Here is a 56099-nt window from a genome sequence, read left to right as displayed (position 1 = left end):
ACAGCTCGCCCATGGTGTCCCAGCCGCGCAGGTCGACGAGTGCGACGTTCACGACGTTCTTGCCGTGGCCGAGCTCGTACGCGAGCTCGGGGAAGCGCTCCGAGATCGGCTTCGTGCTGCGCGCCGAGGTCGCCACCAGGGCGACCGCCGCCATCGTCGCGCCGACGGCGGCGCCGAGCACGGCACGCGCCACCGGCCACACCGAGGCGTTGTGCTCGCCGAGGCGTGCGGGGATCCGCCGCAGCACCAGCGCGAAGGCGACCAGCGTCACCGTCTCGACGAGGATCTGCGTGAGTGCGAGGTCGGGGGCGCCGCTCGTCGCGAAGAGCATCACCATGCCCAGACCCGTCGCCGAGACCAGCACGACGCCGGTGTAGCGCTTGCGCGCCCGTACCGCGACCAGCCCGGCCACGATCATGATCGGGGCGACGACGAGCTGCGTCGGCGTCTGGAACAGGTCGAGCTCCGCCCGCCAGGCCGGGCTCGCGAACAGCGCGGTGCCCTCGGCTGCGACGAACACCACGAAGATCGTCCCGACGTAGACGGGCAGCGAACCCCGCTGGGTGAAGCTCGTCGTGATCACCGAGAGCCGGGCGATGCCGCGGAGGACGCTGTTGTAGACATCGGCCGCCGTGAACGGCAGCATCCGCTTCGACCATCCGGCACGGGCCGTCAGCCAGAACACGACGGCGCCGACCGCGATCGTGCCGAGCGAGACCCACAGCGCCGGCTCGAAGCCGTGCCAGAGCGCGAGATGGGCGGGATGCTCCGCCGCACCGGCGGGCGCCCGGTCGGCGTAGCCCGCGAACGCGACGTCGAGCTGCGGCGCGAGGAAGCCGGCCACGACCGTGAGGGCGGCCAGCACGACGGGGGCTCCGAGGAAACCGATCGGCGGGTCGGGCCACTCGGTCGTGGGCACCGCCTGGCGCGAAGCATCCTTCTTCGTCCAGAACGCGCCCCACAGGAAGCGGAAGCCGTACGCCGCCGTGAGCACCGATCCCAGCACGACTCCGGCGAAGGCGACGATGCCCCAGGGCGAGCCGGCGAGCGCCTCGTCGAGCAGGGCGGTGAGCGCGCCCTCCTTCGCGACGAAGCCGATCGTCGGGATGATGCCGATCATCGAGGCGACCGCGATGAACGAGAACGTCGCCATGACGGGCGCCTGCCGGCCGACGCCGCTCAGCTCCGCGATGTCACGCGTCGAGAGCTGGCGGTCGATCACGCCGACGACGAGGAACAGCGCCGACTTGAACAGGGCGTGGCTGAGCAGAAGCGCGAGTCCGGCGAGCGCGGTGTCGCGCGTGCCGAAACCCAGCACGACGGCCAGGAGCCCGAGCTGGCTGACCGTCCCGAACGCGAGGATGCGCTTGAGGTCGGTCTCGCGGAGCGCCTGGAAGCCCGCCATCAGCATCGTGAAGACGCCGAGCGAGATCACGATCGGGCGCCATGTCGGCGCCACCGCGAACACCGGCGCGAGGAGCGCGATCAGGTAGATGCCGGCCTTCACCATGGCAGCGGCGTGCAGGTACGCGCTGACCGGGGTCGGCGCGGCCATGGCACCGGGCAGCCAGAAGTGGAACGGGAAGATCGCCGACTTGCTCAGCGCGCCGACGAGCAGCAGCACGAGGGCCGCATCGACGACCGGGCCGGTGGGGGCCTCGGCGAGGATCGTCGAGATGCTCGAGGTGCCCGCGTCGACGACGAGCAGCACGACGCCGACCAGCATGACGAGGCCGCCGAGCGTCGTCACGAGCAGGGCCTGCAGAGCGGCCCGGCGACTCGCGGCCCGTCGGTTGTAGTAGCCGATGAGCAGGTACGACAGGATGCTCGTGATCTCCCAGAACATGACGAGCACGACGAGATCGTCGGTCAGCACCAGGCCGTACATGGCGCCGGCGAAGGCGAGCAGCACGGCGGAGAACTGGCCGAGGTTGTCGCTCTTGCCGCGGAAGTACCAGCGGCAGTAGATCATCACGAGCGCGCCGACGCCCGTGACGATGAGCGTCATGAGCCACGCGAGGGTGTCCATCCGCATCGAGAGCTCGATGCCGAGAGGCGAGATCCAGTCGTAGGACTCGAAGGGCGGGTCGCCTGCCAGCACGGCGGGCGTCGCGACCACGGCGTGTCCGAGGCCGACGAGCGGCAGCACGGCGGCGACGTAGAAGGCGCGGGCGCCGATGCGGCCGACCAGCCACGGGAGCACGAGGGGCGTGAGCGCGAACGCACCGAGGATGAGGAGCATGGGGGCCTCCTCATGTCGTCGGCCGGGGGCTCCCGCGCGCAGCTCGGGCGATCAGATGTCTCGTGAAGTCTACCGGGGCGAAACGGCAGGTGCGTTCGCGCGGGGCATCCGAAGCGGCGAGCGCAAGGTCGTCCGAACGCACAGGAGAGCCGAGCGGATGCCGCGCCCCGGCGTGCGAGAGTGGACCTGTGGCCGTCGACCCCGCCGTGACGCGCGCACCGCGCTGGCCGCGCGAGGTGCTGGGCGCCCTCGCCGCACTCGCGATCGCGATCGCGGTCACCGCTGCGGTCGCCGCGGGGCCGAGGTCGGTTCTGCTCTTCCGCGACGGCGACTCACTCGTCACGACGCTCGTGGCCCGGTCGATCGCGGTCGGTCAGCCGCAGGACTGGGCGATGTCGACCGTGCTCTTCCTGCCCGAGAGCGCCCTCGTCGTGCTGCTCTCGCTGCTCGGGCTGGGCGTCGCCGGCACGCTCGCCACCGCCGCGATCGTCACGCTGCTCGCGCTGTACGGAGCGCTGCGGCTCGCGGCCGGCGCCGCCGACGCGGCGCGCGCGCCGATCGCGGGGGCCCTGCTCGCGCTGTCGGGGTTCGGACTGCTCGCGATCACCGAGTCGTCGCCGAGCCGGGATGCGCTCGAGCCGGCGTCGCTCCTGCTGACGACGACGTACTACAGCGCGACCGTGATCGCCTCGGTGCTCGCGGTCGGACTCGTGCGACGCACCATCGATCGGCCCGGACGCCGCCTGCACGTCTGGGCCCTGTCGGCCGTGGGCGCGGCATCCGTCCTCACCAATCCGCTGTTCGCGGCGTGGGCGGTCGTTCCTGTGGTGGCCGTGCTGGCCGTCGTCGCGTGGCGCGGTGGCTCGTCGCGGCGCCGCACCGCGGTGTGGCTGGTCGCCGCGCTCGTGGGCGGCTCGGTCGCGGGTCTCGTGCTGCGGCTGCCGCTCGCCGGCATGATCGCGAACACCGGCGTCGGCTACGCCGATCCGTCGCGCTGGCTCGAGTCGGCCGGGTACTACGCGTTCCTCCTCGGCGAGCGCGCGAGCACCGTCGTCGGGGTGCTCGGGGTGACGCTCGGGTTCGCGCTCTGGGTGTGGTGCGTGTCGGCGTCCGTGCTGCTGGTCCGGAGGGGCGATGTCGGCGCGGCCCTCATCGCGGCGTGCGGCTGGGTGATGCCGGTCCTCGTCGTCGTCGGTGCCGTCGTCCTCGGGACGCACGCCGCGCGCTACCTGCAGCCCATCGGGTTCGCGCCCGTGCTCGGCCTCGCGGTGCTGCCCGCGCTGCTGCCGCACCGGACCGCCCGCCCCCTCGGCCTCCCGGTGCTCACCGGGGCGACAGCCCTCGCGCTGCTGGTCGCGTCGGCCGTCGGCATCCCTCGCATCGCGTCCGCCGCGAACGCGCCCGATGCCGATCTCGACTGCGTCGTGGAGTGGACGGATGCCGCGTCCCGCACCGGAGCCGGTCAGTTCTGGACGGTCCGGCTCGCCAAGGCGCACCTCGACGACCCTCGGCGCCTCGTGCAGGTGGACCACGAGCTGCGCGGCTACGCGTGGCTCGTCAACCGCGACGACTTCAGGGACGGCGTCGTGTCGTTCCTCGTGATCGACGACCAGTCGGTGCCGTTCGCCCTGCCCGACGGCGCCTCCCTCGACGGCGCCGAGCTGATCGACTGCGGCCGCTACACGATCGCCGACTTCGGCGAGCGCACGCTGACGCTCGGCCCGCAGCGGTCCTGACCCGCCCGGTCCTCGCCCGCCCTGAGCTCACCCGCGAGACGGCGCATTCGCGACGAAACGTCCGCATCCGCACGCCGTCTCGTCGCAGACGTGATGTCTCGCGCCCGACGGCAGCAGCAGCGGCGGCGGGGTCAGGCCGGCGCGGGACCCGTCGTGTTGCCCTCACGGAAGTCGCACGTGAAGCTGATCGACGCCGCACCGTCGCCGTCGAGCATCGCCGTCACGGCGCGTCCCGCCGCGCGTCCCTTGTCGGCCGCGGGCTGCACGAGAGTCGTGAGCTCGTACGGCGCGAGCCCGTCGACCACGATGCCGTCGAAGCCGGTCACGCTGACGTCCTGGGGAACACGGAGTCCCGCCTCCTCGGCGGCGCGGATCACCCCCGCTGCGAGCAGATCGCTCTGCGCGATGACGGCGGTGGGGCGCTCGGCGGGGTCGGCGAAGATCAGCCGGCCGGCCGCGAGTCCCTCGTCGATGAAGCTGCCGGCGGCGGCGTAGGCCGCGGCATCCGGGAACACGTCCAGGGCCCCGGCGAGACGCTCGCGCGTGACGTCGACCGTGATCGCGGTGCCGTCGAGGATCCAGCCGCCCTCCCAGCCCGCGCGTGCCGGCAGTGCGACGATCGCGACCCGCGTGTGCCCCAGCGCGCGCAGGTGGCTCGCGGCCTGACGCTGGGCTTCGCGGTTGTCGAGGCCGATGCGGGGCACGTCGTCGCCGGCATCCCCCTCGATGACGACGACCGGGATGCCGCGTGCCTTGACGGCGTCGAGCGAGCGGCGCAGGTGGCCGCTGCAGCCCACGAGGACGGCGGCGTCGAGCGGCGCGGTGGTCAGGGACGTGCCGCCGTCCGGCTCGGTGTCGCGCAGCAGCAGGAGGCCGGCGCCGAGCGGGGCGACTCCGTCGGAGAGGCCGTCCATCATGAGCGTCTTGACCGGGTCGAGGAAGGCGGTGCCGAGGTGCTCCTCGAACACGACGCCGACGATCCCGGACCGGCCGCGGCGCAGCGAGGCGGCCCGCGGATCGGGTCCGGTGTAGCCAAGCGCCGACGCGGCGTCGAGCACCCGGCGGCGCGTGGCGTCGGAGACCTTGGTCTTGCCGCTGAAGACGACGGACGCGGTCGACGGCGAGACGCCCGCCTCGCGTGCGACGTCGGAGATGGTGGCTCGGCGCGTGCTCATGTCGGTTCGATGGTACCCCGCCGTCAGGACGCGCGTCGAATCGATTCGACAAGCTTCGGATCGGCCGCTACCGTTGTCGGGTGGACAAGGTTCTCTCGCGCTCGCAGTTGGTCAACTGGCGCACCGCGGTCTTCACGATCTTCTTCGTGACGGGGCTCGGCTTCGCGTCCTGGGCGTCACGGCTGCCGGCTGTGAAGAGGGACCTCGGCATCGATGACGCCGAGATCGGCATCCTGCTGTTCATCTCCGGTGCTGCGGCGATCGTCGGCCTGTCGATCGCGAACGTGCTCGTCGTGCGGCTCGGTGCCCGCCGTGGCATGTTCCTGACGATCGTGACGTTCTCCCTCGGCGTCGCGGTGGTGGGCCTCGGTGTGGAGTTCCTCGAGTCCTACGCCGTCACCGCGATCGGGCTCGCCCTCATGGGTGTGGGAATGAGTGCGACCGACGTCATGATGAACGTCGAGGCGGCCGCGGTCGAGCAGGCCTTCGAGAAGACGCTGATGCCGCTCTTCCACGCCTTCTTCAGCCTCGGCACGGTCGCAGGAGCCGGCATCGGCGTGCTGATGGCCGTCTGGAACGTCGGCGTCGCCTGGCATCTCTGGGTCATCGGCATCCTCGTGCTGATCGCCGGGCTGGTCGCCCTGCGGGCGGTGCCGATCCGCGAGACCATGCACGACGATCCGGCGACGCCCGCGACCCGCCGCGAGCGACTCGCAGAGCAGCTGGCCGTCTGGCGCGATCCGCGCACCTACGCCATCGGCGCGATCATGCTCGGCATGGCGTTCGCAGAGGGCAGCGCCAACGACTGGCTGACCATCGCGATGGTCGACGGCCACGGCGAGACCGAGGCCGTCGGCGCGATCGCCCTCACCGTCTTCTCGGTGTCGATGACCGTCTTCCGCGTCCTCGGCGGCCCCATCGTCGACCGCATCGGTCGCGTATGGACGCTCCGCGTCCTCGCCGTGGCCGCCGGCCTCGGACTCATCCTGTTCATCCTCGCGCCGAACCTCCCGATCGCGTTCGTCGGCATCGCGCTGTGGGGCGCCGGGGCGTCGCTCGGCTTCCCGCTGGGCATGTCGGCGGCCGCCGACGACCCGGCCAAGGCCGCGGCATCCGTCTCGGCAGCCGCCACCATCGGATACCTGGCCTTCCTGTGCGGCCCGCCCGCGCTCGGCTGGATCAGCAACCAGATCGGCATCCTGCCCACGCTGTGGATCATCGTCGGCCTCATCGCGCTGTCGGGTCTCGCGTCGGGCGCCGCCAGGCCCATCGCCGGCTCCAAGGTCGGTGCGGGTCATCCGCACCACTGATCGCAGTAGTCCGGGCGCGGGCTAGGCTCTTCGGGTGCGTCTCGTCATCGCCCGCTGCTCCGTCGACTACACCGGTCGGCTCACCGCGCATCTCCCGCTCGCGACGCGTCTGCTCGTCCACAAGGGCGACGGGAGCCTGCTCGTTCACTCCGACGGCGGCTCGTACAAGCCGCTGAACTGGATGAGCCCGCCGTGCCGCCTGGAGGTGGAGGAGCCGGATGCCGAGTCCGCCGCCGCGGGGGTGCGCGAGTACTGGCGCGTGACGCACGCCAAGACCGGCGACGCTCTGCTCGTGCGCATCTACGAGGTGCTGCACGACACATCGCACGAGCTCGGCATCGACCCCGGTCTGCAGAAGGACGGCGTCGAGGCCGACCTGCAGCGCCTGCTAGCCGAGCAGGTCGACGTGCTCGGCGAGAACCTCACGCTCGTGCGCCGCGAATTCCCGACGGCGATCGGCCCGGTCGACCTGCTGCTGCGAGACCCCGCCGGCGGCACGATCGCGGTCGAGGTGAAGCGCCGCGGCGACATCGACGGCGTCGAGCAGCTCACGCGCTACCTCGAGCTCCTCGGCCGCGACCCGCACCTCGCCCCCGTAACCGGCGTGTTCGCCGCGCAGGAGATCAAGCCTCAGGCGAAGGTGCTCGCCAACGACCGCGGCATCCGCTGCGTCACCCTCGACTACGAGGGCATGAAGGGCATCGAGTCCGGCGCCCCCCGCCTGTTCTGACCCCTCGCCTCCCGCTTGTCTCGGAGCGCCGGTGCAGTCTCGCGATAGACGAGGGGGTGCGCGGCGCCCCATAGGGTGGAAGGCATGCCGAGCCGATCGCCCTGGACCTGTGTGCTGTGGGACGTCGACGGCACGATCGTCGACGCGTCCGACGGCATCCTGCGCCGGCTGACGGTCACTCTCGAGCACTTCGGCAAGCGTCCGCCGACCCGCGCCGAGCTGGTGCACTGGATCGGCCCGCCGATGTACGAGTCGTTCCAGGTCAACGTCGGCATGACGCCCGCCGAGTCGAGCGAGGCGGTCGCGTTCTACCGCGTGCTCGGCAAGGCCGACGGCTACACGACGGGCGCCAAGCTCTTCGACGGCATCGATGTGCTGATCCGGGATGTCGCGGCAGCCGGCATCCCGGAGGCGACAGCCAGCTCCAAGCCCGAGGTGCAGGTCGTCGCCCTGATGGACCACTTCGACCTCTCCACCTCGCTCACCGCGATCGTCGGCGCGACGCCCGACGAGAAGACGCTCAGCGCGAAGTCCGACATCGTGGCGGAGGCCCTGCGCCGCCTCGCGGCAGCCGGGGTCGACACGAGCCGCCCCGTGCTCGTCGGCGACCGGCATCACGACGTCGAGGGCGGTGCGGCCAACGACGTGCCGGTGATCTTCGTGCGCTGGGGCTTCAGCTGGCCGCACGAGGCCGACGGTGCACAGGCCGCGGTCGACGACGTGTCCCAGCTGCGCACGCTTCTCCTCTTCGAGGACTCCGATGGCTGAGAGCGTCGGGGCGATCCTCGCGTGGCTGGTGCCCGCGCTGGTCGTGTTCGGCGTGACGGCGATCCTCGTCGCCGTCCTCGCCTGGGGCATCCGCCGTGCCCGTCGTTCTCCGCGCGCCCGGGCGGCGGCCGAGCAGGAGCGCACGCGCGCCGGCGCGACACTGGTCCGGCTCGACGACGCGGTCGCCGAGCTCGACCTGGAGGTCGGCCTGTCGGGCGCGCTCTACGGGGGCGGGGCGCCGGTCTCGCTGCGGCGGGCGCGCATGACCGCCCAGCACGTGCGCGACGAGTCCTTCGACGAGTACCGCGCACTGTCGGCGTCCGACGCCGCTCCCGCCGAGATCCGCCGCCTCGCCGCGCGCATCGACCGCCGGTCTGCCGACGCCCTCGCGGTGATCGCGACCGCCCGAGCCGAGCATGCTGAGTGGGTGCGCGCGAACGTGTCCGCCGCGAGCCAGGTCGCGTCGGCGCGCGAGCGCCTCGCCCAGCTGCGCGCGTCGATGGGCGACCCCGCCGCGCTGGTCGGCGAGCTCTCGGCTCGCTTCGCCGAGGAGGAGTGGAGGGATGCTTCGCGCGCCGCCCACGACGCCACCGCCGCTGCCGACGAGGCGTCGGGCCTGCTCGACGCGGCGCAGGCGCGGGTCGCCGATCCGTCGCAGAGCGTCCTCACCGAGCTCGCGTCGGCCGAGCGCGCGCTGCGGAGGGCCGAGGCGGACGCCCGCATCCTCGAGGAGACGCACCGGCTCGTGCTGCAGGCAGCGCAGGCCGTGCCCGGAGAGATCGACGCCGCACGGACTGCGCTGCGCCAGGCCGGCGTGACGCGCGAGCACCTGGATCCCGCCGACGCCGAGCGGCTCGGCGCGGAGCTGCGGGCGATCGAGTCGGAACTGACGAAGGTGGAAGCGGATGCCGCGCGCCATCCCTCGCGCTCCGTCGACCGCATCGCACGCCTGCGCGGCCGGCTCGACCTCGCTCTCGGCGACGCACGCACCGCGCAGCAGCGCATCCGCGGAGCGCGCACGGCGCTGCCGGGGACGCTCGCCGCCGCACGCAGCGCCATCGCGCAGGCCGAGGCATCCGTCTCGCACTCGCGCGGCGGCGCAGACGCCCGCGCACGCCTGCTCTCGGCCCAGGACGAGCTCGCCCGCGCGCGGCAGGTCGACGACCCGGTCGCCGCGCTCGACGCCGCGCGCCGCGCTCTGCGCCATGCTGAGGATGCGAAGGCCCTCGCCGAGTACTCCCGGCTCGGCGGGCGCTGATCCGGCCCCCCTCGCTATCGTGAGGGCATGACCGACGCCGAGTCGCGATCGAGCCGTCCTGTCCTCGCCGTGCTCGCACGGATCCCCGTCACGCTGTCGCTCATCGCCATCGTGCTGCTGGTGGGGATCGTGTGGGGCGGGCTGTGGCGCCCGTTCGCAGACCATCCGCTGTTCGACACCGTCGCCTACGGTCTGCCGGCGCTGGTCGAAGGACGATGGTGGACGCCCGTCACCGGCACGTTCTTCGTCGACCACCCGATCGTCTACGCCTTCGTGATCCCCAGCTTCGCCGGCCTCGCGTACCTCGAGCATCGCCGCGGCTCGCTCGCCGCACTCGGCTACTTCGGCATCGGCCAGCTCTTCGCGATCTTCGCCAGCGCACTGTTCCTGTGGGTCGCGTCGGCCTTGCCGTGGCCGTGGGCGCAGATGGAGGCGACGGTGCTCGACGTCGGTCCCTCGGGCGGCACGCTCGCGGGGATCGCGGCGGCCGCCGGCCTGCTGGTCTCGCCGTGGCGGGTTCGGGCGTGGCTCATCGTGCTCGGCTTCTCGTTCGTGACGCTGTTCTTCTGGGGCTCGCTGGCCGACCTCGAGCACGCGTTCGCCGTGCTCCTGGTGCTGTTCGTCGACCGATCGCTGCGGATCCAGCGCACCACGGTCCGCGAGCAGCGGCTCATCGCGTTCGTGGCGGTGCTGGTGATCCTGGCGGTCGAGGTGCTCACCCTGCTCGTGCCGACCGACGGCCCGTTCGGCCACACCCGCGCCGCGGGCGGCTCGTTCCTCGACATCGCCCTCGACGTGGTCGTCATCGCGATCCTCGCCAACGGCCTGCGCCGTGGGCGGCGCTGGGCGTGGATCTGGACGATCGTGCTCGCCGCCGTCAACGTGCTGACCGGTGCGCTCATCGTCGTGCTCGCGGCCGTCCTGGGGCCGGAGCGCCTCGACGACCAGATCGGGGACTTCAACGTCGCGCTCGCTCAGTCGGCGATGTGGCTCCTGCTGCTCGTGTACCTCGTCTGGGTGCGGCGCGCGGTCCGCGCGCGCCGCAAGAGCACCCTCGGCGCGCAGCCCGCGCCGACGGTCGACGACGTCAAGGATGCGCTCCGGGCGCACGGGGGCGGCACCCTGTCGTGGATGACCACGTGGGACGGCAACAGCTACGCCCGCACCGAGTCCGGCGGCATCGTCGCCTACCAGCGCCGGGCCGGAGTGGCGATCGTGCTGGCCGATCCGCTCGGGGCGGAGGCATCCCGAACCGCATCCGTCGTCGAGTTCATCCGCGCTGCCGAGCACGCGGGCCTCGTGCCGTGCTTCTTCAGTGCGGGCGAGGCGACGCGCGCAGCCGTGCCGTCAGGATGGCGCAGCATCGTGGTCGCCGACGACACGATCGTCGACCTTCCCGACCTCGAGTTCACCGGCAAGCAGTGGAGTGCCGTGCGCACCTCGCTCAACCGGGCCGGCCGCGAGGAGATGACGTTCCGCATGACGCGGCTCGCCGACGAGCCGTGGGGCATCCGCCAGCAGCTGCGCGCGATCTCGGAGATGTGGGTGGGCGACAAGGGTCTGCCCGAGATGGGGTTCACGCTCGGCACGCTCGACCAGGCCGAAGACCCGGAGGTGCGGCTCGCGCTGGCCATCTCGCCGCAGGGCGATGTCGACGGCTTCCTCTCCTGGCTGCCCGTCTACGGCGGCGACGGGGCGGTGCGCGGGTGGACGCTCGACCTCATGCGTCGGCGCGACGGCGGCTTCGGGCCGGTGATGGAGTTCCTGATCGGCTCATCGGCCCGCCAGTTCTCGGAGGAGGGCGCCGAGATCATGTCGTTGTCGGGTGCGCCGCTGGCACACGATTACCCACCGGATGCCGGCGCCATCGCCTCCCTGTCGGACTGGCTGGCCGACTCGCTCGAGCCCGTCTACGGCTTCCAGTCGCTGCATCGCTTCAAGAGCAAGTTCCATCCGCGCTACGAGACGATGTACCTGCTCTTCCGCGACGAGGCCGATCTCACCCGCATCGGCGCGGGGCTCACGCGGGCGTTCCTCCCCGACGCGACGCTGCGTCAGTTCGCGGGTGCGGGGATGGAGCTGGTGCGCGGCGACCGCGAGTGACACAGCCCAAAAGGAAAGCGCCCGGCGATGGCCGGGCGCGTGACTGGGCCGCGGCATCCACTCTCCGTCTGGGACGGCTGGGGAGTGCCGCGGCGCAGCTCCGTTGATGCCGGACCCGAGGGTCCGGGAGGATCAGATGGGGCGGATGTTCTCCGCCTGCAGGCCCTTGGGGCCCTGGGCGATCTCGAACTCGACCCGCTGGTTCTCCTCGAGGGAGCGGTATCCGCTCGCCGCGATGGCGGTGTAGTGCGCGAAGACGTCTGCGCCACCCTCATCGGGAGCGATGAAGCCGAAGCCCTTCTCCGAGTTGAACCACTTGACGGTGCCCTGCGTGCTCATTACTTGCCGTTCCTTGATGGTGCCCGCGCTGGTGCGACGAGTCCCCTCCAACGTAATGGTGTATGGGGGCGTGCGCGCTAGGGGTTTTCGCGGGCGTGACAGAAATGTTGCAGAGCGCGTGCACGGAGGCCCGCGGGCCCCATCGGACGCCCGGGCTGAGCGGAGCTCGAAGCCCGGGCGTCGACGGATCCCCCCGGATAGGCCACGCAGAAGCGTGACACCCACATCGTACCGATATATCGGCCGGACGGCGAGGTCGAAACGGCAGTCGGGGCAAGGTCTCGAGGGGCGTTCCAGCGCAGGTGAACGGGCCTCCGCGCGCGGTTCAGCGAGAATCCATGCACGTGAATCCGGGCGTCGTACACTGGTCGCCAGCATGTCCGTGCCCCTCGCCCCTCTCGTCCCCCGCGGCACCGTTCTCGGTGACGAGGTCTACGCACGCCTGGGCGAGGCGATCCTCGACGGCAGCCTCGCGCCCGGCGAGCGCCTGCGCGACCACGATCTGGCCGAGTGGCTGGGGGTGTCGCGCACCCCGGTGCGGGAGGCGCTGCAGCGCCTCGAGCGTGTCGGGCTCGTCGAGGTGTCGCCGCATCGCTACACGCGGGTCTCCACCCCGAACAGCAAGGCGCAGGCGGACACCCTCGAGTTCGTGGCCTATCTCATGTGCAATGCCGCGCGCATGGCGATCGTGCACGCGTCCGACGAGGTGCTCGATGGCCTCGTCGCCGAGCTCGACGCCGTGATCGAGGCATCCCGAGCCGACGACCATGCCGCGCTCCTGCGCACGAGCCATGTGTTCTTCGCCGCACTCACACGCGCCACCGGCAACGTCGCGATCCTGCGGTTCATGCGCGAGGCCGAGCTGGCCATCCGGCGGAACATCGCGTCATGGCGGCCGACCATCGAGTGTCCTCTCGGCCGGTCTGCGTCGTACGAGGAGTTCCGGGATGCCCTCGCCCGGCGCGAGGGCGATCGCGCTGAGGCCGTCCTCCGCGAACTGCACGGCCTCTCCTGAGTCGGCGGCGCTCGCTACGGTGGTCGTGTGAGCCACATCGAGCTGCGGGACCTCGACGATGACGACCTCGATGCCGTGTTCGAGATGATGCGCGATCCCGAGGGGATCGCCATGGCGGCCTTCACCGCCTCCGACCCCGACGATCGCTCGGCGTTCGACGCGTGGATCGGCCGCCAGCGCTCGAACCCCGACGTCCTGCTGCAGGTCGTGACCGAGAACGGCGGCTTCGCCGGCACCGCCGCCGCCTTCACGATCGACGGCGACCGCGAGGTCAGCTTCTGGATCGCTCCGCACGCCCGCGGCCGAGGCGTCGCGACCGCGGCGATGCGTCAACTGGTGTCGCGTGAGCCGGCTCGTCCGCTCTTCGCACGCGCCGCGGCCCACAACGTCGGGTCGATCACCGTGCTCACACGGCTCGGCTTCACCGAGGTGTCGCGCAATGTGGACTTCGCCCCCGGACTCGGACGCGAGGTCGAGGAGATCGTCTTCACCCTCGTGCCGACGCTGGAGTAGCGACGACGGTCTGAAGGCGGCACGGCGCCCAGACGGACGCCGCCGATCACGCGAGAGACAGGAAGAGCTTCTCGAGTTCCTCGGGCTGGGTGGCATCCGCCCCGTCAGGGTCGGTGAGGCACTCGCGCAGGGCGGTGGAGATCACGAGGAAGCCGGCCCGGTCGAGGGCCTTCGAGACGGCAGCGAGCTGCTGCACCACGTCGCGGCAGTGCGCGTCGTTCTCGACGGCGTTGATCACGGCAGCCAGCTGCCCGTGGGCTCGCTTCAGCCGGTTGACGACCTTTCGCTTCGCCTCGGGGTCGTGACCGAATGCGGCGAGGGTGGCGGCATCATCCATGGAGTGCTCCTTCGAATTGACATCCAGCATACCCCCATGGGTATTATTGGGCTACCTCTTCAATACTGGAGGGGGTATTCGGACGGGAGAGATCATGTGTCGAGCGACGACGTGTCGCACGTGCGGGAAGACGACGTGGGCCGGCTGCGGTCAGCACGTCGCCACGGTGCGCAAGAGTGTGCCGGCGTCGGAGTGGTGCAACGGCAGCCACACCCGCCAGGAGATTCAGGCCGCCCAGTCCGAGCGCCGCGGATTCTTCGCGCGCCTCTTCGGGCGGTGACCGGGCCATGACGACGACCGACCTGACGGCCGAGACCTTCGGCGCCGCAACCCGAGGCAACGGCATCGTGCTCGTCGACTTCTGGGCGGAGTGGTGCGGCCCCTGCCGCGCGTTCGCGCCGGTCTACGACGCCGCATCCGAACGACACCCCGACATCGCCTTCGCGAAGGTCGACACCGAGGCGCAGCGCGAACTGGCCGCCGCCCACCGCATCACGTCGATCCCGACCCTGATGGTGGTCCGCGACGGGGTGCTCGTCTACAAAGAGCCCGGCGCGCTTCCCGCGGCGCAGCTCGAGCTGCTGATCGAGAAGGCGCGGGAACTGGATATGGACGACATCCGCCGGCAGATCGCCGAAACCGAGAACTGACACGAGGACATTCACATGTGCGCACAGATCACCTGCTCCTCCTGCGGCAAGCCCACCTGGGCCGGCTGCGGCCAGCACGTCGACGAGGCCCTCGCGGGCATTCCCGAAGCCGACCGCTGCAGCTGCCCGCAATGACGCGCTTCCGACCGGGCCGGGCGCCGCTGCGGCGCGTCGCCCTCACCGCCCTGTCCGCGCTCGTCTCCCTGTGGTCACCGGGGACTGACGCACGCGGGCCAATCCCGCACAGCACGAAAGAGCCGGTCGGAGGTCTTCACCTCCGACCGGCTCTTCACGTATCTTCGCTGCGCTGTGCGCGAGGGGGGAGTTGAACCCCCACGCCCTTTCGGGCACTGGCACCTGAAGCCAGCGCGTCTGCCTATTCCGCCACTCGCGCGAGTCGCGGCATCCGAGAACACCGCGTAACTCAACTTCCCGAGGATATCACGCACCAGGCACCCGCCCGAACCGGGATTCCCGGGAGGCGGTCGCGGGCATCCCAGCCTGTGCAACTAGCATGTACCAACCGGCACCCCCCGTCCGAGGAGCCCCGTGGGACTACTTGACAGCTTCGAGAAAGGTCTCGAGCGCGCAGTGAACAGCGCGTTCGCGAAGACCTTCCGCAGCGGCATCCAGCCTGTCGAGATCGCCTCCGCACTGCGGAGCGAGCTCGACAAGAAGGCTGCCGTCGTCAGTCGCGACCGCATCCTTGCGCCGAACACGTTCACCGTGCACCTCGCGCCCGCCGACGACGAGAAGATGGGCGCCCTCGGCGGCGCTCTCCAGCACGAGCTCGACACCCTCGTGCACAAGCACGCCAAGTCGCAGGGGTACTCGTTCGCGGGTCCCGTCTCGATCTCGCTGCAGCGCGACGACCAGATCGCCACAGGCACGCTCCGGGTCGAGTCGTCGACCGCGCAGGGCGGCCGGGTATCGTGGCGCGGCGTCGTCGACATCGCGGGGAAGCGGCATCCACTCGTCAAGGGCCGCACGGTGATCGGCCGCGGGAGCGACGCCGACATCACCATCGCCGACGCCGGCACCAGCCGCAAGCACGTCGAGATCCTGTGGGACGGCGAGCGCGCGATGGTCCGCGACCTCAAGTCGACCAACGGCACGCTGCTCGACGGCCGGAAGGTGACCGAGGCCGCGCTGCCGCCGGACTCGACCGTCACCATCGGCCGCACCGACATCGTCTTCCATGTCATCGCACAGGCGGCACCTCCGCCCAAGCCGACGATGACCGCCGAGGACGCCACACGCGCCTACGACCTGCGCGACGGAGGGCCGCTGTCGTGAGCGAACTGACCCTCCTCCTGCTGCGCATCGGCTTCCTCGTGCTGCTGTGGGCCTTCGTCTTCGCCGTGATCTACTCGCTGCGCGCCGACCTGTTCGGCGTGAAGGTGCGGAAGATGCCCGAGGCCGCCCCCGCAGGCGCGCCGGCACCGGCAGCGGCCGGGCGCACCGCCGGAGCCACCGCGCCCGTGGCCAAGGCCTCGGCGGCACCCGCCGGACCCAAGGGCGGCCCGGCCACGGCCGACTCGGTCTCGCGCATCGTCATCACCAGCGGGCCGAAGGCCGGCATCGAACTGCCGCTCGGCAACGAGCCGCTGACGATCGGGCGCTCGAGCGAGTCGGCTCTCGTCATCCGCGACGACTACACCTCCAGCCACCACGCGCGCCTCGTGCTATGGGGCGACCAGTGGATGATCCAGGACCTCGACTCGACGAACGGCACCTGGCACGACGGCGCCCGCGTCACCGCTCCCGCACCCGTCACCATCGGCGCGCCGATCAAGGTGGGCGCCACGACCTTCGAGCTCCGGAAGTAGCGGCGGGCACCACCACCTATGGTCTTCCAGGGCTCGAGCGCCGCCATCTCGCACACCGGCAAGGTGCGCTCCAACAATCAGGACTCCGGGTACGCCGGCTCGAACCTGTTCGTGGTGGCCGACGGCATGGGCGGCCACGCCGGCGGTGACGTCGCTTCGAGCCTCGCGATCGCCCGCCTCCAGACCCTCGACCGCCCCTACGGCTCGACGGCCGAGGCCGAGCGTGAACTGCGTGATGCGATCGGGGATGCCGCGACCCAGCTGATCGACACCGTGCACGACCGCCCGGAACTGGCCGGCATGGGCACGACGGTCAGCGCGCTCGTGATGGTCGACGACTACGCCGTCATCGCGCACATCGGCGACTCCCGCATCTACCTGTTCCGCGATGGCGCGCTCACCCAGATCACGACCGACCACACCTTCGTGCAGCGGCTGGTCGACTCGGGACGCATCACACCCGAAGAGGCGCGCTACCACCCGCGTCGCTCCGTGCTCATGCGCGTGCTCGGCGACATGGATCCCGATCCGGAGCTCGACACCTTCATCATGCCGACGCAGCCGGGCGATCGCTGGCTGCTCTGCTCCGACGGGCTCTCGGGCGTCGTCGACGACACGCACACCTCGAAGGCCCTCGCCATGGGGGTCGCCCCCGGCCGGACCGCCGACAACCTGCTGAAGCAGGCGCTCGACGGCGGCGCCCCCGACAACGTCACGATCGTCATCGTCGACGTCGGGGGCCAGCATCCGCTCTTCTCCGGCACCCCCACAGTGGTCGGCTCCGCGTCGAACCCGGTCGGGGTCGACGTGCCCGCGGCGCGCCCCGGGCGCACGAGCTGGCTGCACCCGAACCGCCAGGCCGCGAACGAGCCGACGCACTTCGAGCCCGCGGCCGAGTTCCTCGAGGAGCTCATCGAAGAGGACCGCCGCCGTGTGCGCCGACGCCGGATCGGCTGGTTCGTCGGGGTGCTGCTCGTGTTCGCCATCCTCGCGGGAGCGCTGTGGATCGGCTACCAGTGGACCCAGACCCGCTATTACGTCGGCGCCGACGAAGACACCGTCGTGATCTTCCAGGGCGTGCAGCAGGGCATCGGACCGATCGCGCTCTCGACGCCGTACGAAGACACGCAGATCCCGCTCGACTCGCTGTCGGAGTTCGCGCGGGCGACCGTCGAGCAGACGATCTCGGCGAGTTCGCTCTCAGACGCGCGTCGTATCGTGCAGTCCATCAGCGAAACCGCGGGAGGAGGCGGATGATCGGCCCGACCACCGCGACCGAAGCGGTCTCCACCGACACCGCGGTCGTGCGCGCCCTGCGGCGCATCCGCGTGCCGCAGACGCAGCGCAACCGCGAGCTCGCGCTGCTGGTGTTCGCCTTCGCGATCAACGGCTCCGCGGTCGCGCTCGTGCAGCTGGGCGCCACCGACGCGATCGACTGGACCTTCCTCGTCTACTGCGGCGGGCTGACCGCGCTCGTCGTCGCGCTGCACATCGTGCTGCGTCTGCGCGCCCGCGACGCCGATCCCTTCGTCGTGCCGATCGCGACGCTCTTGACCGGTCTCGGCCTGGCGATGATCTACCGCATCGACATCGCACGCGACCGCCACGGCTGGGAGGCGTTCTCGACACGTCAGCTCGCGTGGGCCGCGATCGCCCTCGTCGGCGCCGTGCTCGTGGTGCTGCTGCTGCGCAACTACCGCGTGCTCTTCCGCTACACGTACATCTTCGGATTCGTCGGCATCGGCCTGCTGATCCTGCCGATCATCCCGGGCCTCGGCACCGACGCGAACGCCGACGTGTGGGTCTCGCTCGGCTTCTTCTCGTTCCAGCCGGGCGAGCTCGCCAAGATCGCCCTCGCGATCTTCTTCGCGGGCTACCTCGTGCGCACGCGCGAAAGCCTGACCTCGGTCGGCACGCGGTTCCTCGGCATGACGTGGCCGCGGGCGCGTGAACTCGGCCCCCTCCTGGTGATCTGGCTGATCTCGCTCGGCATCATCGTGATGCAGCGCGACCTCGGCACGGGCCTGCTGATCTTCGGCATGTTCGTCGCGATGCTCTACGTCGCCACCGGCAAGACCAGCTGGGTGCTCCTCGGTGTGGCCCTGGCCGCCGCGGGCGCGCTGCTCGCGTCGCAGGTGCTGTCCTACGTCAACGGGCGGTTCACGAACTGGCTGGATGCCTTCAACCCCGAGGTCATCGACGCGAACGGCGGCAGCTATCAGCTCGTGCAGGGCATCTTCGGCCTTGCCCAGGGCGGCCTGATCGGCACCGGCCTCGGCCAGGGGCGTCCGTACCTCACGCCCGTCGCCGAGAGCGACTACATCCTCCCCGCGCTCGGGGAGGAACTCGGCCTCGTCGGCGTGTTCGCGATCCTGTGCCTGTACATGGTCTTCACGAGCCGCGGCATCCGCATCGGACTCGCCGGCCAGGACGACTTCGGCAAGCTGCTCGCGACGGGCCTGTCGTTCACGATCGCCCTGCAGGTGTTCATCATGGTCGGCGGCGTGACCCGCGTCATCCCGCTCACCGGTCTGACGACGCCGTTCCTCGCGGCCGGCGGTTCCTCGCTCGTGGCGAACTGGATCATCGTCGCGCTGCTGCTGCGCATCTCGGATGCCGTCCGCAGTCGCCCCCGGGTGGTGATCGGATGACCAAAGAACTCAGACGTCTCAGCATCCTGATGCTGATCATGTTCCTCGCGCTGTTCGGCTCCACCAGCTGGATCCAGGTGGTCAACGCCGAGGAGCTCGCGCAGAACCCCCGCAACACGCGCGCGCTGTACGACTCGTTCGAGGTGCAGCGCGGCTCGATCATCGCCAGCGGCGCCGCGATCGCGTCGTCGGTCCCATCGGACGACGTCTACAGCTGGCAGCGCGTGTACACCGACGCCGACATGTGGGCACCCGTCACGGGCTACATCAACCCGGCGCTCGGCTCCTCCACCGGCATCGAGCAGGCGATGAACTCGTACCTGAGCGGCACCGCGGGCTCGCAGTTCCTCTCGCGGATCGAGCGAATCTTCACCGGCCAGCCGCCGCGCGGATCGAACGTCGTGCTCTCGCTCGACGCGGCCGTGCAGCGCGCCGCATACGAGGCGCTCGGCGACCTCGAGGGCGGCATCCTCGCGATCGAGCCGTCCACCGGCCGCGTGCTCGCGATGGTGACGAGCCCGAGCTTCGACACGAACCTGCTCGCCGCGCACAACACGACCGAGGTCAACGCGACCTACGACACGCTCGTGGCCGACCCCGGCAAGCCGCTGTCGAACCGCGCGATCGGCGGCGATCTCAACCCGCCAGGGTCGACGTTCAAGCTCGTCGTCGCATCGGCCGCGCTGGCGTCGGGCGACTACACCCCCGAGTCGACGTTCCCGAATCCCGCGACGTACCAGCTGCCCCAGTCGAGCAGCGTAGTGCACAACGCGAGCGGCGGCACGTGCGGGCCGGGCGCGACGGTGACGCTCGCCGACGCGCTGCGCCTCAGCTGCAACATCCCGTTCGCGGAGCTCGCCGTCGAGCTCGGCGACACCGCGATCCGCGAGGAGGCCGAGAAGTACGGCTTCAACTTCTCGTTCGAGCTGCCCCTCGTGTCGACGCCGTCGAGCTACCCGCGCGCGCTCGACGACGCGCAGACGGCATTGACCGGGTTCGGTCAGGGTCAGGTCACGGCGACGCCGCTGCAGATCGCGATGGTCTCGGCCGGCATCGCCAACGGCGGACTCGTGATGAATCCGCGCATGGTCGACCGCGTGATCGGTCCCGACCTCTCGGTGCAGCAGACGTACGAGAGCTCGGAGTACGGCCGGGCGCTGGACGAGGGCATCGCCGAGGAGCTGGTTGCGATGATGGTCGCCAATGTCAGTGACGGCGCGGCGTCGGGTGCAAGAATAGAGGGCGTCGACGTGGCCGGGAAGACCGGTACCTCGGAGAACGGACCGGACGATCCATACACGCTGTGGTTCACCGGGTTCGCGCCCGCGGAGAGCCCGCAGGTCGCCGTGGCGGTCGTCGTCGAAGACGGCGGCGGGCAAGGTCAGGCAGGGAGCGGCAACACCATCGCCGCGCCTATTGCAAAGAAGGTCATGGAGGCGGTGCTGGGCAGATGAGACCGACGCAGGGCGTGACCTTCGGCGGCCGCTACGAGCTTGATTCGCGGATCGCGATCGGCGGCATGGGTGAGGTCTGGGAGGCGACCGATCACGTCATCGGACGGACAGTCGCCATCAAGATCCTCAAAGACGAGTACATGGGCGATCCCGGGTTCCTCGAGCGCTTCCGCGCCGAAGCCCGGCACGCGGCCCTCGTGAACCACGAGGGCATCGCCAGTGTCTTCGACTACGGCGAGGAGAACGGCAGCGCCTTCCTCGTGATGGAGCTGGTTCCGGGCGAGGCGCTCTCGACGATCCTTGAGCGCGACGGCTCCCTCTCGACCGACAAGACGCTCGATGTGGTCGCCCAGACCTCGGCGGCGCTCCAGGCCGCCCACGCGGCCGGGCTCGTGCACCGCGACATCAAGCCGGGCAACCTGCTCATCACTCCCGACGGACGCGTGAAGATCACCGACTTCGGCATCGCACGCATCGCCGACCAGGTGCCGCTGACCGCGACCGGTCAGGTCATGGGCACGGTGCAGTACCTCTCGCCCGAGCAGGCATCCGGGCACCCGGCATCCCCCGCCACCGACACCTACTCGCTCGGCATCGTGGCGTACGAATCTCTGGCCGGCAAGCGTCCGTTCACGGGCGAGTCGCAGGTCGCCATCGCGATGGCTCAGATCAACGAGCAGCCTCCGCCGCTGCCGCCCACCGTGGCGGTGCCGGTGCAGAACCTCGTGATGGCGATGATCGCCAAGAAGCCCGAGGACCGGCCCGCGTCGGCCGCCGCAGTCGCGCGTGCCGCGACCGCGCTCCGCCGGGGAGATGTCGCGGCCGCCGCCGCGGCCGTCCCCGCGATCGCCACCGGCTCCGCGGTCGGCGACGACATGACGCAGGTCCTCACCGCCGGCGGAGCGACCGGCGCGGCGACGATGCTGCTCCCTGCCGGCGACGCCGATGCGGTGGAGGGCGAGGAGGAGCCTGCCAAGAAGAAGCGCAGCCCGTGGACGTGGCCGCTCATCGCGCTGATCGTGCTGCTGCTGCTCGTGCTCGGCGGAACGCTTTGGGCGATCTTCGCGAACCAGGACGACCCCGGCCCCGGGCCGACCACGCCCTCCGCCACGACGCCCTCCGCCACTCCGACGACCCCGGCGCCGACACCGACACCCACCGCGGATCTTGTCGACGTCGGCGCGCTCGGACTGATGGGCAAGACGTGCGCAGACGCGCGCGCCATCGTCGAGGGTGCCGATCTCGTCGCCAACTGCGCCGAGGGCAACGCCGCGCCGACCGAAGCCGACCAGGGTCTGGTCTACGACGTCAATCCGACCGGACGCGTCGCGCAGGGCACGACGATCAACCTCACCGCCTATGGTCCGCAGACGCCGATGCCGGCGCCGTCCGCCCCCGCGTTCGATGCAGCGGCGGTCGCTCCTGGCGGCACGATCAACGTCACGTGGCCGCAGTACACCTGCCCGCCCGGTGAAGGCTCGGTGAGCGCGTACAACCTCACGGCGACCAACGGCACGTTCCCGAACGGCCAGTCGACGTCGTCGTTCGGCCAGGGCGACCGTTCGGCGCAGGTCACCGTGCCGAGCAACGCCTCGGGCAACGTGCTCGTGACGTACACGGTCACCTGCAGCGGCGGCCCGTCGGCAGAGCGCACGTCGGGCGCATCGCCCGAGGCGAGCGCGGCGATCCAGGCACCCGAGGACGGCGGCGAGGGCGGCGAGGGCGGCACGCCCTGACGCTCGCGAGGGGCTGACGCCGGACGGCGCGGCCCCTCCGCTCGGCTAGTCTGGCTGTTGACCACGCAGGGAGAGACTGTGACTGCTGAGCCGCGCGTGCTTTCGGGGCGCTATCGCATCGACGAGCTCATCGGACGCGGTGGCATGGCCAGCGTCTACCGCGGGTACGACCTGACGCTCGGCCGTGCCGTCGCGGTCAAGATCCTCGATCGCGAGCTCGCCGGCGACAACACCTTCCGCACGCGGTTCCGCCTCGAGGCGCAGGCCGCGTCGCGCATGGCCCACCCGACGATCGTGCGCGTGTACGACGCGGGCGAAGACACCGTGACCTATCCCGACGGCTCGATCCACCCGGTGCCGTACATCATCATGGAGCTCGTCAAGGGCTCACTGCTGAAGGACATCATCGCGGCCGGGCCGGTGCCCGTCACCGATGCGGTGCGCTACGTCGACGGCATCCTGGAAGCGCTCGAGTACTCCCACCGCGCCGGTGTCGTCCACCGTGACATCAAGCCCGGCAACGTCATGGTCACTCACGCCGGACAGGTGAAGGTCATGGACTTCGGCATCGCGCGCGCGGTGTCGGACAGCTCGTCGACCGTCGCCGAGACGACCGCCATCCTCGGCACGGCCGCATACTTCTCGCCCGAGCAGGCCAAGGGCGAGCCGGTCGATGCACGGGCCGACCTGTACTCGGCCGGCGTCGTCCTGTACGAGCTGCTCGCCGGTCGCCAGCCGTTCCGCGGCGAGTCGCCGGTCGCCGTCGCCTACCAGCACGTGAGCGAAGCGCCGCTGCCGCCGTCGGAGGTCAATGAGTCCGTGCCGCGGTCCCTCGACGCCGTCGCCCTGCGCGCCCTCGCCAAGGATCCGTACCAGCGCTACCAGGACGCCGCGAGCTTCCGCGAGGCGCTCGACGCCACCATCGACGGCCGGTCACCCAGCAAGCGGCAGGTCGGCGCGCTCACCAGCGAGCTGTACGGGCCGAACCCGAAGCAGGCCGCCGAGACCGCGCGCTCTCTCCGTCAGCTCAGCACCGACACGACGATGAAGCGCACGCAGGCCGGTCCGCCGGTCGCGTGGATCTGGGCGGGCGTCGGTGTGCTGGCGGTGCTGCTCATCTCGATCCTGTTCTGGGTGCTCTCGATCAACCCGGCCGAGAACGTGCCCGCCAATGCCCGCCTCGTGCCGGACGTGGCCGGGATGACCTACGACCGCGCCAACCAGGAGCTGCTCGACAACGAGCTTCTCTCGATCCGCGAAGACGTCGAGAACGGCGACGTGGCGGAGGGGATCGTCATCGGCACCGACCCGGAAGCGGGAGCGTCGGTCAACCCCGACCAGGCGATCACCGTCTACGTCTCGCTCGGGCAGGAGATGGCGACCGTCCCCGCCCTCACCGGACTCGGACAGGACGCCGCGTCCGCCGCTCTCGACGACGCCGGCCTCACACTCGGCTCGGTGACGCAGCGCAACGACGCCGCCCTCGCTGCCGGCACCGTGATCTCGGCCGATCAGGCCGAGGGCGCGAGCGTCGCCGTCGGCACGGTCGTGAACATCGTCGTGGCCTCCGGCAAGATCACGATCAACGACGTCACCGGCTACACGGTCGAGGCGGCCAAGCGCGAGCTCGAGGCGGTCGGGCTCACCGTGACGACCAAGGAAGATCCGTCGTGCCCCGCCGCCGCGCCGCCGACCGTGTCGACGCAGTCCCTCGCGCCGGGAGACGTGCCCGTCCACTCCACGATCGAGCTCGGGTTCTGCTCGGGAGAGTAGACGTCGTGCGCCGGGCCGGGGTCCGGATCAGCGACGCGGACTCAGCGCGGCGCCGCGGGAGGCGGCATCCGGGAATCCGACCGTCTCCAGCCAGTTGCCCAGCAGCCGGTGCCCGCCCTCGGTGAGCACGCTCTCGGGGTGGAACTGCACCCCCACGATCGGGGCGGTGCGATGCGCGACACCCATGATCACGCCCCCCGGCGTGCGGCTCGTCACGAGGAGCTCGTCGGGCAGCGTCTCGGGCACGATCGCGAGCGAGTGGTATCGGGTGGCCGTGAACGGGTCGGGGAGACCCCGGTACAGCGCACTGCCGTCGTGGTGCACCGGCGACGTCATGCCGTGCATGAGTTCGGGCGCGTGATCGACGGTGGCCCCGAAGGCCTCGCCGATGGCCTGGTGCCCGAGACAGACACCGAGGAGTGGGATGCCGCGCCCCGCGGCTGCGCGGACGACCGCGATCGACGCGCCGGCGTCTGCGGGGGCGCCGGGTCCGGGGGAGACGAGCACGCCCCGGTAGGGGGCGATCAGCTCGGCCGGGTCGGCGACGGCGTCCGCCTCCACAAGGTCGGTGTCGGCGCCGAGCTCGTGCAGATACCCGACCAGCGTGTGGACGAAGCTGTCGTGGTTGTCGACGACGAGGATCGGCGACGGGCTCATCGGCATGCGGTCACTCGACGGTGACTTCCTGCGGGTTGACGAACTGGCTGACCCACGGGAACGCGTAGAACACCAAGCCGTAGAGGACCGCGGCCGCGAGGATCACGAGGATGAGAACCCGCACCCACCACGGGCCGGGGAGGATCCGCCACAGTGCGGCGTACATCAGGCGATCACCGCCAATGACGCGGGCTCTCCGGCGGAGCGCGGGGTGAAAGACTCGAACACGCCGTAGGCGACGATGCGCTCGGCGAGCGAGTACATGGGGCTGCAGCTGGTCATGGTGATGTAGCTCGTTCCGGCGGGCACGTCGAGCTTCTGCGGCACGGGCAGCAGCACCTCGACCTCGTTGGGCGTCACGTACTCGAGCGTGCGGAACCGGTAGGTGTACCACCCGTCCTCGGTCTCGATCACGATGGCGTCGCCGACGCGCAGATCGGCGATGCGGTTGAACGGCTTGCCCCACGTCGTGCGGTGGGCGGCGACCGCGAAGTTCCCGGCCTCGCCCGGCATGCTCGTGCCGGGGTAGTGGCCGATGCCGATCGGGTCGAGCGTGATGGGGCGGGTCACCCCGCCCGCCATGGGCACGGCGTAGTCGTCGCCGAAGCGAGGGATGTGCATCACCCCGAAACGCTCGCCGTCGCCGGGCTCATCGAGGATGATCGGCTCGGCCGTCACCGGCTCATCGGGGGCGGCGGCGTCGGGCTCATTGGTGCCCGGATACGCCTCGGCCCATTCCTGCGAGAGCTCGTGACCGGTCGCGTTGCGCTCGGCGCCGTAGATCAGGTCGCCGACCCACAGCTGCCAGATGACATAGAGGAGCACGATGACACCGGCGGTGATCAGCAGCTCGCCGAGGACGCCGATGACGGAGGTGCGGTGCTTCGCACGCGTGCGTGAGCGACGGGGTCCGGCATCCCCCAGGCCGCCGGCGACAGCTTCCTCCACAGATGGATTCTAGCCAGCGCACGCTGAGGGGCGCCTGGCAGTTAGACTTCTCGCATGGCACGACCCGGCAAAGAGGACGACTCGCTCGTCGAACGCGCAGAAGGCGAGGCTGCACCCAACCCGGTGTGGTTCAAGCCGATCATGATCGGCCTGATGCTGGTCGGACTCGTATGGGTGCTCGTCTTCTACCTGAGCGGCATGCGCTACCCGATCCCCGGCATCGACGCCTGGAACCTCGTGATCGGATTCGGCATCGCCTTCCTCGGCTTCCTGATGACCACCCGCTGGCGATAGCCCGCATCTACGACGACTCGAAAAGCCCCGGCTCGACCGGGGCTTTTCGCTGTGTGGACTTGTTAACAAGGTTGTTAACAGATGTGAATTACACCGGTGTGATTCATCCCCATGTGTGGATGAACCTGTGGATAACTCTGGTCAGCGCAACACGAGACCGGGCGCGAACACCGGGACGAGCAGCAGTGCGACGAGCCCGAGGAACACCGCCACGAGAAGCGCGATCTGGAGCCCGCGGCGCTCGCGCGACCGCGTGCGGGTGAAGATGAACGCCACCAGGAGACCGGTCAGCAGGCCGCCGACGTGGGCCTGCCACGACACGTTGAACCCCGGAACGAATCCGATGGCCAGGTTCACCGCGAGGATGATCGCGATGCCGCCGATGTTGGCGCCGATGTGCCGGCCGATCACGAAGAGCGCTCCGAAGAGCCCGAAGATGGCACCGGATGCTCCGACCACCGGCGTCAGGAACGACAGCAGAGTCACCGCCACCGAACCGCCGAGCGCGCTCAGCAGGTACAGCGTGACGAACCGCCAGCGCCCGAGCAGTGGCTCGAGGCTGCGACCGATCATCCACAGCGCCAGCATGTTGAGGCCGACGTGGAAGAAGCTGCCGTGCACGAGCGCGGCTGTCAGCAGCCGCCACGGCTCGAAGCGCCCGGTGAGTTCGGGGTACAGCGCCGGCGCGAAGTAGAGCAGGTTCTGCTGAATGGTCGAGCCGATGCCCGGGATCAGCGTGAGCAGGTAGACGAAGAGCGTGATCCCGATGATCGAGTACGTGACGAGCGGCCGCGTGTCGGCCACCGCCACCGGGCGCGATCGTGACCACCGACGCTCCGCCTTCCGCTGCGCGGGCGAGGCGGCCTTCTGTTGGTCGCGCAGGCACTCCGGGCAGATGACGCCCACTGCGGCGGGAGTCTGGCACTCGGGGCAGATCGTGCGCAGGCACCGCTGGCAGAGCACGAAGCTCTGCCGGTCGGGGTGCCGGTAGCAGAAGTTGTCGCTGTTGCGACGGAGATCGTCAGCGGTCACGACGCGGCGGAGGCCTCAGGCCGCGGCGATGTCGACGGACTGCAGCACGACGGGCTCGATCGGGCGGTCGCCCGCGGCCGTCGGCACCTCGGCGATCGTGTCGACGACGGCCTTCGAGGCGTCGTCGGCGACCTCGCCGAAGATCGTGTGCTTGCCCTGCAGCCACTCCGGTCCGCGGCCGCCCTGGCCGGGGACCGTGATGAAGAACTGCGAGCCGTTCGTTCCCTCGGCCTTGCCGGTGATCGCGTTGCGGCGCAGACCGGCGTTGGCCATCGCGAGCTTGTACGGCTCGGTGAAGGTGAGCTCGGGGCTGATCTCGTCGTTGAACGTGTACCCCGGTCCGCCCACGCCCTGGCCGAGCGGGTCGCCGCCCTGGATCATGAAGCCCGAGATGATGCGGTGGAAGACGACGTCCTTGTAGAGGGGACCCTCGCCGGGCTTGCCCGTGGCGGGGTGCGTCCAGGAACCCGTTCCGTCGGCGAGGCCGATGAAGTTCTGGACGGTGCGCGGTGCGTGGTCACCGAAGAGGTTGACGACGATGTCGCCGTAGTTGGTGTGGAAAGTGGCGACAGCGGTGGGAATCGGCATTGCTACATTCTTCCAGAGTTCTGTGCAACCCCTCCCGCCTCTGCGCACGTCTGGCAAGATGGATCGAACCAGATCCCCGGTTCGATCAGGAGGGCATCGTGAGCCTCAGCCGCAAGCGCAAGAAGGAACTCCGCAAGCTCCAGACGCAGGCGACCAGCCTGTGGGAGTCGCAGCAGGTCCTGGTCGGTGAGGCCGCCTCGGTCGCCCGGGAGGCCGGCCGTCAGCTCGGCCACCTCAACCGGGAGCAGGTCAAGCCGCGCGTCACCGCCGGCTACGAGACCTACGCGGCGCCCTACGTCGAGAAGGGCAAGCGCGTCGTCAACGACACGGTCATCCCCGCAGCGGGTGCCGTCGTCGGGTCCGCCATGTCGGTGTGGGATGCCGCGAACGACACGCGCTCCCGTCTGGCTTCGGGCCGCGGCCTCGACTTCTCGGCTTTCAAGAAGCCCGCGCCGGCACCGGTCAAGAAGGGCATGGGCGCCGGCGGTGTCATCGCCATCATCCTCGGTGTCGCAGCCGCTCTCGGCGTGCTGTACGCCGCGTGGCAGACGCTGCGCGCCGACGACGAGCTGTGGGTGGCCGACGACCCGCTGCGCGCACCGGATGCCTGATCCCCTCGACCGGGTGAAAGACGCGGCATCCGCTCGTGGCCTCGACATCGAGATCCGCGAGCGGCCCGTCGCCAACAGCCTCGCCGAGGCGGCCGAGATCCTCGGCATCGACCCCGCGGGCATCGTGAAGACCCTCGTGGTCAAACGCAGCGACGACACCTACCTGTTCGCGCTCGTGCCCGGCGATCGTGCGATCTCCTGGCCGAAGCTGAGGGCCGTCGTGGGGGTCAACAAGCTGCAGCTGCCCGACCCGCAGCGCGCCCTCGAGGCGACCGGCTACGAGCGGGGGACGATCGTCCCGATCGGGAGCACGCACGACTGGCCCGTCTACGCGGACGAGCAGATGGTGGGTCAGCGCGTCGCGATGGGGGCGGGTGCCCACGGCTACAGCCTCTTCGTCGACGCCGACGACCTCATCGCGACTTACGGGGCGACCGTGGCCGACATCTCGCAGGCCGCAGGGTAGCGGCATCCGATCGTTCAGATCCCCGCCATCTCGCGGGCGATGTCGACGAGCTTGACGCGCTGCAGGTCGTCGACCTCGGCGAGCGGGAACCAGCTCGCGCGATCCGTCGAGCCGTTCTTCTCGTTGCGCAGCTTGCCGCCGATGACGTGCGCCCGGTAGACGATGCGCAGGGTGTGCAGCGGTTCGGTCACGCCGGGAGTGAGGCGGCGACCTGGAGGGATGACCCGCGAGTGGATGCCGAGCAGTTCGTCGATCGCGACCTTGTAGCCGGTCTCTTCCCGAACCTCGCGGCACACCGCCCGCTCGGGATCCTCGCCGGGTTCGAGGCCTCCGCCGGGCATCGTCCACGCCGCGCGGCGGCCCTCGTTCCAGTGTGCGAGAAGCAGTCGGCCGTCATCGTCCATGACGACCGCGTAGGCCGCGACGCGCAGGTCCATGCTTCAGCCTAACGGGCGAACCCCTCCCGCGGACGGGAGGGGTTCACCGGTGCGCGACTCACGCTGCGACAGCGCCGATGGTCGGAGTCGTCGACGTGGTGTGGTGCGAGCTGCGACGCTCGCGGTACCGGTCGATCGCGATGATGCCGGCGCCGATCGCCACGAAGGCCACGAAGATCCCGACGATGTAGACGATCGCCGAACCCCACCCTCCGGGACCGTGCGGGTCGAGGAACGGGTACGGGTACCAGAACGGGGAAGCACCGGACGGGTCGGCGACCAGCTCTCCGCGGACCATCGTGTACGCCAGCCAGGTCAGCGGGTAGGCGGCGAACGCGGCCAGCCCCCACCACGGGATGCTGTGGCGCTTGGTCGCGAACAGCAGGTCTGCCAGGAAGTACAGCGGCAGCACCACGTGCAGCATCTCGATCGCGTACGTGTCGAGCATCGCGATCCCCGCCGAGTCGCTCAGTGCGGCACCGCTCGGTCCGCCTCGCAGCAGGACGTTGTACACCACCCCGAGCAGCAGCATCGGTGCGGTGACGACGCCCATCGCCAATGCGATCGCCAGTGGCTCGCGCGCCGCGTGCGGGTGCATCCGCGCCCACACCGCTGCTGCTGTGAGAGCAGCGACGCTCATCAGCGTGGACACGATCGTGAACATGCTGAAGTAGTTGGCGAGGACGACCGCGAGGTCCTGTCCCTGCCGGGTCGCGCGGTCGACGTTGACGATATAGCCGGCGGCTACACCTGACAGCCCGGCAGCCGCGGCTGCGAGCCTCATCCATGACCAGTACATCTGCCTGCCCCTTCCCAGTCGAACTATCTGTGCCCCAAGTTCGTGAGGAAGGTCTATCGCTGGTCGTACATCCTGCGCTGAGACGCTGTCGTCGGAATCCGACGACGAAAGCCCGGCGGACGGCATCCGTTGTGTGGGACATACATAATGTCCACCGATTGGGGGACGTTTCCGACAAACGCTTTCCGCGGGGTCTCTGAGAAAGAAGAAAGGACCGACCCTTCGGGCCGGTCCTTCTCGCGTTGTGGAGCCTAGGAGATTCGAACTCCTGACATCCTGCTTGCAAAGCAGGCGCTCTACCAACTGAGCTAAGGCCCCGGGGCTGTGGATTTGGTGGGGCTACCAGGACTTGAACCTGGGACCTCTTCATTATCAGTGAAGCGCTCTAACCGCCTGAGCTATAGCCCCGTCTGCTGCGACGCTTTCGCGTCATCAACCTCAGAGACTTTACCCGACCCGCGCCGTTTTCACGAATCGGCGGCGGACGCGCGAACGGGTCCGATCGTCGATCGGACCCGTTCGGCGAAGCGGTGTCAGTTCGAGGTGAAGCCGACGAGCAGACCGCCCGTGACCTTGACCGCCAGGTTGTAGATTCCGGCGAGCACAGCGCCCAGCACGGTGACCACGATGAGGTTGAGGATCGCGACGATCGCCGAGAACGCCAGCACCTGCGGCAGGCTCACGAAGTTCGAGAGCAGGATGGTGCCGTCGGTGAAGTTGCCGAAGAACTCGTCGGCACGCGTGATGACGTTGGTCGCCTGGAGCACGAAGAAGACGAGGACGAACGAGACCACCGTCACCACCGCGATCGCGATCGCGGCGAGGAACGACAGCTTCACTGCCGACCAGAAGTCGATGTACACCAGGCGCAGACGGACCTGCTTGGCGGACGTGCGGTGGGTGGACTTCTTGGCGAGCTTGTCGGCTACCGTGCTCATGCGTCAGTACTCTCTTCGGGGGTCTCGGGAGAGGCCTCGGGGGGTGTGCCGGACTCCTGGTCGGCGGCCTCTGCGTTGTCGGCCAAGCCCCGCTCACCGTTTCGTGCGATCGCGATGATGCGATCCTCGTCTGCGGCACGGGCGAACACGACACCCATGGTGTCGCGGCCCTTGGCTGGGACCTCGGCCACGGCAGAGCGTACCACCTTGCCGCTGGCAAGAACCACAAGGACCTCGTCGTCTTCGGACACCATCAGACCGCCGGCGAGATCGCCGCGATCCTCACTGAGACGGGCCACCTTGATGCCGAGTCCGCCGCGGTTCTGCAGGCGGTACTGGGCGACTTCGGTGCGCTTCGCATAGCCGCCCTCGGTCACGACGAACACGAACTGGTCGTCGCGCGCGACCGACGCCGAGAGCAGCGTGTCGCCGGCGCGGAAGTCCATGCCCTTCACTCCGGAGGTGGAGCGACCCATCGGGCGGAGAGCCCCGTCGGTCGCCGAGAACCGCAGCGACATGCCGTGGCGGCTGATGAGCAGGATGTCGTCGCCCTCGTCGACGAGCAGGGCACTGACGACCTCGTCCTCCGCACCGTTCGGCTCGTCGGTCACCTCGTCCTCGTCGCCGCCGTTTCCGCGCAGCTTGATCGCGATGATGCCACCCTGGCGGTTGGTGTCGTAGTCGGTGAGGCGGGTCTTCTTCACCAGGCCGTTCCGCGTGGCGAGCACGAGGTAGGTCGCCACCGAGTAGTCGCGGATGTCGAGGATCTGCGCGATCTCTTCGTCCGGCTGCAGCGCGAGCAGGTTGGCGACGTGCTGACCCTTCGCGTCGCGGCCTGCCTCCGGCACTTCGTAGGCCTTCGCCCGGTAGACGCGACCCTTGTTCGTGAAGAACAGCAGCCAGTGATGCGTCGTGGTGACGAAGAAGTGCTCGACGACGTCATCGGCGCGCAGCTGCGCCCCCTTGACGCCCTTGCCGCCGCGGTGCTGCGAGCGGTAGTTGTCGCTGCGCGTGCGCTTGATGTAGCCCGCGCGGGTGACCGAGATCACCATCTCCTCTTCGGGGATGAGGTCCTCGATCGACATGTCGCCGTCGTAGCCGGGCATGATCTGCGTGCGGCGGTCGTCGCCGAAGCGGTCGACGATCGCGGTCAGCTCTTCGCGGACGATGGCGCGCTGGCGCTCGGGCTTCGCCAGGATCTCCTTGTAGTCCGCGATGAGCGTCTCGAGCTCTGCGGCCTGGTCGATGATCTTCTGACGTTCGAGCGCGGCAAGGCGACGCAGCTGCATCTGCAGGATCGCGTCGGCCTGGTCGTCGTCGATCTCGAGGAGCTTCTTCAGTCCGTCGCGCGCGTCATCGACCGTCGGCGATCGCCGGATGAGCGCGATGACCTCGTCGAGGGCGTCGAGAGCCTTGAGGTAGCCGCGCAGGATGTGCATGCGCTTCTCGGCCTCGCGCAGACGGAACGTCGTGCGTCGCACGATCACTTCGATCTGGTGCTCGAGCCACAGCGTGATGAAGCTGTCGAGCGGCAGAGTGCGCGGCACGTTGTCGACGATCGCCAGCATGTTGGCGCCGAAGTTGTCCTGCAGCTGGGTGTGCTTGTAGAGGTTGTTCAGCACGACCTTCGCGACGGCGTCGCGCTTGAGCACGACCACCAGGCGCTGACCGGTGCGGTCCGACGTCTCGTCACGGATGTCGGCGATTCCCGTGATCTTGCCGTCGCGGGCGAGGTCGCCGATCTTCACCGCCAGGTTGTCGGGGTTGACCTGGTACGGCAGTTCGGTGATCACCAGGCACGTCCGGCCCTGGATCTCTTCGATCGCGACGACCGCGCGCATGGTGATCGAGCCGCGACCGGTGCGGTACGCCTCGCGGATGCCCTTGGTCCCGAGGATCTGCGCTCCCGTCGGGAAATCGGGGCCGGGGATGCGCTCCATGAGCGCGTCGAGGAGCTCCTCGCGCGAGGCATCCGGGTGCTCCAGCGCCCACAGGGCACCGGCCGACACCTCGCGCAGGTTGTGCGGCGGGATGTTCGTGGCCATGCCGACCGCGATGCCGACCGAACCGTTGACGAGGAGGTTGGGGAACCGCGACGGCAGAACGGACGGCTCCTGCGTCTGACCGTCGTAGTTGTCGTGGAAGTCGACGGTCTCCTCTTCGATGTCGCGCACCATCTCGAGCGCGAGCTGAGCCATCTTGGTCTCGGTGTACCGAGGAGCGGCAGCGCCCATGTTCCCCGGGGAGCCGAAGTTGCCCTGGCCCTGAGCGAGCGGGTACCGCAGCGACCACGGCTGCACGAGGCGGACGAGCGCGTCGTAGATGGCGCTGTCACCGTGCGGGTGGTACTGCCCCATCACCTCGCCGACCACACGGGCGCACTTGGAGAACGACTTGTCGGGACGGAACCCGCCGTCGTACATGCCGTAGATCACGCGGCGGTGGACCGGCTTGAGTCCGTCACGGACATCCGGCAGCGCGCGGCCGATGATGACCGCCATCGCGTAGTCGAGGTAGCTGCGCTGCATCTCGAGCTGCAGATCGACCTGATCGATGCGGCCGTGCTCGTGGTCCGCGTTCATGTCCGGACGCTCGTCTTCTGCCATCTCTCGTCTTTCGTTCTATGCGTTTCGTGTCGCTCCGCGTGCGCGCGACGGACGCTTCCGCCGCGCGAGGCGCTAGATGTCGAGGAAGCGGACGTCTTTGGCGTTGCGCTGGATGAACGTGCGGCGGGATTCCACGTCCTCGCCCATCAGCACGGAGAAGACCTCGTCGGCCGCTGCGGCGTCGTCGATTGTCACCTGCCGCAGCGTGCGGGTCGTGTGGTCCATCGTGGTCTCCCACAGTTCCTTGGCGTTCATCTCGCCGAGGCCCTTGTAGCGCTGGATGCCGGAGTCCTTCGGGATCCGCTTGCCGTTGGCGAGGCCGTCGGCCAGGAGCGCGTCGCGCTCCTTGTCGGAGTAGACGTACTCGTGCGGCGCATTGGTCCACTTGAGCCGGAACAGCGGAGGCATCGCGAGGTAGACGAAGCCGGCCTCGATCAGTCCGCGCATGTAGCGGAACAGCATGGTGAGCAGCAGCGTGGTGATGTGCTGGCCGTCGACGTCGGCATCCGCCATCAGCACGATCTTGTGATAGCGCGCCTTGGCGATATCGAAGTCCTCGCCGATTCCCGTGCCGAAGGCCTGGATCATGGCCTGGACTTCCTTGTTCGACAGAGCCTTGTCGAGGCGCGCGCGCTCGACGTTGAGGATCTTGCCGCGCAGGGCCAGGATCGCCTGCGTGTGCGGGTCGCGGCCGGAGACCGCCGAACCGCCGGCCGAGTCACCCTCGACGAGGAAGATCTCGCTGATCGACGGGTCTTTGCTCGTGCAGTCCTTGAGCTTGTCGGGCATTGCCGCCGACTCGAACACGCTCTTGCGGCGCGCCGTCTCGCGGGCCTTCCGTGCGGCCATGCGGGCCGTGGCCGCGTCGATCGCCTTCGTGATGACGCGCTTGGCCTGCACCGGGTTGCGGTCGAGCCAGTCCGCGAGCTGGTCGCCGACGATCTTCTGCACGAACGCCTTGGCCTCGGTGTTGCCGAGCTTGGTCTTGGTCTGACCCTCGAACTGCGGCTCGGAGAGCTTCACCGAGATGACGGCGGTGAGACCCTCGCGGATGTCGTCGCCGGTGAGGTTGTCGTCCTTCTCCTTGAGGAGGTTCTTCTCGCGCGCGTACGCGTTCATGCGCGTCGTGAGCGCTGCGCGGAAGCCCTCTTCGTGCGTGCCGCCCTCGTGGGTGTTGATCGTGTTCGCGAAGGTGAACACGTTCTCCGTGTAGCTGGTGGTCCACTGCATCGCGAGTTCGAGCGAGATGTGGCGGACGGTGTCCTCCGACTCGATCTCGATGATCTCGTCGTTGACGACGTCGGCGTGGCGGACCTTGTTGAGGTATTCGACGTAGTCGACGAGACCGCGCTCGTACAGGAAGTCGTCGTGCGGCTGCCGCTCCTCGGATCCGCCGTCCTTCGCGTCGGCGACGTAGGCCGATCCGGGACGCTGGTCACTGAAGATGATGCGCAGTCCCTTGTTGAGGAATGCGGTCTGCTGGAAGCGGGTGCGCAGCGTGTCGTAGTCGAAGTGGACGGACTCGAAGATCGTTTCGTCGGGCCAGAACTCGATGGTCGTGCCGGTCTCATCGGTCTCTTCGCCCTTCGCGAGCGGCGCCTGGGGCTGGCCGCCATCGCGGTAGGACTGACGCCATGCCGAACCCTGACGCTTGACCTCGACCTCGAGGCGCGACGAGAGCGCGTTCACCACCGACGAGCCGACACCGTGCAGACCGCCCGAGACGGCATAGCCGCCACCGCCGAACTTGCCACCGGCATGCAGCACGGTGAGGACGACCTCGACGGTCGACTTGCCCTCGCTGCGGTGCATGTCGACCGGGATACCGCGCCCGTTGTCGACGACACGGACGCCGCCGTCGGGCAGGATCGTCACCTCGATGGTGTCGCAGTAGCCGGCCAGCGCCTCGTCGACCGAGTTGTCGACGATCTCGTACACCAGGTGGTGGAGACCGCGTTCACCGGTCGACCCGATGTACATGCCGGGGCGCTTGCGGACGGCTTCGAGGCCCTCGAGCACCTGAATGGCGTCTGCCCCGTATTCGCTGGGAGCCCGGTTGGGCGTTTCAGGTTCCTCAGGAACGTTGTCGGGGGTGTCGGACGTCATCTTCGCGGGGTCTCCGGATCCTTCGATAGGGACCCGGACAGTCTATCGGTTCACGGGGGCGGCACGAGCGTTACACGCCTCTGTGAGGCTCTGAAAGCACCTCAAACGCCTCCGACCGTCACTTATCCGTAGGTATCGCGTGGGCCACGCCCTGGAATCGTTCTGGGACCCCATTTCCAGGAGGGGACGTCCGGCCCGATGAAACGGATCGCGTCGACCCCCGCCTCGGGGAAACGCCGGACGATCTCCGAGAGGATGTGCGCGCGCATCAGCTGAAGCTGCTTCGCCCACGCCGTCGAGTCCGCCTGGACGGTGAGCGTGCCCTCCGAGAACGCGACCGGACGGGTATGCCGCGCAGTGTCTTCGCCGGCGACGTCCGACCACGCCCGCACCACGTCTTCGCGCGCCAGCTCCTTGTCCCAGCCGGCCTCGCGGGTGAGCGCGGCCAGGACGTCGCCGACGCCGCGCGGGTCTCGCCCCGGGGTGAAGGGAGCGTTCTCGTCGTCGACCACCCGTCGCCGGCGCTTGCGGAAGGATCGCGCCGACGGCTCGAGTCCGCGCAGGCGAAGGTAGGTCGCGACCGTCTCCGGGACGGAGGCGGAGGAAGGAGCGGATGCTTCGCCCTCGGCGCGGGCGTCGGGATCAGGCATCCGCCGCCTCCAGAATCGTGCCCGCCTCGACACGGACGATCCGCGCGCGCAGCGCCGACGGGACGTCTTCTTCCACGGCCGCGGTCACGACGACCTGCTCATACCCGCCGGCAAGCAGCGCAAGACGCGCGCGGCGGTCGGCGTCGAGCTCGGCGAACACGTCGTCGAGGATGAGCACCGGATCGCCGAGGCGTGATTCGGCGCGCAGCAGCTCGGCCGACGCGAGCCGCAGCGCGAGCGCGACCGACCACGATTCGCCGTGCGATGCGTAGCCCTTGACCGGCAGGCCGCGCACCCGGAGCACGAGGTCGTCACGATGCGGACCGACCAGCGTCAGGCCGCGCTCGAGCTCGGCGGTGCGACGAGCAGCCAGCGCCTGGCGGAAGAGATCCGCGATACGAGAACCGGATGCCTCGGCGGCAGGCACGGCCGCGCCCTCTTCCGGGTCCCCGCCGGCGACCGACAGTGCCCAGACAGCCTCGGGACGGTGATCCGCTCCGGCGATCGCGGCGTACGCGGCAGCGAGCGGTTCGGCGAGATCGGCGGCGAGACCGAGGCGCGCTTCGATGAGCTCGGTCCCGAGTGCGACGAGCTTGTCGTCCCACACGTCGAGGGTGGTGAGTGCGTCACCGCGGATGCCGCGCGCCTTCGCGGACTTGAGCAGGGCGGTGCGCTGTTTGAGGACGCGCTCGTAGTCCGCGAGCACACCGGCCATGCGCGGTGCCCGCTGCACCAGGAGCTGGTCGGCGAAACGGCGCCGAGCCGACGGATCACCTCGGACGATCTGCAGGTCTTCGGGGGCGAACAGCACGACCTGCGCGTAGCGCGGGAGTTCGGTTGGTTTGACGGGCGCCCCGTTGACCCGGGCCTTGTTGGAACCCTGCCGGTTCAGCTGCGCCTCGAGGAGCACCCGGCGGTCGCCGTGGGCGAGGCGGGCGCGGATGATCGCGGCATCCGCGCCATCACGCACCATCGGTGCGTCGTTCGACACACGGTGCGAGCCGAGCGTCGCGAAGAAGCCGATCGCCTCGGCGAGATTGGTCTTGCCCTGACCGTTGCGGCCCACGAAGACGTTGGGGCCGGGTGCGAGCGTGACGTCGGCGACCGCGTAGTTGCGGAAGTCGACGAGACTCAGCTGCTCCACGATCACCGGTCAAGCCTAATGAGCGGCGGCGACGTCCTGGTCGGTTCGGGTCGGCACCGCTGCGCGGTGTAGGTCCGCTGCGCGGGTGGCGACGCGTCGAGGCGTGGCGAGGAAGGGTGGTGGATCAGCGCAGGAGGAGGTTCGGCTGCAGCAGGTAGCGGAACGAGTCCGCGCCGGCCTTGTCGACGGACGTCTGCGGCGTGATCAGCACGGGACTCAGCTTGTTGGCGTTGTCGCTCGAGGTGAACGTGATGCGCACGAATTCGCTCTTCACGGCGCTCAGCGACTCGAGCAGGTACTGCGGGTTCAGTCCGAGCGTGACGTCCTCGCCGACCAGGTTCGCGTCGACGGACTCGGTCGCCCGCGCCTGCTCGGTGCCCGAGGCATCCATCGACACGCTGTCGGTCGTGAACGTGAAACGCAGCGGTGCGGACCGATCGAGCACGAGCGACACACGGCGCACGGCTTCGGCGAGCTCGGCGGTGTTCACGACCGCGTGGTGCTCGGTCGCCTCGGGGAAGAGCCGGCGCACGGGCGGGAAGTTGCCCTTGATCAGCAGCGAAGTGACGGTCTTGTTGCCTGCGGTGAACGCGATGATCTCGCGGTCGCCGGAACCCGAGAACGCGATCGAGATGTCGCCGCCGTGCGCGAAGGTCTTGCCGACCTCGGTCAGGGTGCGCGCCGGCACCAGCGCGGTGGTCGACTCGTCGGACGCTGTTCCGCCGCCGTCCCAGGGGATCTCACGGAGCGCGACGCGGTAACGGTCGGTCGCGACGAGGCTGAGCCCCGTGCCCGAGACCTCGAGCTGCACGCCGGTGAGGACCGGGGTCACGTCGTCGCGCGACGCCGCGAAGGCGACCTGTGCGATCGCGGTCGCGAAGTCCTCGGACGGGACGAGACCGGAGTCGCCGGTGACCTCGGGGATCGCGGGGTACTCCTGCACCGGCATGGATGCGAGCGTGAAGCGCGCCGAACCGCAGGTCAGCAGGATGCCGCCGTCGTCATCGACCTCGACTTGGATCGGAGCGTTGGGGAGCCGGCTCGCGATCTCGGAGAGCAGCCGGCCGTGGACGAGGATGGTGCCCGGGTCGTCGACTGTGGCTTCGATGGTCGTGCGAGCGGATGCCTCGTAGTCGAAGGCGGCGAGCGAGAGCCCTTCATCGGATGCCTCGATCAGCACGCCGGCGAGGATCGGCTGCGGATTCCGCTGCGGGAGGAGCTTGACGACGAATGACACGGCTTCGCTGAACACATCGCGATTGACGTGGAACTTCACGGATGCTCCCTCGACTGCGGTTGGGCCTCCAATGCTAGTGGTAGGCCGTGACGATGCCAGTCCCGAATGGGACGCGGCATCCCTCCACCGGTCTTTCCACCGTCAAGGTGATCGGACCGGGATTCTTCAAATACTTCTTGTCATGGTGTTAACGGCTGTGGAAACTGTGGACAACTCAGCCGATCCCAGACGAGAGTTGGGAATCACATCTCTGTGAGATGTGGAGGGGCTGCGGAGGGCGTCCGGGAGAGCTCGAGCGCGACGCGATGCGTTCCGACATTCATCCACAGGCTTGCACTCGTCGCCCACAGCGTTTCCGCAGGCTTGTGGAGTTATCCACAGGTTTTCCACACTGTGAAGAACGCGAATAATGGCCCTGTCCGAGCCCGGCTGTCAAGCACCTCTTGCGGCATATGACCGCACCACGGATCAGCGGCCGTTGCGGCCCAGCTGGGCGGTGATCTCGGACACCTGGTTGTAGATCGAGCGGCGCTCTTTCATGAGGTCGCTGATCTTCTTGTACGCGTACATCACGGTCGTGTGATCGCGGTTTCCGAACAGCTGGCCGATCTTCGGCAGTGAGAGGCTGGTGCGCTCACGGCACAGGTACATGGCGATCTGCCGAGCGGTCGCGACCGACTGCGAACGGCTGGAGCCGTAGAGGTCGTCGACGGTGAGCTTGAAGTACTGTGCGGTCGCCGTGATGATGTCAGTCGGCGAGATGACGTTCGCGTCGTCCTGGTCGACGATGTCGCGCAGCACGGTCTGGGCGAGCGACATGTCGAGGGTCGACCGGTTGAGGCTGGCGAACGCGGAGACGCGGATGAGGGCGCCCTCGAGCTCGCGGATGTTCGACGAGACCACCGTTGCGATGTACTCGAGCACCTCGTCCGGAATGTGGAGGCGCTCGGACTGCGCCTTCTTGCGGAGGATGGCGATGCGCGTTTCGAGGTCGGGCGCCTGCACATCGGTGATGAGGCCCCACTCGAACCGGCTGCGCATGCGGTCCTCGAAGCCGGTCAGATGCTTCGGCGGCACATCGCTCGTGATCACGACCTGTTTGTCGTGGTCGTGCAGCGTGTTGAACGTGTGGAAGAACGCTTCCTGGGTCTCGGCGCGGCCCTGGAGGAACTGGATGTCATCGATCAGCAGGACGTCGACGTCGCGGTACCGCGCCTGGAATGCGGATCCGCGGTTGTTGGCGATCGAGTTGATGAAGTCGTTCGTGAACTCCTCGCTCGAGACATAGCGGACGCGGATGCCGCTGTAGAGGCTCATCGCGTACTCGCCGATGGCGTGCAGGAGGTGCGTCTTGCCGAGGCCGGAGTCCCCGTAGATGAACAGCGGGTTGTACGCCTTGGCCGGCGCTTCGGCCACCGCGACCGCGGCGGCATGCGCGAAGCGGTTGGACTGACCGATGACGAAGTTGTCGAAGGTGTACTTCGGGTTGAGGCGCGTATCGCTGCGGGAGCCGGCGGATGCGGCATCCGGAGCCTCTTCGCGCTGCGGGTGCAGGACGGCCGCCGGTGCGGCGGTCGGCTGCGAGATCGACTGCGCGGTGGACTGCACCGGGATGGGGGCGGTGACGTGCGCGTCGACGAGTTCGGGGTTGACCACCACGCGGAACGTGCTGGCGCGCTGAGCGTCGTCCTGCTCGACGTTGGCGAGCGCCTCCATGATCGGCGTGCGCATGCGCTTGGTGAACTGCGCGGCGGTGAGGTCGTTGGGGACGTCGAGGTAGAGCGTTCCGCCCATGACCCCCTGCGGCACTGCGAGGCTCAGGAAGCCGTGGAGCTGCGGGGTGATCCGCTCGTCGCGGGTGAGCTCATCGAGCACGGTCGTCCAGACGGGAACATCTGGAATTTCGTGCGGTGTCATGGCCCCCCCGGGTTGTTGATGAGTCCACCGGAGGCCGCGGAACGAGTGCATCGGGCCTGTGGATAACTGCCGGAGCAACGCTAGTTCGCGGGCGTCCCCGGAGCAAACTCCACTGTAGATCGGGTGGGTGTGTCGTTGCCAGGGTCGATGTGCCGGTCCGTGGATAATGGCCGGCCCGCGGCCTCGGTTTGAGTTCTCAGGCGGCTCGGCGTACCCTAAATCGGTTGACTTATGCCCTCGCGGCAGTCCCTTTGTACATAGCGTCCCCGGTCTCAGACTCCCGGTGACACCTGATCCGGAAGTGATCCCATGAGCAAGCGCACCTTCCAGCCCAACAACCGCCGCCGCGCCAAGAAGCACGGCTTCCGTGCCCGCATGCGCACCCGCGCCGGTCGCGCCATCCTCTCGGCTCGTCGCGGCAAGGGCCGCACCGAGCTCTCGGCCTGACCCCCGAGCGGTGCTGGCGAGGCCGAACCGACTCACCCGCGGAGCGGAGTACAAGGCCGTCGTCCGTCGGGGCCGTCGGTGTGCCGGAGCGCACACCGTGACCTACGTGAACAGCGCCGTGGCCGATGGCCCGGCGCGGTTCGGTTTCATCGTCAGCAAGCAGGTGGGCGGCGCCGTCGTGCGCAACACCGTCCGTCGGCGCCTCAAGGCTCTGTGCGCGGAGGCGCTGCCCGCCGTGCGTGACGGCAACGACATCGTGATCCGCGCGCTGCCCAGTGCGGCGACTGCTCCGTTCAGTGAACTCCGCGACGAGGTCGCCCGATGCCTGGCCCGGAGGGCGGCATGAGCGTTCTGCCGGCGTACGCCCTCGGCGACGCGCACTTCGAGGCCTCCGGCTCGCTTCGCGCTGTGCCCCTGCTCCCCCGCAACGCCGTTCTCGCGCTGCTGCATGGCTACCGCGCCACGATCTCGCACACGTACGGCGACGTCTGCAAGTACTTCCCGTCGTGCTCTGCCTATGCGGTCGGCGCCGTTCAGCAGCATGGCGCGATGAAGGGAGCGGCGCTCACCGCCGCCCGGCTCGCCCGCTGTCACCCCTGGGCGGTGGGCGGCGTCGATGACGTCCCGCCGCACGCGAACTTCCGGCACGCGCTGACCCCTCGCGGGTTCGTCGTGCCAGTCCCCTCTGGAAAGGACTGATCCTCCGCATGGATCTCTTGCTGGCCTCCACCCCGACACCTGCACCCACAGACGGTGGCTTCGACCTGATCGGCACCATCCTGTGGCCCCTCAAGTGGGCGGTCGAGGCCGTGCTCGTCGCCTGGCACTGGCTCTTCACCGCGATCGGCCTTCCGCCGGCAGACGGCATCACCTGGGTGCTGTCGATCGTCGGCCTGGTGATCGTGGTGCGCTCGGCGCTGATTCCGCTGTTCGTGAAGCAGATCAAGAGCCAGCGCAAGATGATGGAAATCGCCCCTGAACTGCGAAAAGTTCAGGAGAAGTACAAGGGGAAGCGCGACCAGCTCTCCCGCGAGGCGATGAGCCGCGAGACCATGGCGCTGTACAAGAAGCACGGCACCACGCCCGTCTCGAGTTGCCTTCCGCTGCTCGTCCAGATGCCGATCTTCTTCGCGCTGTTCAGCGTGCTGAACGACGTCACGAAGCACGCGAACGCGGGCATCGGCGGTGTCGGACTGCTGAGTGCCGAGCTCACGCAGGAGTTCTACAACGCGAAGCTCTTCGGCGTCGCGTCGCTGCACGAGACCCTGATCGATGCCGTCAACACCGGCAACACCGCCGCGATCGCCATCCTCGCGACGCTCGTGGTGCTCATGATCGCGTCGCAGTTCTTCACGCAGCTGCAGATCATCTCGAAGAACCTCTCCCCCGAGGCCAAGACCGGCCAGGCCTACCAGATGCAGAAGATCATGCTCTGGGTCCTGCCCTTCGCCTTCGTCTTTTCGGGCGTCTTCTTCCCGCTCGGTGTCGTCATCTACTGGTTCGTGTCGAACCTGTGGACGATGGGCCAGCAGTTCCTCGTCATCCGCGAGATGCCGACCCCCGGCTCCGAGGCCGCCAAGGAGCGCGAGGAGCGACTGGCTCGCAAGGGCAAGGCGATCGACTCGTCCGGCAAGGTCGTGCCGATGGAGAAGTACCTCGCCGAGCAGAAGCGTCTGTACGAAGAGGCCGAGCGTGCGCGCGCCGCAACCCCGAAGCGCCAGCAGCCGGTGAGCAAGCAGCGCGCCAAGAAGCAGGCGCAGAAGCAGCAGAAGCCCTCGGACAGCGACAGCCCCGGGAATGCCGCGGGCTCCTGAGGCCTGCCCCTCTCTTGACCAACGCCGATCGACGTATCTGAGGACACCATGACCAGCACGCCCGACTTCGCACCGACCGAGGCGGCACCCGAGCGCGAGCCCGCGACGGTGGAGCAGCTCGAGCAGGAAGGCGACATCGCCGCCGATTTCCTCGAGGGCCTGCTCGACATCGCCGATATCGACGGAGATCTCGACCTCGACGTGCGTGCCGGCCGCGCGTACGTTTCGGTCGAGGCGCCGGAGGGCGGTTCGGTGTCGCTGATCGCCGACCCCGACACGGTGCAGGCGCTGCAGGAGATCACGCGTATCGCGGTGCAGAACCGCACCGGCCGCTTCTCGCGGCTGATCCTCGACGTGGGTGGCTCGCGCAACACGCGTCAGGCGCAGCTCGCCACGCTCGTCGACCGCGCGATCGAACGCCTCGAGGAAGGTGCCTCGCAGGCCTCACTGCCGGCCATGTCGAGCTACGAGCGCAAGCTGATCCACGACATCGTCGCGGAGCGCGGGTTCGTGTCGGAGTCGTACGGCGAAGGCGCAGACCGTCACACGGTGATCCGCCGCGGCTGAGCCCGCAGCGTTTCACGTGAAACATCGGGACTGCGGTGGATGAGGCATCGATGACGGAGCTCGAGCAGGAGCCGGCTGCGGCGACCCAGATCTTCGGCGACCGCGTTGATCTGGCGCGCCAGTTCACCACGGCATTGGCCGAGCACGGCGAAGAGCGCGGGCTGATCGGTCCCCTGGAGCTCCCCCGCCTGTGGAGCCGTCACATTCTCAACAGCGCCGTGATCGCGCCGCTGTTCTCCCCCGGTCGCGTCGGTGATGTCGGTTCGGGCGCAGGTCTGCCCGGCCTGGTGCTGGCCATCGCGCGCCCCGACGTCGAGTGGGTGCTCATCGAGCCCATGGAGCGCCGGGTCGCATGGTTGACCGAGCAAGTGGGCGAGCTCGGGCTCGAGAACGTCGAGGTCGTTCGCGCACGCGCCGAGGACTGGCGCTCCGGTCCGGTGCTGGATGCCGTGACGGCTCGCGCAGTCTCGGCTCTTCGCACCTTGGTGCCGATCACGGCGCCGTTGGTGCGGGATGGCGGTGAGTTGATCCTGCTGAAGGGCGCGAGCGCCGCGAACGAGATCGAGGCCGCCGAGAAGCAGTTGCGCAAGTTCCGCGTGACCAACGCACGGGTTGAGATGGTCGGCGAGGGTCTTCTCGTGGAGCCTTCGCGCGTCGTTCGCGCCACCGTTCGCTGACGCCGGTCGAATCAGGGTGCACGAGCCCCCGCCGGTCGAGTAGGCGCGAAGCGCCGTGTCGAGACCCCCTCACGCCCGTGATCTAGATACAAGCGCTGCGTGCGCGCTCGATCGGCGACCCGCGGCCCGCCGAGTGGCTTCGTCTCGACGTTTCACGTGAAACATCGCGAAGGTGTACCCCCGCCGGTCGAGTAGGCGCGAAGCGCCGTATCGAGACTTCCCTCACACCCGTGATCTCGATACGCGCGCTGCGCGCGCACTCCATCAGCGGTCCCCGACGTTTCACGTGAAACATCGCGGAGCTGGACCCCCGCAGGTCGAGTAGGCGCGAAGCGCCGTATCGAGACTTCGCCTCGCACCCGTGATCTCGATACACGCGCTGCGCGCGCACTCCATCAGCGGAACTGACCCCGCCGGTCGAGTAGGCGCGAAGCGCCGTATCGAGACCCGTCCTCAGGATCTTGATCTCGATACACGCGCTACGCGCGCACTCGATCGGCGGACCGGGGCCGGCCGATTAGGTAGATGCTCGCGCGCTGACTGTCGCCGTTTCACGTGAAACATTGAAGGCGAGGACTTCAACGGCTCCTCCACCGCGTGCCCACTCCGCGCAGATCTCACCGATGGCGCTGCAACCACTCGGGATGGGCCGCTGGCCGGCGAGCCTTGACCGATGGCGTATATGTACATCCTCGAGTGCTCGGACCGAACCCTCTACGTCGGGAGCACGCGCGACCTCGAGCATCGGCTCGCTCAGCACGGCGAGGGAGAAGGATCCTTCTACACGCGGACGCGCCTACCGGTGAAGCTCCTCTACTTCGAGCAGTTCGAACGCGTAAGTGATGCGTACCTGCGTGAGAAGCAGGTGCAGGGTTGGAGTCGGGCCAAGCGACTTGCTTTGGTGAACGAACAGCTCGAGAAGTTGCCGGGTCTGAGCAAGAAGGACTTCCCGGGTAGCAAGTAATGGAGTAGCCGGTGTTTCACGTGAAACGGGCCGGAGTACCCACGCGGTCGGACCGCGGTCTCCCGCTGAACGGGGTCTCGATACGGCGCTGCGCGCCTACTCGACCGGCGGGAGAGGCGGGGCGGGTGGGGTTTCGATACGGTGCTGCGCGCTTACTCGACCGGCGGAGGGGTGCGCGCCCACTCGGACGGCGGGGGAGCGAGGTGAGGACGGGAATGGGGTGAGGGCGGGATAGAGTGGAAAGCGTTGTTGATCGCTCGCGAAAGGGAGAGTGTTTCACGTGAAACAGCCCGACGAGTCGGTGGCCGCGGCATCCTTCTCGTTCGACGACACCCCTCTCGCACGTGAAATCGCCGACCTCTCCGCACGACGCCGTGCGCTCGAGAGCGCAGACGTTCGACTCACGGGTCGCACCCGGGTGCTGACGGTCTCGAACCAGAAGGGCGGCGTCGGCAAGACGACGACCGCCGTCAATGTCGCGGCAGCCCTGGCCTCCGTGGGCGCAAAGGTGCTCGTGATCGACCTCGATCCGCAGGGGAACGCGTCGACGGCACTGGGGGTGCCCCACACTGCGGACATCCCGAGCGTCTACGACGTGCTCATCGACGAGTTCCCGCTCGCTGACATCGTGCAGGTCAGCCCGGAGTCGCCGAACCTGCTGTGCGCCCCCAGCACGATTCACCTCGCCGGCGCCGAGATCGAGCTCGTATCGCAGGTGGCGCGCGAACACCGGCTCAAGACGGCACTCGACGAGTACCTCGCAAGCCTCGAAGAACACATCGACTTCGTGCTCATCGACTGCCCGCCGTCGCTGGGCCTGCTGACCATCAACGCGTTCACGGCCGCGGGGGAGCTGCTCATCCCGATCCAGTGCGAGTACTACGCGCTCGAGGGCCTGAGCCAGCTGCTCGGGACTGTGCGCATGATCCAGAAGCACCTCAATCCTGGCCTCACGCTGAGCACGATCGTGCTCACCATGTACGACGGCCGCACCCGTCTCGCGCAGCAGGTCGCCGAGGAGGTGCGCGAGCACTTCGCGAAGGAAGTGCTCGACACCGTCATCCCGCGTTCGGTGCGCGTGTCTGAGGCGCCGAGCTTCGGCCAGACCGTCATCGCCTACGATGGGCAGTCGGCCGGCGCGATCGCGTATCGCGAAGCAGCCGTCGAGATCATCCGCCGCGACGGCCTGCCCGCCGCGGTGAAGAACGCCGCGGGCGAGAGCGCCCCGGAACAGCACGTCGAATCGAAGATCGAAGGGGGAGCCTGATGGCCAAGCGCACAGGCCTAGGACGGGGGATCGGCGCGCTGATCCCGACGACGGAGCCAGCGGAGGACCGCCCTTCGGACGTCTTCTTCCCCCGCGCCGTCGCCACCGACGACGCTCCTACCGGGGCGGAAAGCGACGCGACGCCCGACACGGCGCCCTCCGAAGACCTGGTGCAGGTTCCCGGCGCACGCCTCACTCACATCGACCCGCACTCCATCGTGCCGAATCCGCGCCAGCCGCGCACGCACTTCAACCCCGAAGATCTCGCCGAGCTCGTCCACAGCGTCCGCGAGTTCGGTGTGCTGCAGCCGGTCGTCGTCCGCGCGAACGAAGACGGCGACTACGAGCTCATCATGGGCGAGCGTCGCACCCGTGCCGCACGCGAGGCCGGCCTCACGTCCATCCCGGCGATCGTCCGAGAGACGGCCGACGAGCACCTGCTGCGCGATGCGCTGCTCGAGAACCTCCACCGCTCCGAGCTCAACCCGCTCGAAGAGGCATCGGCTTACCAGCAGCTCCTCGAGGACTTCGGGATCACCCAGGAAGAGCTCGCCAGCCGCATCGGCCGCTCGCGCCCGCAGATCAGCAACACCATCCGCCTGCTGAAGCTCCCGGTGCCCGTGCAGCAGCGCGTCGCCGCGGGTGTGCTCACCGCCGGCCACGCCCGGGCCATCCTGTCGCTCGATACCCCCGAAGCGATGCAGCGGCTCTCCGACAAGATCGTCAACGAGGATCTGTCGGTGCGCTCCGCTGAGGCTGCCGCGAAGATGACGGATGCCGGCTCTCGCCGCCCCTCGAAGCCAACCGCCGGCGCGCGCCGCGGTCACCTCGACGAAGTCGCCGAGCGCCTGGGCGACCGCCTCAACACCCGAGTCCGAATCTCACTGACCGCGCGAAAAGGCCAGATCAGCATTGATTTTGCGAGCATCCAGGACCTGAACCGCATCCTCGAGGAGCTTGGCGAGACCGGCTTCGGCACCGCCTGACCCAGACCGGCCCCGTCACGTCTGAGCCAGACCCGCCTGACCCAGGCCGGCTACGGCACCGCCTGATCCACCTCCGGGCTGGTCGTACCCCGGTCCACGTCGACACGGAGCGCCGCGGCCCGTCGCCTGAGCACGGTCGCCTCGGCCTCGTTGCCGGGCAGCGCCGCTGCCGCCACGAACTCGGCGGCCGCGGCATCCGTTCTCCCCGTCCGTTCGAGCAGTTCTGCACGCACCGCCCGCAGCGGACGGAAGTCGCCGAGCTCGGGCTCCAACGCGTCCACCATGTGCAGCGCAGCCTCAGGGCCCTCGGCCATCGAGAAGGCGACGGCCCGGTTGAGGCGCACGACAGCAGTCGGCGCGAGCATGATCAGCGCGTCGTACAACCGCAGGATGCGGTCCCAGTCCGTCTCGTCGAACGACGGGGCGATCGCGTGACATTCGGCGATCGCCGCCTGCAGTCCGTAGTACCCGAGCCCGCGGGGCGAGGCATCCGCCCTCTTCATCGCTTCTCGGCCGCGCGCGATGGCTGAACGGTCCCATCGCCGCCGGTCCTGTTCGCCCAGGGTCAGCGGCAGTCCGTCCCGATCGATGCGAGCGGCGAACCGCGACGACTGGAACTCCATGAGGGCGATGAGCGCGTCGACCTCGGGCTCGTCCGGTGCGAGGGCGTGCAGCTGACGCGCGAGCCGCACGGCTTCGCGCGCCACCTCGGGTCGCACCGGATGGTCGCCGGAGGCCGCGGCATAGCCCTCGGTGAAGAGCAGGTAGATTACCTGCAGCACGCTGGCGAGCCGCGCAGGCCGCTCGGCGCGGTCGGGCACCTCGAAGGGCACACCCGCATCGGCCAGGGTGCGCTTCGCCCGCACGATCCGCTGCTGAACGGTCGGCACGGTCATCAGCAGCACGCGCGCGATCTGGTCGGTCGTGAGGCCCGCCACCGTGCGCAGCGTGAGAGCGAGCCGGGCCTGCGCGGGGAGCACCGGGTGGCACGCTACGAACACGAGCCGCAGCACGTCGTCGTCGATGCGGTCGGGATCGGCGAGTTCGGGTACCGAGTCGACGCGCTCGGCGTCCTGCACGTCGACGGCGAGCAGCGGTTCGCGCTGCGTGAGCCGCTCGCGCCGGCGCCACCCGTCGATCGCGCGTCGCTTCGCGACGGACAGCAGCCAGGCCCCGGGATTGTCCGGGATGCCCCCCGCCGGCCACTTCGCGACAGCTTCGACGAGTGCATCCTGCGCGAGATCCTCCGCCCAGGCGAAGTCGCCGGTGTGGCGGGTCAGCGCGGCGACGATCCGTGCGGACTCGGCCCGCCAGACCGCCTCGACCGTGCGGCGGGCGTGCACGTCGACGTCGGTCATGGTGTCAGCGTAGGCGTGGAACGCGGCCCGAGGTCGGTGCGGCGTCGTACCCTTGATGGGTGCCGAACGCAGACCAGACCCCGCGCCGCCGGGCCAGTCTCGAGCTTCTGCGTGCCGAGGCAGCGGACGAACTCGCCGTGGTGATCGCCGAGCGACTGCGCGCCGGCGAAGACCCGTGGGACTTCATGGACGATCTGCCGACGATCGACGAACTGGTGGTCTTCACGCTGCGGGCCGAGAACATCGAGGCGAATGGCGGCTCCCGGCCGAACGCCGCGCGCCACTATCGCGTGCTGCGCCAGATCGCCCTGGACTATCCCCCGCTCACGCGCGCCGTCTGGCGACTGCTGGGCGACGCCAACACGCACCGTCGCTGGGATGCCACGGTGCGCGCCGACGCGTCCTGATCTCGCCGTCAGGCGTTGGCAGCCCGCCACTCCTGCGCCTTCTCCACCCACTCGGGGTCGACCGACTCGAAGTCGGCGAACTCGTTGACCCGTCGCACCTCGAGCGCGACGCCCGGTCCGAGGGGGCACTTCTTCGCCCAGTGCTCGGCCTCCTCGCGACTGGCGACCTCGAGGATCCAGAAGCCGGTGAACACTTCGCGGGCTTCGGCGAACGGTCCGTCGGTCACCGCCGGCGGCACCGACGAGAAGTCGACGCGGAAACCCTCGCTCGCATCGGAGAGGCCCTCCGCCGAGAGGAAGACCCCCGCCTTCTGAAGCTCCTCGTTGTAGGCGCTCATCGCGGCGATGACCTGCTTCATGTCGAGCTCCTCCGGCGCCTTGGCCGCGGCTTCGGGCTCCACCTGCATGATCAGCATGTAACGCATGTCCTGCTCCTTCGTCGTTGCGGGCCTTCGACCCGGAGGGCCGCGCTCCGGCCCCGTCACCCTCTACGTCGAACAAGACGGGCCGGGATCGACATCCTCTCGCAGACTTCTTCCCGAGTGAATGGATGCCGCGAACGGCATGCGATGAAAAACCCCGCTGACCTGCGATAAGTGCAGGCCAGCGGGGTTCACGCTGAGGACGGACTCAGCCGATGTACGCCTCGAGATCCTTCTCGAGCGCGAACTTCGGCTTGGCGCCGATGATCGTGGTCTCGACCTGGCCCTTGTTGAACACCTTCATCGCCGGGATCGACGTGATCTGGTACTTCATGGCGAGGTCGGGGTTCTCGTCGACGTTCAGCTTCAGGATGGTGATCTTGCCCGGGTGCTCGGCCTGGATCTGGTCGAGGACCGGCGAGACCATGCGGCAAGGACCGCACCACTCAGCCCAGAAGTCCACGAGCACCGGGCCGTCGGCCTGGAGCACATCCTGGTCGAACGTGGCGGACGTCGTCGCCTTGGCGGTCATGTTCTCTCCTTAGATGGGGAAGTCGTACGTGGGGTGACAACGCGCGGCGCAGCGGGATTGTTCCGCGGCACGACGCGGCGGGATCAGGCCGCGGTCTGCTCCGGGTCAGCCTCGGGAAGGCCCTCGATCTGGTCGGCGTCGGCGGCGGGTGCACCGGCTTCGCCGAGCGATGCGAGGTAGTGCTCGACGTCGAGCGCGGCGACGGTGCCGCTGCCGGCGGCCGTCACAGCCTGGCGGTACGTCGGGTCGATGACGTCGCCCGCGGCGAACACGCCGGAGACCGACGTCCGCGACGAACGGCCGTCGACCCAGATGGTGCCCTCGGGGGTGAGCTCGAGCTTGTCGTGCACGAGGTGGGTGCGCGGGTCGTTGCCGATCGCGACGAACAGGCCGTCGATCGCCAGGTCGCTGCGCGTGCCGTCGACGGTGTTCTCGAGCACGACACCGGTGACCGCGTCGTCGCCGAGCACGTCGACGACCTCGCTGTTCCAGACGAACTCGATCTTCTCGTTCGCGAACGCGCGCTCCTGCATGATCTTCGATGCGCGCAGCTCTTCGCGGCGGTGGATGACGTACACCTTGGACGCGAACTTGGTCAGGAACGTCGCCTCCTCCATCGCGGAGTCGCCGCCGCCGACGACGGCGATGACACGCTCGCGGAAGAAGAAGCCGTCGCAGGTCGCGCAGTACGACACGCCGCGGCCGGAGAGGCGCTCTTCGCCCTCGATCCCGATCTTGCGGTGCGCGGATCCGGTCGCGTAGACGATCGAGCGGGCCTCGTACTCGGCACCGCTGCCCAGCGAGACCTTCTTGACGGGACCGTCGAGCTCGAGCGAGACGACGTCGTCGTACAGCACCTCGGTGCCGAACCGCTCTGCCTGCTCCTGCATGCGGGTCATGAGGTCGGGACCCTGGATGCCCTCAGGGAAGCCGGGGAAGTTCTCGACGTCGGTGGTGGTCATCAGGTCTCCGCCGGCCTCGACCGAACTGGCGACCAGGAGCGGCTCGAGGTTCGCGCGTGCCGCGTAGATCGCTGCCGTGTAGCCCGCAGGACCCGAACCGATGATGATGACGTGACGCACTGCGACCCCTTCTGTTGCGGGGCACTTCGGCCCCGTACTGCTCAACACATGGTAACCGCGGAGCATTCCACCGGCACGGTCAGCGCCCGCCGGGCAGGACGCGCCGTGCGAGGGTCATCGCGGCGGACAGCTCGGGCGCGCGGAGCAGGGCCAGGAAGGCCACGTAGACGACCAGCACGACGACGCCGATCACGGCCGCTCCGAGCACGCCGAGGAGCTTGTCCGATACGGTCCAGCCTCCCGTCCCTCCCAGCAGCTGGAAGGTCAGCCAGCCGGCGCCGGCGGCGGGCAGCGCGGCCAGCGCGAAGCGGCCGAGCGCCAGCATCCACGATCCGATCCGCAACCCGCCGAGGCGACGCTGCAGCAGCCAGGTCGCGGCGATCACCTGGCACACGCTCGCGAACGACTGGCCGAGCGCCACGGCTGCGGCCAGCTGGGCCATCTCGATCACCCCGGCGCCCGCCGCCCACGACGCCGCCAGTGCCGTCAGCACGACGATCACGCACTGCCCGAGAGTGAAGAAGAACGGTGTGCGCGTGTCGTCGTAGGCGTAGAACGTGCGCTGGATCACGAAGAGCACGGCGAGCGGGATGAGGCTGACCAGGTAGCAGAGCAGCACCCCGGCCGCTCCGACGGCTTCCTCGCGCGAGTTGGTGAAGATGCGCGACATCGGCACGGCCGCCACCGCGAGGGCGGCGGTCGCGGCGACGATGAAGAGACCGAGGGTGCGGATGCTGCGGCCGACGTCCGCGCGGACGTCATCGTCGCGGCCGGCACCGGCATGCTCGCTCAGCTGTGTGAAGTACGGCGTCCCGATCGACAGCACGATGATCGAGTACGGGAGCATGAAGATGAGCCAGGCGTTGCCGGCGACGAAGAAGCCCGGGTCGCCTTCGGGGATCTGCGACATCACGCGCGACTGCACGACGCCGGCGAGCTGACCCGCGAGGACCATCAGGAACGTCCAGCCCGCGAGGCGGCCGATCTGGCCGAGTCCCACGCCGCGCCAGCGGAAGTCGGGACGCACGTGCATCCCCGTCTTCCGCCAGAACAGGAACAGGATGCCGGTCTGCACGACGATGCCGAGCGTCGCGGTGCCCGCCAGCACGGCGATCATCTCGGGCGACCACTGGGTCGACGCCGTGCCGGCGCCGAACAGCCAGATGAAGACCAGGAATCCGGCGATCGAGACGACGTTGTTGACGATCGGCGCCCACGTGTACGGTCCGTACACCCGGCGCGCGTTGAGCGCTTCGCCGACCAGCGCGAACAGGCCGTAGAAGAGGATCTGAGGCAGGCACCAGTAGGCGAAGGCCGTGGCCAGCGCCTGCTGCTCGGGGCCATAGTCCGGTGCGTAGAACACCACGAGCCAGGGTGCGGCGACGGTCGCGACGGCCGCCGTGCCCAGCAGCACGACCGTGCCGAGGGTGAAGAGCTTCGAGACGAACGCGCTGCCGCCGTCGTCGTGCGCCGCCGCCTTGACGATCTGCGGCACCACGACCGCGCTCAGCAGACCGACCGAGATGATCGCGTAGATGTTGTTGGGCAGCTGGTTGGCGACGGCGAAGGCGTTGCCTCCCGCGGTGGTCGCGCCGACCGCCCAGACCAGCACGATCGTGCGCAGCAGCCCTGTCACGCGCGAGATGATCGTCCCCGCGCCGATCAGCGCACTGGCCCGTCCGATGCTCACGACGTCTTCTCCGTGTCGCGGTCGGGCCCGGCATCCCCGGACTCGACCTCGCCGTCCACGGACGCCTCGCGGTCGGTGCCGTCGGACGCGGCATCCGCTCCCCGTCGGCGCGCACGCAGACGCAGCACGGTGCGCACGACACCGAGCAAGAGCAGGCCGCCGACGACCACGCCGAGGGCCGCGAGCCCGAAGCTCTCCCATTCGGCGCGCACGTTCACGTCGACCGACTCGGGGTCGCCGATGGCGACGCTGGCCCGGCTGCGCAGCTGCAGCTCGAGGGTGACCTCGCCGTTGCCGACCCGGGCCTCGACCGGCACCTCGACGCGGCTGTTGCTGCCGGCCGCGGCGACCAGCGGATTGGCCCGCTGCACGTTCAGGCGCAGGTTGTCGGGTGTGACGTAGAGCACGAGGTTCACGGGGTAGGGCAGGTCGTTGCGCACCCAGAACCGCAGGCCGACGTTCGAGCCGAACAGGTTGATCTCGCTGGTGGGCACGAGTCCCACCGAGTCGAGCGTCGCCTCTGTCGCGGCCCGATGATCGGCGACCGCGGCGGTCCAGCCGGCGTCGTCGGCCAGCCAGCCGGTGCCGAGCAGCTGCAGGATCTCGGCGCGCTGCGGACCGGTGAGGAGGCTCGTGTCGTCGAGGATCGTTGCGAACCGCGCGAGCTCGCCTTCGTCCTGCAGGAGAGCGGATGCCACGTCCACCCGCACCGTCTCTTCGGGCGCGTCCTCGATCTCCACCTCGCTCACTGCCGAGTTCGCCAGTCCGCCGAGGGTGAAGGGGGTGACATCGGGCGCGCTCGTCGCGGCGCCGATCGTCGTGCCGAGGGCCACACGCGAGCGGTCGGGGTTGCGGCCGAGGCTCACCAGGAGCGGGGCGCCGCCGGACTCCGCCGTCGCGAACGCGAGGTAGGCGGTCGCCTCGGCCAGTGCCGCGCCGCGAAGCGGAGGCTCCTCGAGCCCCGAGGCCACCGCGAGGGCGTCGCTCACGTCGGCGTCGTAGACGAGCAGCTCGGCGTCGCCGGCGCGGCCGTGCGCCGGCACGGTGCCGCCCGCGCTGCCGACGGCGGTGGACGCGGAGGAGAGGAGGGTCAGCGAAGCCTGGTCGTCGATCCGGATGTCGCCCAAGCTATCGACGACGGCCGGGCCCGCGGTACCGGAGACCGGCCAGTAGACGGCCGTGCGGGAGCCCGCGCCGATGTCGAGCAGCTCGGGCAGCGTCGGGTACACCGGCGCTTCGGGGTCGACCGCCTCGGTCGGCGTGGGAGTCGGGGTGGCCTGCGCCGGCGGCGCGGAGTCGGAGTCGGAGTCCGATTCGGGCTCGGGGACGAAGTCGGCCGGCTGCATGTACGCGCGGAGCGATGTCGGGGCGAGCGGCCGGGCGAGGCCCGACTCGATCTGGGGGACGACGTCCGCGTCGCCGAACTGCAGGGCGAACCGCGAGTTGGGCAGGTCCTCGAGCCGCTCGAGCCACGCCGTGGCCGTCTCCGGAGCCGAGCTCCCGAGCACGCGGATGGCGGCGGGGATCGCCGGGTCGACGGCGAGGATCGCCGCCGTGCCCTCGACGCCGTCGAGCTGCGCGGTGAGCGCGCCGCCCGGAGCGGTGAGTTCGGTGAGCTGGTCGGCGGTGAGAAGCCCCTGCGCGATCGGGTCTGCGGCGATCGGCACGACGACGCCGATCCCGACCTCGTCGCCGTCGGTGGGGGGCACGACCATCGCGCTCGTCGACGTCACCGTGCCGGACGGGGTGTCGTAGCTCGCGCGCAGCGGATACACGCCCGGCGCGAGTCCGCTCAGCAGGGGGTCGTCGGCTTCGACGCGCGCCGCGGCGACCCGCGACGACCCCGACGGCACGGACTCCATCGCCGCCGTCGCGACGGCCTGGGTCGTGACGCCCGCCTCCTCGCCGTCGAGCCACGCCGTGAGAGCAGTGCGGCCGGCGAGGGGAGCGCGGCCGAGGGCCAGCGTCGCGGTGACCGGCGCAGTCGGCGTGAGCGTCTCGTTCTGCAGGGTGAGCGACACCACCAGCGGGTCGCCGGGGCGCACGACGCCGTTCGAGATGGGTGCGAGCGTGAACGCGGTCGTGCCGGCCGGGATGGGCGGTGCGGGGGTCGGCGACGGCGTGGGCGTGTCGGCGACCGCACCCGTCGGAGTCAGCAGCGCCAGGGCCGTCAGGATCGCCACGACCACCGTGGCGGCGCGTGGGACGCGGCGACGGGCTGGCCTTCCCGAGGGGATCACGGTCATACTGTGTGGTTCGCTCCTGTGCGATGTCTGACCGCACGATCGAGTCAGATTCTACGGTTGCACCCTCCGAGGTTCCGTACCCGGGCGCCGCGCGGCGACGCACGGTTGAATGGATCCGTGCTCCCCGAACCCGATCCCGCCCTCTGCCGCGACCTGGCCGACGACCTGCGCGCCGCGGGCTACACCGCCGAGGTGCTGCGCGCCGCGTGGGGCGAGGCAGCCGACGATGCCATCGCGCGCGGCCTGCGTGCGCCTGCCGACCGGGCGCTCGGCGCACGCCGGGATGCGGTGGCGGTGCTCGGACGACTCTTCATGCTCGGGATGCCGCAGCCCGCGGCATCCGTCACCCTCGCTCTTCCCCGCACCGCGGTCAACGGGCTCGTGCGTCTCGGACTCGCCGAGGTCGCCGGCGACGATGTGCGGCCGCTCGCGGTGGTGCGACCGCAGTCCTATGCCGACGCGAGCGCGACCGACGACGGCAGCTCGTGGTGGATCGCGAGCGACCTCGACGAGGCCGCGCTGGGCGGCCCGCTCCCCGAAGACCACGTGCTCGGCGTCGGGGGCGCGTCGCTGACCCTCGCGGCACTGCAGCTGCCGACGCCCGCCCGGCGCGGGCTCGACATCGGCGCCGGCTGCGGCATCCAGGCGCTGCGCGCCCGGCGGTCGGTCGGCCACGTCGTCGCGACCGACATCTCCGAGCGTGCGCTCGCCTTCACGCGGCTCAATGCGCTGCTGAACGGCGTCGACGGCATCGAAGTGCGGCTCGGCAGCCTCTTCGAGCCCGTCGCCGGCGAGCGGTTCGACCGTGTGGTGTCGAACCCGCCCTTCGTCATCACGCCGCGGGTCGCCGACGTGCCGGCGTACGAATATCGCGACGGCGGCATGGAGGGCGATGACGTCGTCGCGGCGTTCGTGCGCGGTGTCGGCGCGCACCTCGAACCGGGCGGGGTCGCGCAGCTGCTGGGCAACTGGGAGACGCGCGCCGGCGTGCCGGGGCTCGACCGGGTGCGCGGCTGGGTGGAGGAGTCGGCGGTACCGCTCGACGCCTGGGTGGTCGAGCGAGAGAGCCTTGACCCGCTGTCGTACGCGGAACTGTGGGTGCGCGACGGCGGAACGCTGCCCGGAACGCCCGGGTTCTCGCGGCTCATCGACGCGTGGCTCGAAGACTTCACGGCCCGCGAGGTCACCGAGGTCGGGTTCGGCTACCTGCTGCTGCGCCGCCCCGCCGCGGGCGAGCCGACGCTGCGGCGCTTCGAGTCGCTGCACCAGTCGCTGCCCGGCGAGGGACTCGGCGTGCACCTGGCCGAGGCGCTCGCCGCACACGACCGGCTCTCCGCGCTCGACGACGACGGGCTCGCGGCATCCGTCCTCACCCTCGCCCCGGACGTGACCGAGGCCCGCCACCACATCCCGGGGCAGGAGGATCCGACGGTGATCGAGCTGCGCCAGGGCGGCGGCTTCGGCCGCGCGCTCGGCGTCGACCCCGGGCTCGCCGCGCTCGCGGGCGCGTGCGACGGCGACCTGCCGGTGGGGGTGCTGATCGACGCGATCGCGCACCTTCTCGAAGCGGATGCCGCCGCCCTGCGCGCCG

General features: G+C 69.5%; 55 protein-coding genes and 3 tRNA genes (2 of these 58 only partly in view). 31 read left to right on the top strand and 27 right to left on the bottom strand.

The window, feature by feature from the left end:
• Window positions 1-2242, bottom strand: partial view of a Na+/H+ antiporter subunit A gene (locus tag H9622_RS05640; RefSeq protein ID WP_191765031.1) — the 5' portion only. 680 nt of this gene lie to the left of the window's left edge; 2242 of the gene's 2922 nt are visible here — the first part of the coding sequence; the start codon lies at window positions 2240-2242; the stop codon falls past the left edge of the window.
• Window positions 2243-2430: 188 nt separating this feature from the next.
• Between H9622_RS05640 and H9622_RS05635 the strand changes: the two genes are divergently transcribed.
• Complete coding sequence (locus H9622_RS05635; RefSeq protein ID WP_318247038.1) at window positions 2431-3978, top strand: hypothetical protein; 1548 nt, start codon at window positions 2431-2433, stop codon at window positions 3976-3978.
• A gap of 131 nt (window positions 3979-4109) precedes the next feature.
• Here H9622_RS05635 and H9622_RS05630 read toward each other — a convergent pair whose 3' ends face one another.
• The gene (locus H9622_RS05630; RefSeq protein ID WP_191765029.1) at window positions 4110-5153 is read right to left on the bottom strand and encodes a LacI family DNA-binding transcriptional regulator; all 1044 of its coding nucleotides are present in this window, start codon (window positions 5151-5153) and stop codon (window positions 4110-4112) included.
• Between the two features lie 80 nt (window positions 5154-5233).
• Between H9622_RS05630 and H9622_RS05625 the strand changes: the two genes are divergently transcribed.
• The 5 genes from H9622_RS05625 to H9622_RS05605 all read left to right on the top strand — a co-directional run bounded on the left by H9622_RS05625 (window position 5234) and on the right by H9622_RS05605 (window position 11322).
• Entirely contained in the window at window positions 5234-6463 is a 1230-nt protein-coding gene (locus H9622_RS05625; protein ID WP_191765027.1) for an MFS transporter, read from the top strand.
• Between the two features lie 34 nt (window positions 6464-6497).
• Complete coding sequence (nucS, locus tag H9622_RS05620) at window positions 6498-7193, top strand: endonuclease NucS (protein WP_191765026.1); 696 nt, start codon at window positions 6498-6500, stop codon at window positions 7191-7193.
• A gap of 84 nt (window positions 7194-7277) precedes the next feature.
• Window positions 7278-7961, top strand: coding sequence for an HAD hydrolase-like protein (locus H9622_RS05615; protein ID WP_191765024.1), 684 nt, complete (start codon window positions 7278-7280; stop codon window positions 7959-7961).
• A complete protein-coding gene (locus H9622_RS05610) occupies window positions 7954-9219 on the top strand; it encodes a coiled-coil domain-containing protein (RefSeq protein ID WP_191765022.1) in 1266 nt (421 codons plus the stop codon). Before H9622_RS05615 ends, H9622_RS05610 begins: the two co-directional genes overlap by 8 nt.
• Window positions 9220-9246: 27 nt before the next feature.
• Window positions 9247-11322, top strand: a complete 2076-nt coding sequence (locus H9622_RS05605) for a bifunctional lysylphosphatidylglycerol flippase/synthetase MprF (protein ID WP_191765020.1) — start codon at window positions 9247-9249, stop codon at window positions 11320-11322.
• A gap of 132 nt (window positions 11323-11454) precedes the next feature.
• On the opposite strand, the gene H9622_RS05600 is transcribed toward H9622_RS05605, so the two are convergent.
• On the bottom strand, window positions 11455-11661 hold the full coding sequence (locus H9622_RS05600; protein ID WP_191765018.1) for a cold-shock protein: 207 nt from the start codon (window positions 11659-11661) through the stop codon (window positions 11455-11457).
• A 376-nt stretch (window positions 11662-12037) separates the two neighbouring features.
• Between H9622_RS05600 and H9622_RS05595 the strand changes: the two genes are divergently transcribed.
• Together H9622_RS05595 and H9622_RS05590 are read left to right on the top strand one after the other, a co-directional pair.
• The gene (locus H9622_RS05595; RefSeq protein WP_191765016.1) at window positions 12038-12676 is read left to right on the top strand and encodes a GntR family transcriptional regulator; all 639 of its coding nucleotides are present in this window, start codon (window positions 12038-12040) and stop codon (window positions 12674-12676) included.
• 27 nt (window positions 12677-12703) lie between these two features.
• A complete protein-coding gene (locus H9622_RS05590) occupies window positions 12704-13189 on the top strand; it encodes a GNAT family N-acetyltransferase (protein WP_191765014.1) in 486 nt (161 codons plus the stop codon).
• A 46-nt stretch (window positions 13190-13235) separates the two neighbouring features.
• Here H9622_RS05590 and H9622_RS05585 read toward each other — a convergent pair whose 3' ends face one another.
• Entirely contained in the window at window positions 13236-13526 is a 291-nt protein-coding gene (locus H9622_RS05585; RefSeq protein WP_191765012.1) for a metal-sensitive transcriptional regulator, read from the bottom strand.
• 94 nt (window positions 13527-13620) lie between these two features.
• Here H9622_RS05585 and H9622_RS15790 point away from each other — a divergent pair, with 94 nt between their 5' ends.
• Together H9622_RS15790 and trxA (H9622_RS05580) are read left to right on the top strand one after the other, a co-directional pair.
• On the top strand, window positions 13621-13806 hold the full coding sequence (locus H9622_RS15790; RefSeq protein WP_225221557.1) for a hypothetical protein: 186 nt from the start codon (window positions 13621-13623) through the stop codon (window positions 13804-13806).
• 7 nt (window positions 13807-13813) lie between these two features.
• On the top strand, window positions 13814-14176 hold the full coding sequence (trxA, locus tag H9622_RS05580) for a thioredoxin (protein WP_191765010.1): 363 nt from the start codon (window positions 13814-13816) through the stop codon (window positions 14174-14176).
• Between the two features lie 310 nt (window positions 14177-14486).
• On the opposite strand, the gene H9622_RS05575 is transcribed toward trxA (H9622_RS05580), so the two are convergent.
• Window positions 14487-14570, bottom strand: a tRNA-Leu gene (locus H9622_RS05575).
• A 155-nt stretch (window positions 14571-14725) separates the two neighbouring features.
• On the opposite strand from H9622_RS05575, the gene H9622_RS05570 reads away from it, so the two are divergent.
• The 7 genes from H9622_RS05570 (at window position 14726) to pknB (ending at window position 23619) form a co-directional block, all read left to right on the top strand.
• Window positions 14726-15472 (top strand): FhaA domain-containing protein, encoded by a 747-nt coding sequence (locus H9622_RS05570; RefSeq protein ID WP_191765008.1) that lies wholly within the window; start codon window positions 14726-14728, stop codon window positions 15470-15472.
• Complete coding sequence (locus H9622_RS05565; RefSeq protein ID WP_191765006.1) at window positions 15469-16005, top strand: FHA domain-containing protein FhaB/FipA; 537 nt, start codon at window positions 15469-15471, stop codon at window positions 16003-16005. The genes H9622_RS05570 and H9622_RS05565 overlap by 4 nt, the downstream gene beginning before the upstream one ends.
• A gap of 18 nt (window positions 16006-16023) precedes the next feature.
• Window positions 16024-17262 carry a PP2C family protein-serine/threonine phosphatase gene (locus H9622_RS05560; RefSeq protein ID WP_191765003.1) on the top strand — a complete coding sequence of 413 codons (1239 nt, stop codon included), beginning with the start codon at window positions 16024-16026 and terminating at the stop codon, window positions 17260-17262.
• Window positions 17259-18656, top strand: coding sequence for an FtsW/RodA/SpoVE family cell cycle protein (locus H9622_RS05555; RefSeq protein ID WP_191765001.1), 1398 nt, complete (start codon window positions 17259-17261; stop codon window positions 18654-18656). The genes H9622_RS05560 and H9622_RS05555 overlap by 4 nt, the downstream gene beginning before the upstream one ends.
• A complete protein-coding gene (locus tag H9622_RS05550; RefSeq protein ID WP_191764999.1) occupies window positions 18653-20110 on the top strand; it encodes a peptidoglycan D,D-transpeptidase FtsI family protein in 1458 nt (485 codons plus the stop codon). Before H9622_RS05555 ends, H9622_RS05550 begins: the two co-directional genes overlap by 4 nt.
• Window positions 20107-21846, top strand: a complete 1740-nt coding sequence (locus tag H9622_RS05545) for a serine/threonine-protein kinase (RefSeq protein WP_225221556.1) — start codon at window positions 20107-20109, stop codon at window positions 21844-21846. The genes H9622_RS05550 and H9622_RS05545 overlap by 4 nt, the downstream gene beginning before the upstream one ends.
• Window positions 21847-21924: 78 nt before the next feature.
• Entirely contained in the window at window positions 21925-23619 is a 1695-nt protein-coding gene (gene pknB / locus H9622_RS05540; RefSeq protein ID WP_191764997.1) for a Stk1 family PASTA domain-containing Ser/Thr kinase, read from the top strand.
• A 27-nt stretch (window positions 23620-23646) separates the two neighbouring features.
• On the opposite strand, the gene H9622_RS05535 is transcribed toward pknB, so the two are convergent.
• Genes H9622_RS05535 through H9622_RS05525 form a run of 3 tightly spaced genes read right to left on the bottom strand, consistent with a single transcriptional unit; the run spans window position 23647 to window position 25224 of the window.
• Window positions 23647-24282 carry an anthranilate synthase component II gene (locus H9622_RS05535; RefSeq protein ID WP_191764995.1) on the bottom strand — a complete coding sequence of 212 codons (636 nt, stop codon included), beginning with the start codon at window positions 24280-24282 and terminating at the stop codon, window positions 23647-23649.
• A gap of 4 nt (window positions 24283-24286) precedes the next feature.
• Window positions 24287-24442 carry a hypothetical protein gene (locus H9622_RS05530; protein WP_191764993.1) on the bottom strand — a complete coding sequence of 52 codons (156 nt, stop codon included), beginning with the start codon at window positions 24440-24442 and terminating at the stop codon, window positions 24287-24289.
• The gene (locus H9622_RS05525) at window positions 24442-25224 is read right to left on the bottom strand and encodes a class E sortase (protein ID WP_318247037.1); all 783 of its coding nucleotides are present in this window, start codon (window positions 25222-25224) and stop codon (window positions 24442-24444) included. Before H9622_RS05525 ends, H9622_RS05530 begins: the two co-directional genes overlap by 1 nt.
• A 54-nt stretch (window positions 25225-25278) precedes the next feature.
• Between H9622_RS05525 and H9622_RS05520 the strand changes: the two genes are divergently transcribed.
• A complete protein-coding gene (locus tag H9622_RS05520; RefSeq protein WP_191764991.1) occupies window positions 25279-25518 on the top strand; it encodes a cell division protein CrgA in 240 nt (79 codons plus the stop codon).
• Between the two features lie 141 nt (window positions 25519-25659).
• On the opposite strand, the gene H9622_RS05515 is transcribed toward H9622_RS05520, so the two are convergent.
• Window positions 25660-26550 carry a rhomboid family intramembrane serine protease gene (locus H9622_RS05515; protein WP_191764989.1) on the bottom strand — a complete coding sequence of 297 codons (891 nt, stop codon included), beginning with the start codon at window positions 26548-26550 and terminating at the stop codon, window positions 25660-25662.
• Between the two features lie 15 nt (window positions 26551-26565).
• Window positions 26566-27138 (bottom strand): peptidylprolyl isomerase, encoded by a 573-nt coding sequence (locus tag H9622_RS05510; protein ID WP_191764987.1) that lies wholly within the window; start codon window positions 27136-27138, stop codon window positions 26566-26568.
• Window positions 27139-27236: 98 nt separating this feature from the next.
• Between H9622_RS05510 and H9622_RS05505 the strand changes: the two genes are divergently transcribed.
• Together H9622_RS05505 and H9622_RS05500 are read left to right on the top strand one after the other, a co-directional pair.
• Window positions 27237-27749 carry a DNA helicase gene (locus H9622_RS05505; protein ID WP_191764985.1) on the top strand — a complete coding sequence of 171 codons (513 nt, stop codon included), beginning with the start codon at window positions 27237-27239 and terminating at the stop codon, window positions 27747-27749.
• Window positions 27742-28215 (top strand): aminoacyl-tRNA deacylase, encoded by a 474-nt coding sequence (locus tag H9622_RS05500; RefSeq protein WP_191764983.1) that lies wholly within the window; start codon window positions 27742-27744, stop codon window positions 28213-28215. Before H9622_RS05505 ends, H9622_RS05500 begins: the two co-directional genes overlap by 8 nt.
• Before the next feature lie 14 nt (window positions 28216-28229).
• Here H9622_RS05500 and H9622_RS05495 read toward each other — a convergent pair whose 3' ends face one another.
• From H9622_RS05495 to dnaA, 11 genes are all read right to left on the bottom strand, one after another.
• Window positions 28230-28652 (bottom strand): NUDIX hydrolase, encoded by a 423-nt coding sequence (locus H9622_RS05495; protein WP_191764981.1) that lies wholly within the window; start codon window positions 28650-28652, stop codon window positions 28230-28232.
• Window positions 28653-28710: 58 nt separating this feature from the next.
• Complete coding sequence (locus H9622_RS05490; RefSeq protein WP_191764979.1) at window positions 28711-29436, bottom strand: Pr6Pr family membrane protein; 726 nt, start codon at window positions 29434-29436, stop codon at window positions 28711-28713.
• Window positions 29437-29696: 260 nt separating this feature from the next.
• A tRNA-Ala gene (locus H9622_RS05485) sits at window positions 29697-29769 on the bottom strand.
• 13 nt (window positions 29770-29782) lie between these two features.
• Window positions 29783-29859 (bottom strand) — tRNA-Ile (locus H9622_RS05480).
• 125 nt (window positions 29860-29984) lie between these two features.
• Window positions 29985-30389 (bottom strand): DUF3566 domain-containing protein, encoded by a 405-nt coding sequence (locus H9622_RS05475; RefSeq protein ID WP_191764977.1) that lies wholly within the window; start codon window positions 30387-30389, stop codon window positions 29985-29987.
• Window positions 30386-32995 (bottom strand): DNA gyrase subunit A, encoded by a 2610-nt coding sequence (gene gyrA / locus H9622_RS05470; protein WP_191764975.1) that lies wholly within the window; start codon window positions 32993-32995, stop codon window positions 30386-30388. The genes H9622_RS05475 and gyrA overlap by 4 nt, the downstream gene beginning before the upstream one ends.
• A 72-nt stretch (window positions 32996-33067) precedes the next feature.
• Window positions 33068-35101 carry a DNA topoisomerase (ATP-hydrolyzing) subunit B gene (gene gyrB / locus H9622_RS05465; protein ID WP_191764974.1) on the bottom strand — a complete coding sequence of 678 codons (2034 nt, stop codon included), beginning with the start codon at window positions 35099-35101 and terminating at the stop codon, window positions 33068-33070.
• Between the two features lie 122 nt (window positions 35102-35223).
• Window positions 35224-35751 (bottom strand): DUF721 domain-containing protein, encoded by a 528-nt coding sequence (locus H9622_RS05460; protein WP_191764972.1) that lies wholly within the window; start codon window positions 35749-35751, stop codon window positions 35224-35226.
• Complete coding sequence (gene recF, locus H9622_RS05455; RefSeq protein ID WP_191764970.1) at window positions 35744-36901, bottom strand: DNA replication/repair protein RecF; 1158 nt, start codon at window positions 36899-36901, stop codon at window positions 35744-35746. Before recF ends, H9622_RS05460 begins: the two co-directional genes overlap by 8 nt.
• A gap of 118 nt (window positions 36902-37019) precedes the next feature.
• Window positions 37020-38171 carry a DNA polymerase III subunit beta gene (dnaN, locus tag H9622_RS05450; RefSeq protein WP_191764968.1) on the bottom strand — a complete coding sequence of 384 codons (1152 nt, stop codon included), beginning with the start codon at window positions 38169-38171 and terminating at the stop codon, window positions 37020-37022.
• 429 nt (window positions 38172-38600) lie between these two features.
• Window positions 38601-40049 carry a chromosomal replication initiator protein DnaA gene (dnaA, locus tag H9622_RS05445; protein ID WP_191764966.1) on the bottom strand — a complete coding sequence of 483 codons (1449 nt, stop codon included), beginning with the start codon at window positions 40047-40049 and terminating at the stop codon, window positions 38601-38603.
• A gap of 309 nt (window positions 40050-40358) precedes the next feature.
• Between dnaA and rpmH the strand changes: the two genes are divergently transcribed.
• From rpmH to H9622_RS05400, 9 genes are all read left to right on the top strand, one after another.
• Window positions 40359-40496, top strand: coding sequence for a 50S ribosomal protein L34 (rpmH, locus tag H9622_RS05440; protein ID WP_036304730.1), 138 nt, complete (start codon window positions 40359-40361; stop codon window positions 40494-40496).
• 10 nt (window positions 40497-40506) lie between these two features.
• Window positions 40507-40842 (top strand): ribonuclease P protein component, encoded by a 336-nt coding sequence (gene rnpA, locus H9622_RS05435; protein ID WP_191764964.1) that lies wholly within the window; start codon window positions 40507-40509, stop codon window positions 40840-40842.
• On the top strand, window positions 40839-41195 hold the full coding sequence (gene yidD / locus H9622_RS05430; RefSeq protein ID WP_191764962.1) for a membrane protein insertion efficiency factor YidD: 357 nt from the start codon (window positions 40839-40841) through the stop codon (window positions 41193-41195). The genes rnpA and yidD overlap by 4 nt, the downstream gene beginning before the upstream one ends.
• Before the next feature lie 8 nt (window positions 41196-41203).
• Window positions 41204-42310, top strand: a complete 1107-nt coding sequence (gene yidC, locus H9622_RS05425) for a membrane protein insertase YidC (RefSeq protein WP_191764960.1) — start codon at window positions 41204-41206, stop codon at window positions 42308-42310.
• A 48-nt stretch (window positions 42311-42358) separates the two neighbouring features.
• Window positions 42359-42877: a Jag family protein gene (locus H9622_RS05420; RefSeq protein ID WP_191764958.1), complete on the top strand. Its 519-nt coding sequence runs from the start codon at window positions 42359-42361 to the stop codon at window positions 42875-42877.
• 50 nt (window positions 42878-42927) lie between these two features.
• The gene (gene rsmG / locus H9622_RS05415) at window positions 42928-43554 is read left to right on the top strand and encodes a 16S rRNA (guanine(527)-N(7))-methyltransferase RsmG (RefSeq protein WP_191764956.1); all 627 of its coding nucleotides are present in this window, start codon (window positions 42928-42930) and stop codon (window positions 43552-43554) included.
• A gap of 673 nt (window positions 43555-44227) precedes the next feature.
• Entirely contained in the window at window positions 44228-44518 is a 291-nt protein-coding gene (locus H9622_RS05410; RefSeq protein WP_191764954.1) for a GIY-YIG nuclease family protein, read from the top strand.
• Window positions 44519-44798: 280 nt separating this feature from the next.
• Window positions 44799-45785: a ParA family protein gene (locus H9622_RS05405; protein WP_191764952.1), complete on the top strand. Its 987-nt coding sequence runs from the start codon at window positions 44799-44801 to the stop codon at window positions 45783-45785.
• Window positions 45785-46771, top strand: coding sequence for a ParB/RepB/Spo0J family partition protein (locus H9622_RS05400; RefSeq protein WP_191764950.1), 987 nt, complete (start codon window positions 45785-45787; stop codon window positions 46769-46771). Before H9622_RS05405 ends, H9622_RS05400 begins: the two co-directional genes overlap by 1 nt.
• Before the next feature lie 50 nt (window positions 46772-46821).
• Here the strand turns inward: H9622_RS05400 and H9622_RS05395 are convergent, their stop codons facing one another.
• Window positions 46822-48129, bottom strand: a complete 1308-nt coding sequence (locus tag H9622_RS05395) for an RNA polymerase sigma factor (protein ID WP_191764948.1) — start codon at window positions 48127-48129, stop codon at window positions 46822-46824.
• Between the two features lie 59 nt (window positions 48130-48188).
• Here H9622_RS05395 and H9622_RS05390 point away from each other — a divergent pair, with 59 nt between their 5' ends.
• On the top strand, window positions 48189-48536 hold the full coding sequence (locus tag H9622_RS05390) for a tryptophan synthase subunit alpha (protein ID WP_191764946.1): 348 nt from the start codon (window positions 48189-48191) through the stop codon (window positions 48534-48536).
• An 8-nt stretch (window positions 48537-48544) separates the two neighbouring features.
• On the opposite strand, the gene H9622_RS05385 is transcribed toward H9622_RS05390, so the two are convergent.
• The 5 genes from H9622_RS05385 to H9622_RS05365 all read right to left on the bottom strand — a co-directional run bounded on the left by H9622_RS05385 (window position 48545) and on the right by H9622_RS05365 (window position 54508).
• The gene (locus H9622_RS05385) at window positions 48545-48961 is read right to left on the bottom strand and encodes a YciI family protein (RefSeq protein ID WP_191764944.1); all 417 of its coding nucleotides are present in this window, start codon (window positions 48959-48961) and stop codon (window positions 48545-48547) included.
• A 205-nt stretch (window positions 48962-49166) separates the two neighbouring features.
• Complete coding sequence (gene trxA / locus H9622_RS05380) at window positions 49167-49490, bottom strand: thioredoxin (protein ID WP_191764942.1); 324 nt, start codon at window positions 49488-49490, stop codon at window positions 49167-49169.
• Window positions 49491-49573: 83 nt separating this feature from the next.
• A complete protein-coding gene (gene trxB / locus H9622_RS05375) occupies window positions 49574-50572 on the bottom strand; it encodes a thioredoxin-disulfide reductase (RefSeq protein WP_191764940.1) in 999 nt (332 codons plus the stop codon).
• A gap of 79 nt (window positions 50573-50651) precedes the next feature.
• A complete protein-coding gene (gene murJ / locus H9622_RS05370) occupies window positions 50652-52262 on the bottom strand; it encodes a murein biosynthesis integral membrane protein MurJ (RefSeq protein WP_191764938.1) in 1611 nt (536 codons plus the stop codon).
• Window positions 52259-54508 (bottom strand): DUF6049 family protein, encoded by a 2250-nt coding sequence (locus H9622_RS05365; RefSeq protein WP_191764936.1) that lies wholly within the window; start codon window positions 54506-54508, stop codon window positions 52259-52261. Before H9622_RS05365 ends, murJ begins: the two co-directional genes overlap by 4 nt.
• A 117-nt stretch (window positions 54509-54625) precedes the next feature.
• On the opposite strand from H9622_RS05365, the gene H9622_RS05360 reads away from it, so the two are divergent.
• A protein-coding gene (locus tag H9622_RS05360) for a DUF7059 domain-containing protein (RefSeq protein ID WP_191764934.1) crosses the window boundary here: on the top strand, window positions 54626-56099 show its 5' portion. 56 nt of this gene lie beyond the right edge of the window; only the first 1474 of its 1530 coding nucleotides appear in the window; its start codon is at window positions 54626-54628; its stop codon lies beyond the right edge, outside the window.

This window comes from Microbacterium gallinarum (genome assembly GCF_014837165.1).
GTDB classification, from domain to species: domain Bacteria; phylum Actinomycetota; class Actinomycetes; order Actinomycetales; family Microbacteriaceae; genus Microbacterium; species Microbacterium gallinarum.
The sequence above is the reverse complement of the archived record's forward strand: the minus strand, read 5'-3'. Positions and strand labels throughout refer to the sequence as shown.

What these genes read in the sequence shown, in the direction of transcription:
- H9622_RS05520 (WP_191764991.1), top strand. Translation starts at nt 25,279, where the DNA reads ATGGCACGACCCGGCAAAGAGGACGACTCGCTCGTCGAACGCGCAGAA.
- H9622_RS05595 (WP_191765016.1), top strand. Translation starts at nt 12,038, where the DNA reads ATGTCCGTGCCCCTCGCCCCTCTCGTCCCCCGCGGCACCGTTCTCGGT.
- dnaA (WP_191764966.1), bottom strand. Translation starts at nt 40,049, where the DNA reads ATGACACCGCACGAAATTCCAGATGTTCCCGTCTGGACGACCGTGCTC.
- H9622_RS15790 (WP_225221557.1), top strand. Translation starts at nt 13,621, where the DNA reads ATGTGTCGAGCGACGACGTGTCGCACGTGCGGGAAGACGACGTGGGCC.
- rpmH (WP_036304730.1), top strand. Translation starts at nt 40,359, where the DNA reads ATGAGCAAGCGCACCTTCCAGCCCAACAACCGCCGCCGCGCCAAGAAG.
- yidD (WP_191764962.1), top strand. Translation starts at nt 40,839, where the DNA reads ATGAGCGTTCTGCCGGCGTACGCCCTCGGCGACGCGCACTTCGAGGCC.
- H9622_RS05420 (WP_191764958.1), top strand. Translation starts at nt 42,359, where the DNA reads ATGACCAGCACGCCCGACTTCGCACCGACCGAGGCGGCACCCGAGCGC.
- H9622_RS05460 (WP_191764972.1), bottom strand. Translation starts at nt 35,751, where the DNA reads ATGCCTGATCCCGACGCCCGCGCCGAGGGCGAAGCATCCGCTCCTTCC.
- H9622_RS05495 (WP_191764981.1), bottom strand. Translation starts at nt 28,652, where the DNA reads ATGGACCTGCGCGTCGCGGCCTACGCGGTCGTCATGGACGATGACGGC.
- H9622_RS05585 (WP_191765012.1), bottom strand. Translation starts at nt 13,526, where the DNA reads ATGGATGATGCCGCCACCCTCGCCGCATTCGGTCACGACCCCGAGGCG.
- yidC (WP_191764960.1), top strand. Translation starts at nt 41,204, where the DNA reads ATGGATCTCTTGCTGGCCTCCACCCCGACACCTGCACCCACAGACGGT.
- trxA (WP_191764942.1), bottom strand. Translation starts at nt 49,490, where the DNA reads ATGACCGCCAAGGCGACGACGTCCGCCACGTTCGACCAGGATGTGCTC.
- H9622_RS05410 (WP_191764954.1), top strand. Translation starts at nt 44,228, where the DNA reads ATGGCGTATATGTACATCCTCGAGTGCTCGGACCGAACCCTCTACGTC.
- H9622_RS05475 (WP_191764977.1), bottom strand. Translation starts at nt 30,389, where the DNA reads ATGAGCACGGTAGCCGACAAGCTCGCCAAGAAGTCCACCCACCGCACG.
- H9622_RS05530 (WP_191764993.1), bottom strand. Translation starts at nt 24,442, where the DNA reads ATGTACGCCGCACTGTGGCGGATCCTCCCCGGCCCGTGGTGGGTGCGG.
- gyrB (WP_191764974.1), bottom strand. Translation starts at nt 35,101, where the DNA reads ATGACGTCCGACACCCCCGACAACGTTCCTGAGGAACCTGAAACGCCC.
- H9622_RS05400 (WP_191764950.1), top strand. Translation starts at nt 45,785, where the DNA reads ATGGCCAAGCGCACAGGCCTAGGACGGGGGATCGGCGCGCTGATCCCG.
- H9622_RS05510 (WP_191764987.1), bottom strand. Translation starts at nt 27,138, where the DNA reads ATGCCGATTCCCACCGCTGTCGCCACTTTCCACACCAACTACGGCGAC.
- gyrA (WP_191764975.1), bottom strand. Translation starts at nt 32,995, where the DNA reads ATGGCAGAAGACGAGCGTCCGGACATGAACGCGGACCACGAGCACGGC.
- rsmG (WP_191764956.1), top strand. Translation starts at nt 42,928, where the DNA reads ATGACGGAGCTCGAGCAGGAGCCGGCTGCGGCGACCCAGATCTTCGGC.
- trxA (WP_191765010.1), top strand. Translation starts at nt 13,814, where the DNA reads ATGACGACGACCGACCTGACGGCCGAGACCTTCGGCGCCGCAACCCGA.
- H9622_RS05550 (WP_191764999.1), top strand. Translation starts at nt 18,653, where the DNA reads ATGACCAAAGAACTCAGACGTCTCAGCATCCTGATGCTGATCATGTTC.
- H9622_RS05535 (WP_191764995.1), bottom strand. Translation starts at nt 24,282, where the DNA reads ATGCCGATGAGCCCGTCGCCGATCCTCGTCGTCGACAACCACGACAGC.
- H9622_RS05365 (WP_191764936.1), bottom strand. Translation starts at nt 54,508, where the DNA reads ATGACCGTGATCCCCTCGGGAAGGCCAGCCCGTCGCCGCGTCCCACGC.
- H9622_RS05615 (WP_191765024.1), top strand. Translation starts at nt 7,278, where the DNA reads ATGCCGAGCCGATCGCCCTGGACCTGTGTGCTGTGGGACGTCGACGGC.
- H9622_RS05395 (WP_191764948.1), bottom strand. Translation starts at nt 48,129, where the DNA reads ATGACCGACGTCGACGTGCACGCCCGCCGCACGGTCGAGGCGGTCTGG.
- H9622_RS05545 (WP_225221556.1), top strand. Translation starts at nt 20,107, where the DNA reads ATGAGACCGACGCAGGGCGTGACCTTCGGCGGCCGCTACGAGCTTGAT.
- H9622_RS05630 (WP_191765029.1), bottom strand. Translation starts at nt 5,153, where the DNA reads ATGAGCACGCGCCGAGCCACCATCTCCGACGTCGCACGCGAGGCGGGC.
- H9622_RS05500 (WP_191764983.1), top strand. Translation starts at nt 27,742, where the DNA reads ATGCCTGATCCCCTCGACCGGGTGAAAGACGCGGCATCCGCTCGTGGC.
- H9622_RS05610 (WP_191765022.1), top strand. Translation starts at nt 7,954, where the DNA reads ATGGCTGAGAGCGTCGGGGCGATCCTCGCGTGGCTGGTGCCCGCGCTG.
- H9622_RS05555 (WP_191765001.1), top strand. Translation starts at nt 17,259, where the DNA reads ATGATCGGCCCGACCACCGCGACCGAAGCGGTCTCCACCGACACCGCG.
- H9622_RS05490 (WP_191764979.1), bottom strand. Translation starts at nt 29,436, where the DNA reads ATGAGGCTCGCAGCCGCGGCTGCCGGGCTGTCAGGTGTAGCCGCCGGC.
- H9622_RS05605 (WP_191765020.1), top strand. Translation starts at nt 9,247, where the DNA reads ATGACCGACGCCGAGTCGCGATCGAGCCGTCCTGTCCTCGCCGTGCTC.
- H9622_RS05560 (WP_191765003.1), top strand. Translation starts at nt 16,024, where the DNA reads ATGGTCTTCCAGGGCTCGAGCGCCGCCATCTCGCACACCGGCAAGGTG.
- H9622_RS05600 (WP_191765018.1), bottom strand. Translation starts at nt 11,661, where the DNA reads ATGAGCACGCAGGGCACCGTCAAGTGGTTCAACTCGGAGAAGGGCTTC.
- H9622_RS05385 (WP_191764944.1), bottom strand. Translation starts at nt 48,961, where the DNA reads ATGCGTTACATGCTGATCATGCAGGTGGAGCCCGAAGCCGCGGCCAAG.